Origin of the sequence: Phaeobacter sp. QD34_24 (assembly GCF_028890115.1) — a bacterium.
In the GTDB taxonomy this organism is placed as follows: Bacteria; Pseudomonadota; Alphaproteobacteria; order Rhodobacterales; family Rhodobacteraceae; genus Phycobacter.
The window spans coordinates 55,323-98,316 of the sequence record NZ_JARCJD010000017.1; the positions used below are offsets into that span (position 1 = coordinate 55,323).

Here is a 42,994-nt window from a genome sequence, read left to right on the forward strand (position 1 = left end):
CGAGGCCAAGGGCCTGCGCATGACCGGCCAGCGCCGCGTGATCGCGCGTGCGCTTGAGGACAGCGATGATCATCCGGATGTGGAAGAGCTATATGCCCGTGCCAGCGCGCTGGATGCGGGGATCTCTCTGGCGACGGTCTATCGCACGGTTAAGCTGTTCGAGGAAGCCGGCATTCTGGAGCGGCTGGAATTCGGCGATGGGCGCGCCCGCTACGAGGATGCCGACCGCGAGCATCATGACCACCTCATCGATATCAACTCGGGCGAGGTGATCGAATTCTGCGACCCCGAAATCGAGGCGCTGCAGGAAAAGATCGCCGCCAAGCTGGGCTATCAGCTCAAAGGGCACAAGCTGGAGCTTTACGGCGTGCCGATCAAGAAAGAGAGCTGAGCGCAGGGCATCCATCAGCCTGCGTGATGATTAACATCACAACTTGTGCGCTTCCCATATCGCGGAATCGCTTGCCGAGCCGGTTCACTCTGGGCATGCCCGGTGAAACCTCGTGCAGGCGACGGGGTCTGTCCGGCAGGAGGCGCGCTCATGAACAACGTCAACGGCATTCTTTTGGTGATCGGCGCCATGGCGGCCTTCACCCTGGAGGACATGTTCATCAAGTCCCTGTCCGAGCAACTGCCGGTGGGGCAGATCCTGATCTTTCTGGGGATTGGCAGCGGGTCGGTCTTTGCGGTGCTGGCGAAGTGGCAGGGGCACCGGATCCTGGCTGCGCGCGCCTGGCGGCGGCTGCCGATGCTGCGTGCCCTTACCGAAGCGGTGGCGGCGGTCAGCTTTGCCACCTCGCTGGCGCTGGTGGATATCTCGGTGGTGGCGGCGGTGTTCCAGGCCACCCCACTGGTGATCACCATGGGGGCGGCGCTGTTTCTGGGCGAACAGGTCGGCTGGCGGCGCTGGAGCGCTATCCTGACAGGGTTTGCCGGGGTTCTGATGATCATCCGTCCGGGCCTTGCGGGGTTTGAACCGGCGGCACTTTTGGTGCTGGTCTCTGTCGTGACCGTGGCCGGGCGGGACCTTCTGACACGGGTGATGGACAGTGCGGTGCCCTCCACTGTGGTCAGCTTTCAGGCCTTTGCCGCGGTGATTCCGGCGGGGGCGCTGTTGCTGCTGCTGACGCCAGGGGAGGCGCGCATGCTGGCGGGCCAGGAAGGGCTGATGATGCTGGGCGGGGTGGTCTTCGGCGTGCTGGGTTACTACGGGATCGTCACCGCCATGCGGATCGGCGATGCTTCGGCGGTGACCCCGTTCCGGTATTCGCGGCTGGTTTTCTCGATCCTTGTCGGCGTCATCATCTTCAACGAACGCCCCGATGCCATGACCCTGGCCGGGGCCGGGCTGATCATCGCGTCGGGGCTTTATACCTATCTGCGCGAGCGGCGCCTGGCCCGCGCTGGCGCATCCAGCCCCCAGGCCTGAGCGCCAGAGCCGGAAACTGTTGGCGCAAACAGCGAATTGTTAGCCCTAAAGGGGCGAAATAGCGCACGTTAGCGATAACGAGACCGGTTTACAATCGGCGCGCGGCTGCTATGACGCTGGCAACCAATTGCCACAGTCAGGAACCGACCGATGAGCACCATTATCGACATTCACGCCCGCGAAATCCTCGATAGCCGGGGCAACCCGACCGTCGAGGTCGACGTTGTTCTGGAAGACGGCACCATGGGCCGCGCCGCCGTGCCCTCGGGGGCCTCTACCGGCGCCTATGAGGCGGTGGAAAAGCGTGACGGTGACACATCCCGCTACATGGGCAAGGGCGTGCTGGAAGCTGTCGCCGCCGTCAACGGTGAGATCGCCGAAGAGCTGGTCGGCTTTGACGCGACCGAGCAGGTCGCCATCGATTCTGCCATGATCGAGCTGGACGGCACCGACAACAAGGGCCGTCTGGGCGCAAACGCCATCCTGGGCGTGTCGCTGGCCGTGGCCAAGGCCGCAGCCGATTTCACCACCCAGCCGCTGTTCCGCTACGTGGGCGGCACCTCGGCGCGGGTTCTGCCGGTTCCGATGATGAACATCATCAACGGCGGCGAACATGCGGATAACCCGATCGACATCCAGGAATTCATGATCATGCCGGTGTCAGCGGAGAACATCCGCGACGCCGTGCGCATGGGCGCCGAGGTGTTCCACACCCTGAAGAAAGAGCTGTCGGCTGCGGGTCTTTCCACCGGGATCGGTGACGAGGGCGGCTTTGCCCCCAATATCGGATCTTCGCGCGAGGCGCTGGACTTCATCCTGAAGTCGGTCGAAAAGGCAGGCTACCGCCCCGGTGAGGACATCTACCTGGCGCTCGATTGTGCCGCGACCGAATACTTCAAGGACGGAAAATACGTGCTGTCCGGTGAGGGCAAGACCCTGACCTCGGAAGAGAACGTCGACTACCTGGCGGCGCTGGTTGCGGATTACCCGATCATCTCGATCGAGGATGGCATGTCCGAGGATGACTGGGACGGCTGGAAACTCTTGACCGACAAGATCGGCGACAAGGTGCAGCTGGTGGGCGACGACCTCTTCGTGACCAACCCGGCGCGTCTGGCCGATGGTATTTCCCGCGGCGTTGCGAACTCCATGCTGGTGAAGGTGAACCAGATCGGCTCGCTCACTGAAACCCTGCGTGCCGTCGATATGGCGCATCGCGCCCGCTACACCAACGTGATGTCGCACCGCTCGGGCGAGACCGAGGATGCCACCATTGCCGATCTCGCGGTTGCCACCAACTGCGGCCAGATCAAGACCGGCTCCTTGGCGCGCTCGGACCGGCTCGCGAAATACAACCAGCTCATTCGCATCGAAGAGGTGCTGGGCGAAGTGGCCGAATATGCAGGCCGTTCGATCCTGAAGTAAGATCGGTCACATAGATCCCTCAGAAGGCCCCGGCGATATCACCGGGGCCTTTTGCGTTTCCATGCAGGCTTCATCCGGCGTCACGTGACGGCATCAGGATGCGGATCAGTCGGCTGGCAAGGAAAAAGCCGATGGGACCCACAGCCAGGGACAGCACAAAGGCAATCGGCATGGCGATCACGAACCGCTGCAGCCAAAGGCTGACCCATCCGGGGGCAAATCCCGTGGGAATACCCGTGAAGATCCCGGTCATCAGGAAGGCCATGATCAGGGCAATGAAGAACTGGGCCAATAGGACCGTTGCTTTGGTATGAGGCATGAGACGCACTCCGTTCGCGATAGGCATGACAGGGGTGTGTGCGTTCAGGTCAGAGTTCACCACAGCACCCCGATGGGGTTGCTGTGGGTTCGGGCGGCAAAGGCTGCTCCGACTAACTCTTGCAGGGCAGCCTCACCGATGTGCGAAGATGTCCCCTGCAAGGGCCGGGATAACCGTACCGGCCTTGCGTTTTCCAGCTGGGTCCTGGCTAGCCCGTGGCGGCGCGCCGGTCAAGGAGATGCGGCAAAAGCGGGCCTAGGGGCAGGGCGCCTGATAGAAGGTGCCATTGCCGCGGGCATAGGCGCAGGCCCTGCTGTTGTGGTTCTGGGCAACCACGGTGCCTGCCGCGGCCCCCGCCAAAGCCGCGACAATGCGCCAGTTCTTGTTGGCATGCAGGGCATCGGCGGCGATCAGACCGGCAGCGGCCCCGCCGGTGATGGCGACAACCTTGCGCTGATTGCTGGTCAAGCCATCGCAGCCTGCCAAGGCCAGAAGCGCAGCAGTGGCGCTGGCGATGATCTTGGTCTTCATTCGTGCACTCCTTGGTCGGTGGTCTGGCGGGGAGTATCGCAGCGCTTTCAACAGCCTGATCTGTTCTGGATCAAAGGGATGAAAAAATAATCATCGAGCCAGGTGAGTGCGGAGTGCAAAGGCCCTATCGTGTCGCTGCGTCTCAGGATGTGAGGATCTTGCTCATCAGCATGAAACGCTCGCGGGGCGCAAAGCGGGCCCGCGCATAAAGCCGCTGGGCGGCCTCGTTTTCCCGGTCGACCTCAAGGTGCAGCGCGGTGATCCCGGCTTCGGCCAGGGTTTTCGGGAGTTCGGTCAGCACTTCCGTGGCGATGCCACGCCCGCGCACGGCGGGGCGGATGTAGATCTCATCCACAAAGCCGTCCATGCCGCCAAACTCCACCGACCAGCTGAAGGTCACCACGATATAGCCGATGGGCGCGCGGGTGGGGCCGATGATATAGACCGCGCCATAGGGGATCCCCTGCAAGAGCGGCGCAATGGCCGCCTCGCGCTGGGCTTCCGTGCTGTCGATCCCTGTCTCGCCGTGAAAGGCCGCCACCAGCGGCAGCAGCGTACCCAGGTGCTCGGGCTTGGCAAGGTGCAGCGCGGCGCTCATAGCCGGGCAAGCCGTTCGGTGATCAGCGCAAAGAACCCGTCCGCATCCACATCGCCCATGAACATGGCATTCGGCTCGCGGTCGGTGACACCCCACCAATCGGCCACGGTCATGCCAAGGGTCAGTTCCGACTGGGTTTCGATCTCCACGTTCACGTTGCGACCTGTGAACAGCTCGGGCTGCAACAGGTAGGCAATGACGCAGGGATCATGCAGTGGGCCGCCTTGGGAGCCGTATTTCGCCACATCGAAGCGTTCGAAGAAGTCGAGCATATCGGCGGTGAAATGGCCCGCGCGAGTGCCCAGGGCCCGGATCGCCTCGACACGGGGGCGGGTCGCCAGCGCCTTGTGGGTGACATCAAGCGGCATCACCACCAGCGGCACGCCCGAGGTAAAGACCACCTTGGCGGCCTCGGGATCTACGTAGATATTGAATTCGGCGGCCGGGGTCACATTGCCCACCTCGAAATAGGCGCCGCCCATCAGCACGATCTCCTTGATGCGCTTGACGATGTCGGGGGCTTTCTGAATGGCGCTGGCGATATTGGTGAGTGGTCCCAGCGGGCAAAGCGCCACCGACCCCGGCGCATGGCGGCGCAGGCTGTGGATGATGAAATCCACCGCATGGCCTTCGGTCAGTTGCAGTTTCGGCTCCCAGAGTTCCGGCCCATCAAGGCCGGTCTTGCCGTGCACATGTTCCGCCGTGACCAGCGGGCGCGAAAGCGGCGCCTTGCAGCCTGCGTGTATCGGCACATCGGCGCGGCCAGCCACCTCGCAGATCATGCGGGCGTTCTTCTGCGTCAGCTCCAGCGGCACATTGCCCGCCACGCAGGTGATGCCGAGGATATCCAGCTGGTCCGGGCTGGCCAGCGCCAAGAGCAGGGCAACGGCATCGTCCTGGCCGGGGTCGGTATCGATGATGATCTTGCGTGCAGTCATGAAAATGGCTTTCCCGTATCTATGTCAGTCGCACTCAGACAGTCTTGGCGCGCTGGGCTGCCTTTTCGGCATCCCATAGCGCGTCCATTTCTTCAAGGCTGCTGTCCTCGGGCCGCTTTCCCATGGTGGCAAGACGCGCTTCGACGCCTTCGAAACGGCGGATGAACTTGGCGTTGGCGCGGCGTAGCGCCGCCTCGGGTTCGACGCCCAGGTGGCGGCCGAGATTGGCCATGACGAACATCAGATCGCCAAATTCCTCCTCCACCGCGTCCTGGGTCAGGCTATCGCGCGCCTCCACCAGTTCGGCGGCTTCTTCCCTAATCTTGTCGATGACATGTGAGGCATCGGGCCAGTCGAACCCAACCCTTGCGGCGCGTTTTTGCAACTTGTAGGCCCGCAGCAGTGCCGGAAGGCCGACTGCGACGCCATCCAGGGTGCCTTTCTGTGCCTTTTCGGCCCGTTCTGCGGCCTTGATCGCCTCCCAGTCGCGGGTCTGCTGTTCGGGCGATTTGTCCCGCGACTCCTCGCCAAACACATGCGGGTGGCGGCTGACCATCTTGTTGGACATGGTGGTGACCACATCCTGAAAGGTGAAATGCCCGGCCTCCTCGGCCATCTGCGCGTGGAACACGGACTGGAACAGAAGATCGCCCAGCTCTCCCTTCAATTCATCCCAGGCGTCACGCTCGATCGCATCGGCGACCTCATAGGCTTCCTCGATCGTGTAGGGCGCGATGGTGCTGAAATCCTGCGCAACATCCCAGGGGCAGCCCGTTTCGGGATCGCGCAAGGCGCGCATGATCTGCAAAAGCCGTTCAATACCGGCGGTTTCGTCGTGGATGAGGTCTGTTTCGGCCATTGCAGCTGCCCATTGATCGGTGTCACATGCATCATCCCGAGTCTGACCAAGGAGTCCACCCCATGCCGGTCGTCAACCGTATCGCCGATTTTGCCCCCGAGATGACCGCATGGCGCCGCCATCTGCACCAGATCCCGGAACTGGCGCTGGACCTGCCGAAGACCGCCGCCTTCGTGGCCGAGCGACTGCGTGAGTTCGGCGTGGACGAGCTGCACGAAGGCATCGCTGAGACCGGCATGGTGGCGATCATCAACGGGCAGGGATACGATGCACCGGGGGCAAAGACCATCGGCCTGCGCGCCGATATGGACGCGCTGCCGATCCCCGAGGAAACCGGCGTCGAATATGTCTCCGGCCATGCGGGCAACATGCATGCCTGCGGTCACGACGGGCATACCACCATGCTCTTGGGCGCGGCGAAATACCTGGCGGAGACGCGCAATTTCTCTGGCCGCGTTGCGCTGATCTTCCAGCCCGCGGAAGAGGCCATCGGCGGCGCCCGCATCATGGTCGAGGAAGGCATCATGGAGCGGTTCGACATCAACGAGGTCTACGCGCTCCATAATGCGCCGGGTCTGCCCGTGGGCGCCTTCCTGACCACGCCCGGGCCGATCATGGCGGCGGTCGATACCTTTCACGTCCATATCCAGGGGCAGGGTGGCCACGGTGCCATGCCGCATGAGACCCGCGATCCGGTGATGGCGGCCTGCGGCATTGCCCAGGCGATCCAGACCATCGTCAGCCGCAACCACTATGCGCTGCAGGATCTGGTGGTCTCGGTGACCCAGATCCACACCGGCACCGTGGACAACGTGATCCCGGATACCGCCTATATCAACGGCACCGTGCGCACATTCGACCCTGAGGTACAGAAGATGGTGATGCGCCGCATGGAGGAAATCGTCGCAGGCCAGGCGGCCAGCTACGGCGTTGAAGCACGGTTGGATTACGAGGTGGGTTATCCCGCCACCATCAACGAGCCCGCCAAGACCGGTTTTGCCGCCGAGGTTGCCCGCGAAATCTCCGGTGAGGGCGCCGTGGAGGCCGAAGGCGGGCGCGAAATGGGCGCCGAGGACTTCTCTTACATGCTGGAGGCGCGCCCCGGCGCCTACCTGTTCCTCGGCCAGGGCGATACTGCCGGGCTGCACCATCCGAAATATGATTTCAACGACGAGATCGCCCCCATCGGCGCCTCTTTCTTTGCCCGTCTGGTGGAGCGCGCGCAGCCGGTCGGCTGATATCGGCGGGAAGTGGTGACAAGGGCCGATCAGTCGGGTATTCCCGGCTGAAACAGGGTTAACAACAGCAGAGCAGGCCCGATGGCACTAGAAGACGCAAAGACCCAGGTGGATCAGGCCTTCACCCGCGAAGACCTGAAGGGCCTCAGTTTCGAGAACACATTCGGCGGCGCGCCCTCCTTTGCCCGCCGCCGCTACACCAAGGATCTGAGCGGTGCTGACATTGCCGTGACCGGCGTGCCCTTCGATCAGGCGGTGACCAACCGCCCCGGCACCCGCCTTGGCCCGCGCGCCATCCGGGAGGCGAGCCTGCTGCAAAGCCCCGATGCGCCCTATGGCTGGGGCTATTGTCCGCTTAGCGAGCTGGCCATCGCCGATTATGGCGATCTCGCCTTCGATTACGCCAATGTGCCGGCCTTTCCGGATACCCTGACGGCTCATATCAAGGGCATTCTGGACAGCGATACCGCCTCGGTCGCCCTGGGCGGCGATCACTACATCAGCTTTCCGATCCTGCGCGCCTATGCCGAGAAATACGGACCGATCTCGCTCCTCCATTTCGATGCCCATACCGACACCTGGGAGGATGACGATTTCACCCGGGTGGATCACGGCACCATGTTCTACAAGGCGGTGAAGTCCGGCATCGTGGATCCCAAGACTTCGGTGCAGGTGGGCATCCGCACCACCAATGAGGACACGCTGGGCGTCAATATCATCGACGCCCCCACCGTGCATGAGATCGGCCCGGCAGAGACCGCGCGCCGTATCAAGGAGATCCTGGGCGATCGCCCCACCTACCTGACCTTTGACATCGACTGCCTGGATCCCGCCTATGCGCCGGGCACCGGCACGCCGGTCTGGGGTGGGCTGACTTCGGCGCAAGCGGCGCGGATCCTGCGCGACATCGCCGGGATCAACATCAAGGGCGGCGATGTGGTGGAGGTCTCGCCTCCGTTCGACACCACAGGCGCCACGGCGATTGCGGGCGCTCATGTGGCGATGGAAATCATCTGCCTTCTGGGCTGGAACATGACAAATAAGAGTGGCTGAGCAGAGAATGTCTGAGTTCAATCAACCGATCAGTGGCAACGATCTGGCGCGGTTCTCCGGGCCCAACACCTATATGCGCCTGCCGCAGGCGACCTCGCTGGCTGGCCTCGATGTGGCGGTGCTGGGCATTCCGATGGATATCGGCACCTCCTGGCGGTCGGGCACCCGGTTCGGCCCCAAGCAGATCCGTGCCGAAAGCGCCATGCTGCGGCCCTATAACATGGCCACCGGAGCGGCGCCCTTTGACAGTTTGAACATCGCCGATATCGGCGATCTGGCGATCAACACCTTCTCGCTCAAGGATTCGCTGCGCATCATCCAGGACAGCTATGCGGCCATCCTGGGGGGCTCGGCCATTCCGGTCGCCATGGGCGGCGATCATTCGATCACCCTGCCGATCCTGCGGGCGATTGCTGCAAAATACGGCCCCGTGGCGCTGGTGCATGTGGATGCCCATGCCGACGTCAATGACGAGATGTTCGGGGAAAAGGAAACCCATGGCACCGTCTTCCGCCGCGCCTATGAGGAAGGGCTGATCGTTCCTGACAAGACCTATCAGATCGGCATTCGTGGCACCGGCTATTCGGCGCAGGATTTTGCCGAGGCGCAGTCCTGGGGGTTCCAGCACTTCCCGGCGCAGGAACTCTGGGGGCGGCAGCTCCATAACATGGGTGCGGAAATACGTCGCGATATCGGCAATAGGCCGGTCTATGTGACCTATGATATCGATAGTCTTGACCCGGCCTATGCGCCGGGCACCGGCACGCCCGAAATCGGCGGGCTGACGACACCGCAGGCGCTGGAGCTGATCCGCGCCCTGAAAGGGCTCAATATCGTGGGCTGTGACCTGGTTGAGGTGTCGCCGCCCTATGACCCTTCGGGCAACACGGCTTTGACGGCGGCGAACCTGCTCTACGAGCTGATCTGTGTCTTGCCGGGTGTGACGACGAAATAGGCAGGCGGAGCGCACCCGGGATCCCGGTGGCCTTCGCGGGCAGGGGATGGCGGGGACTGGACAGTACATGGGACGGGTGATGATGTTGGGCTGGATTGCATTGGCGGTCGTCGTGGTGGTCTTGGGCTTTATCCGCCTGGCACCCTCTGATCCCCTGGACTGGAACACCCAACCGGAGCTCTCCGAGGACAAGGAGTTCCGTGGCGGCGTCTTCCGGGTGGTGCGCACCGGGCCGGATGGGCTGGAGCGCTTCAACCGGATCGTCGGCCAGGCGCCGCGCACCAAGCTGTTGGCCGGCTCGGTCGAGGACCAGATGGCCACCTATGTGACCCGCACCAAGCTGTTCGGCTTTCCCGATTACACCACGGCGCGCCAGGATGGCGAATTGCTGAAGGTCTATGCGCGGCTGCGCTTTGGCCGTTCGGATCTGGGCACCAACAAGGCGCGGATCGATGGCTGGCTGGCCCAGATGGACATGCAGGACAGTGCGAGTGCGTCGAACTGATGTGATATGGGCAGGCGGGTGCTCCCGCCCGTCGCAGGTGCATGGGGCATGCACCGCTCCCGTTGGGCCGGGCGCCGCGCTGACGCGCGGCGCGGATGGCGCCTGATCGGATGGCGGCTAGAGCCGGGGAAGCGAGGCGGGCAGGACGGAAAGCGGCGCTGCCGGAGCCGTCTCTTCCAAGCTGGCCGAGGGGCAATCGGCGCGCACCTCGCGCCACATCGGCACATTGAGCGACATCTGGCATTGCGCCATGAAGCTGCGCCCGTCGACGAAGAGACAGCGGAACTCCCCCAATTCGACCCGGGCGCCGGACTTATCCGTGCAATAGCAGTCAATCGTCTTGCCGCCCGGCCCGATGACATCGGACCAGACCGGACCGCCAAACAGGGCGCTGCAGATCACCGCAGATAGAAGAACAGATCTGGCATATTGCATGGCCCTAGAATATCACAAGGCGCGGCCCGGACCAAAACATCCGTGTCGGCGATCAGATACGAGCGAAACAAGATAGGCCTTCCCAATGGTACCCGAAGATCGGCTGGAGCAGATCCTGCAACGGTTCCAATACCTTGAAGCCGCAATGGCGGATGGCGCCAGCGGCGGGGACATTGCGGCGCTGGCCAAGGAATACTCCGAGCTGAAACCCGTGGCCGAGCAGGTTGTTGCCTATCGCAAGCTCCTGTCCGACATGGAGGAGGCCGAGGCGATGCTGTCGGACCCCGACATGAAGGAACTGGCCGAGGAAGAGCTGCCCGCCCTGAAGGCGGCGCTGCCCGAGGCAGAGCATGACTTGCAGCTGTCGCTCTTGCCCAAGGACAAGGCCGATGCGCGCCCGGCGATCCTGGAAATCCGTCCGGGCACCGGCGGCGATGAGGCAGCCCTGTTCGCAGGCGACCTTCTGCGCATGTACCAGCGCTATGCCGAGGCACGTGGCTGGAAGTTCGAGATCCTGGAAGAACAGGCCAGCGAACTTGGCGGCATCAAGGAAGTCACCGTCCATATCAAGGGCGATAACGTCTTTGCCCGCCTGAAATACGAATCCGGCGTGCACCGGGTGCAGCGGGTGCCCGTGACCGAATCCGGTGGCCGCATCCATACCTCGGCCGCGACCGTGGCAGTCCTGCCCGAGGCAGAGGACGTGGATATCACCATCGATCCCAACGACCTGCGCATCGACACCATGCGATCCTCGGGCGCGGGCGGGCAGCACGTCAACACCACCGATTCCGCGGTGCGGATCACCCACCTGCCCACGGGCACCGTGGTGACCAGTTCCGAGAAATCCCAGCATCGCAACCGGGAGATCGCCATGCAGGTGCTGCGCACCCGGCTTTACGATCTGGAGCGCCAGCGGATCGACAGCGAACGCTCGGCCAGCCGGGCAAGCCAGGTAGGGTCGGGCGACCGGTCTGAACGGATCCGCACCTATAACTTTCCGCAAGGACGCATGTCCGATCACCGCATTAACCTGACGCTTTATAAGCTGGATCAGATCATGCAGGGCGACCTGGATGAGATCATCGATGCGCTGACAGCAGACGATCAGGCCCGCATGCTGGCCGAGATGGGCCAATAGGGTGGAGCTGTCAGGCGAAACCGCAGCGCAGGCCATGGCGGCGGCGGCGGCACGGCTGCGCGCCGCGGGCGTGCCGGATCCGGCCCGGGATGCACGGGTGCTTCTGGCCCATGCGGCCAAGATCGAAGCCAGTCGGGTCACCCTGATTGCCCCGGAAGAGCTGTCGGCTGAGGTGGCAGATCGCTACGAACAGCTGATCGCGCTGCGCTGTATCCGGGTTCCGGTGTCGCATCTGATCGGCGAGCGAGAGTTTTACGGGCGCCGTTTCAAGGTGTCCGGTGATGTCCTCGATCCGCGCCCCGAAACCGAGACCCTGATAGAGGCGGCCCTGTCGCGCCCCTATCAGCGTGTTCTGGATCTGGGCACCGGCTCGGGCTGTATCCTGGTGACGCTTCTGGCGGAACGGCCCGAGGCCACGGGCCTGGGCGTGGATCTGAGCGAGGCCGCCTGCCTGCAGGCCAGCGCCAATGCGGTTTTGCACGGGGTTGCGGAGCGCGCCGATATCCGCCAGTCGGACTGGCTAACCACAGTAAGCGGCAGCTTTGACCTGATCGTTTCCAACCCGCCCTATATCGCGGTGGCGGAAATGGCGGACCTTGCGCCAGAGGTGCGCAGCCATGAGCCCGAGATGGCGCTGACCGATGGCGGAGATGGTCTTGGCGCCTATCGCAGCATCCTGTCGGATGTGATGCAGCATCTTGTGGTCGGCGGGCGGCTGATGGTCGAAATCGGCCCGATCCAGGGGGCTGCGGTTGCTGATCTTTTCAACGCAGCAGGGCTTGAGGCCGTGCAAATCCTGCCGGATCTGGACGGGCGCGACCGGGTTGTCTGCGGCATTCGGCCGGAATAACTGGGGCAGAACCGAAAAAATTCGGACTTTAGAAAGAAAAAGAGGCGAAAATCGCCCGGTGCCCCTTGTATGGGGGCGCGGAAAATGGTTACTCAAACTGTCGCTTGCGGAGTGAGGCGCTCGTGCCTCCCGGCGACATCAAGCCCAAATTGTCGATGACCCGGCGCAAAGCTTGCGCACAAAGGGGGCTACGACGCATTAAATCAAGGCTGACGTTAGGCATATGAGATCGTCAAAATCACGTTCGCGCTCCAAGTCGAACCGGAATCGTCCTGCAAATGGCGCCAATGTTGTCAATCGTGTGTTTGACAGCTCCGGCCCCGAAGGCAAGGTGCGCGGTACGCCGCAGCAGATCATCGACAAATACAACCAGCTGGCGCGCGATGCCCAGTTGAGCAATGACCGCGTTGCCACGGAAAACTTCCAGCAGCACGCCGAACATTACCTGCGCCTTCTCAATGAAGCACAGCGCGAAATCGAAGCGCGCCGCGAGGAGCAGGAGCGCCAGAACCGCGAACGCCAGGCCGAACGCGACCGCGAGCGCGCCGAACGGCTGGAACGCCAGGAGCGTGAGGCCGCGGCCAGGGCACAGGATCCCGCCGAGGCTCCGCAGCCCGATGTGATCGACCCGCGCGAAAGCGCAGCAGCGGATGCAGGCCACGATCAGGACAGCGGTCTGGTGGAAACACCCGAAAGCAAGGGGGGCGGAGATGACGCTGCTTCCAACAAACCGGCCCGCAAACCGCGCGCGCCCCGCAAACCCGCGGCCAAGAAGCCTGCGGATGGGGAGCAACCGGCTGAAGCTGCAGCGCCCGCTGCCGAAGACGGCGAGAAAAAGCCCGCCGCCAAGAAACCCGCACGCAGCCGGGCCAAGCCCAAGCCGAAACCGGAAGACACGGCAGAGGCGGCTGAATAAGCGCAGCTCGGAAGCGAGATGAATACCCCCGGTCGCCCTGATGGGCGCCGGGTTTTATTTATTGAGACACCCGGGTCAAACCAGCGGTTTCAGGCTGCGGGCTAGGGCGCAGAAGGCCTCAAGACTGACCTGTTCGGCGCGTTCAGTCGGGGCGATGCCCGCGGCAACCAGGTGTTCCTCGATATCGGGAGAGACCCCCTTGAGGCTGGCGCGCAGCATCTTGCGCCGCTGGTTGAAGGCGGCGGCCACAACCCGCGACAGCACCGCGGCATCCGCAGGAAAACGGGGCTCGGCCAGCGCATCAAGATGCACCACGGCGCTGCTGACCTTGGGCGGCGGGGTAAAGGCGCCGGGCGGCAGCGCCAGCACGATCCGCGCATCGGCCCGCCACTGCGCCAGGATCGCCAGGCGGCCATAGGCCTTGGAGCCGGGCTGGGCCACGATGCGTTCGGCGACCTCGCGCTGGAACATCAGCGTGAGGCTTTGCCAGAAGGGCGGCCAGGCTTTCGGTGTCAGCCAGCGCACCAAGAGTTCGGTGCCCACGTTATAAGGCAGGTTCGCCACCACCCGCACCGGCGGCGTCAGGTATTCCAGCGGGTCGATCTCCAGCGCGTCGCCATTGATCACCTGCAGACGGTCCGGATAGGCCTGGGCGATCTCGGCCAAGACAGGCAGGCAGCGGCTGTCTTTCTCCACCGCCAGCACCCGGCGCGCGCCTTCAGCCAGAAGACCACGGGTGAGGCCACCGGGGCCGGGGCCGATCTCAAGCACGTCGCAGCCCGTCAGATCCCCGGCCTGTCGCGCGATCTTGGCGGTGAGGTTCAAATCCAACAGGAAGTTCTGGCCCAGCGATTTGCGGGCGGATAACTGATGCGTCGCGATGACCTCGCGTAGGGGGGGCAGGGTGTCGATCTGGCTCATGTTCCCTCCTATGCGGCGAAAACCGGGAGGATGGCAAGGGGGGCGGGCGGTCAGCTGCCTGTAGAGATGGCCATGCGATGTGCCATTTTCACCGCTTCGATCATACTAGACGGGTTTGCCTGCCCGGTTCCGGCGATATCGAAGGCGGTGCCATGGTCGGGCGAGGTGCGGATGAAGGGCAGGCCCAGGGTCACGTTGACGCCCCGGTCGAAATCCAGCGTCTTGATCGGGATCAGGGCCTGGTCGTGATACATGCAGATCGCCGCATCATAGCGGGCGCGGGCGGCGGCGTGAAACAGCGTGTCCGCCGGATGTGGGCCGGTCAGGGTCATCTCGGGCGATTGCAACTGATCGATCAGCGGCGCGATCCAGTCGATCTCCTCTTGCCCCATGGCACCACCTTCGCCGGCATGGGGGTTGAGGCCGGCAATGGCGATGCGTGGATGGGCAATGCCGAACTGGTGGCGCAGCCCTTCGGCGGTAATGGCGATGGTCTCGCGCAGCAGGCTGGGGGTCAGAGCCTTCGGCACCTCTGACAGGGCAATGTGGATCGTTGCGGGCACCACCCGCAGCTGTTCGCTTGCCAGCATCATCACCACCCGCGCGCGCCCCGCAAGATGGGCGAGGAACTCGGTATGGCCGGGATAGGCAAAACCGGCCCCGTCGATCAGCGCCTTTTTGTGGATCGGCGCGGTACAGAGCGCCGCAGCGGCTCCAGAGCGCACCAGCGCGACGCCGGTCTCGATCGCTGCGATCACGCCGGGGGCATTTCTGGGATCGGCGGTGCCGCAGTCAGCAGAGCCAGCAAAGGGCAGGTGCAGCACCGGCAGGGCATGGGGGCAGATCTGCGCGGCCTCTTCCGCGCGCTGAACCTCTTGCCAGGGCGTGTCTGCAGGCAGGTGCCGCGGATCGCCGATCCACAGCATGGGCAGCTCTGACTTCAAGGCGGCCCAGGCCTTGGCCGCGATTTCAGGGCCGATGCCCGCCGGTTCGCCGCAGCTGATCGCAACCGGGCGTGGCGGGGTCATTTGTCCTCGATCCTGGCGTCGGCGCGCAGCTGTTCCAGGTAACTTGCAGAGAGGGATTCGACCCGCTGTGCGGTCAGCGCATTGGCAACGGTTTCCCGGCTTTCACCTTCGCCCAGTTCCGCGGTGCGCCCGCACAGGCGCAGGAGCACCAGGGTTTCACCGTTGTTGCGGGTCACGGCCGTGGAGGTTTCACCGGGGTCCAGTTTGGCAAGTTCAATTGCGATGTCGCGGTCGATCTCACCCGGCGAGAGGCTCACGCGGTCCAGAACCGAAGGGTCCTGCCCCTTGGCGACGCCATAGAGATCGTCGCATGTATCGGTGCCCTCGATGATCTCTTGTGCCTTGGCCAGGGTCGCGGCGCTGCGCCCGCCGGGCAGGTAGTAGGCGGCATATTCAATGGCTGCAAAGCGTTGCGCACGGCCAGAGACCTCGCGCAGGCCGCGCATCTGGAACAGGGCGACCGCCCCCTGCAGGGGCAGGGGTTCGGTGATGTCCCCGGGGGAGAGGGCCAGCACCACCTGCTGCAGCTGCGGTGGCAGTTTGGTCAGCGGCATCCAGTTCAACTCGCCGCCCCGCTCGCGGCTTTGGGCGGCGGAATACTGGGTCGCGGCGGCGGCAAAGGCCGCGCGTGTGGTCAGAGCCGCAATCTGCTGGGCAAGGTCTTCGACCTGAGGGGCGTTCTGTTCATTGATGGGCAGGATGATTTCCGAGAGCAGCACCTGAACGCTGCCGGATCCCGCCTGGCCCATGGCGCGGTCGATCTCGGCCTCGGTGGGGCGGGCACGGGCCAGGAAACGGGCGCTGACCAGGTCGCGCCAGCCGATGCCCACGCGGGAAAAATCGCGCACGGTTTCAGGATCGACACCGTTTTCCTGCAGGGTCGAGAGAAATTCGTTCAAGGAGAGATTCGCCCGTCCCGCCAATTCGGTCATGCCGGTGGTGATTTCGTCCTCGCTGGCCGCAATTCCGGCCTCTTCCATGGCAACCAGTTTCAGGCGGTCGTTGATCAGCTCCTTGCGCGCGGCCTCCATCAGGTCGCCGGGGACGCGCAGGACGGCCATGAACCGTGCCCGTTGTTCCAGCTCGTAATGGGTGATGACCGCGTCATCGACGGTGATCGCCGGCGAGAACAGCCCTTGGGCAGGGGCAGGTTGGGGAGACGCCAGCAACGCGGCGCAGGTCAAAACGGCTGCGGCAGGGCGGCTCGCAAAACGCAGGCTGCGGTGTGTCAGGGAGGCCAGATGCCGATAGGTCAAGTATTGCTGCATGATCGCCTGTACTTCTTGTTGCCGCTGTTCACGGAGAACCCGTTCAACGCGATGGTAAACCCAAAATCGGTCGAAGGCTCAAGACTTGTTGTCGATGTATAGCGCCGGTTGATCGTCACGTCGACCGTGACGCATTCGTTGCTATAGGCAAGGCCGAACCCGGCCCGGGTGGCCCGGGCGTCGGAGATGTCGTAGCGCAGGCTGGCACTGGCGCGCCAGGAGGGGGAAATATCGTAGGTCCCGTCGAACCACATTTCCGATGATTCTTCGCTGCGCCCTTCCGCCGGGTCGGTGCCCAACCACAGGTAGGTGCCGGCGACGGTGGCCCGGCTGTGCCGCCAGTCGCCGCGGAATTCCGCCTTGGAAAAGTTCAATGATCCGTTCAGCAGGCCGCGCGCTGTCAGCGACAGATCTTCGCTCAGCCTCAGCTGGCCTGCCAGCAGCAGATCCGAGCTGGTGCCGCCAAGTCCGGAACTCTTGGTGAACCTCGGGTCTGCATCCTGCCGGATGACCTGGCCGACGGTGGCGAAGGCCTGCCAGCCGCTGGTGGAGTAGCGGGCCCAGTTGAAGCCATAGACCAGGGTCAGGCCCTCTTCGCGTGCGTCGATGGCGGGGAACCGGGACAGGGCCAGGAGGTTGCCCTGGTCGAACTCGACAAAGCCGCTTTCGTCTTCCGGCACCGCTTCGCCGGTGACGTCACGCCAGCCCAGTTGCACGATCGGTTCCAGATAGGTGCTGTGGCCTGCGGCGCTGCGGCGGCTCATCGGCAGGCGCAGGGTCAGCGCGCTGCGCGGCGCAAGGCGGATTTCCGAGTTGGCGAAATTGGCGTCGTTATAGACCGAAAAGGCATCCGCTGCGGCTCCGACCTGCCATTCGGCGACAATGCCATAGGCCAGCCGCCAGTTGCGGCGCCAGTCCACATCCGCCGTCAGCCGCGCCACATCGCGTCCCTGCGGCAGAGGGCCGATGCTTGTCAGGTTCGATTGGCGGCGATGGCCGTGGCCTTCGAGGCTGAGGCGCATCTCACCGCCAAGGCGCCCGGGGGAGAAACGCTGCTGATAGGTCACATCAGCGATGGCGGAGGGAATGAACTCCTGCTGTTCACTGTCGCGCAGCGTCTTGTAGTGATAGACGCCGGCCCGCAACAGCATGTCGCGCCGGGCCTTTGTCAGGGTCGCCTCTGACCGCAACCGGTCGAGATCCTGCAGGCCGTAATCGGCGAGATAGGCATCATCCGAGACGGTTTTCAGATCAAAGTCCAGGTTCACGCCCTTGGGAAGCTCGAACTGCCCCTGCGCGAAGATATAGCCACGGCTTTCACCCGTTTGCAGGTCGTCGCGGGTATGGGCGCCCTCGATAGTGATGCGGCCGGTCCGGAAGGCCTGGCGGTAGCGCCCCTCCAGGGTGCGGGTCTTGCCGGAGATATAGGGGCTGAGCGTCAGGTCCCGGTGATCGCCCAGCCGGAAGAAATAGGGCACTTTCACCCCTGACCCAAGGTTCGAGGTGGTACGGATCGACGGGATCAGAAAACCGGTGGTGCGCTCCAGGGTCGGATCCGGCAGGCGGATGCCCGGAAAATAGAAGACGGGCACGTCCAGCACGCGCAGCTGGGCATTCTCGAAGTAGAGCTGTTGCGCCAGTTGGTCGTGGGTGACGCGTTCGGCGCGGATCTGCCACAGGGGCGGGCGCCCGTCGTCGTAGACATGGCAGGAGGTCACGGCGGTTTTGTAAAGCTGCGTATAGCGGCCGCTGACGCGGGTCATCTGCAGCGAGGCCAGTTGCAGCTGCTGTTTGAACACCATGCGCGCGCTGCTCAGGATGCCGTTCTGCAGATCACGGTCCATTTCGGCGGCGCTGGCCAGGATGGTGACATCGCCGCCCTGATCGATGCGGATCGGGCCCGCGATCTCCAGCGTCCCATTGCTTTGATCATAGGTGATCTTTTGCGCCCGCAAGCGCACATCGCCCTGAAAGGCCTCCACATTGCCGGTGGCCACGAGAATCCGCTGGGGCGTGATGAAGACGCGGTCGGCAACCAGCATCGCCGGGGCCGAAGCGCTCTCTGCTCCGGCCGGGGGCTCTGCCCGGGTGGGGGCGCCAAGTCCAAGCCAGGGCAGCAGCGCAAGGCTGAGAAGGGCGCGGCGCATGTTATCCGTCCTCGGCATGTAGAAGCAGTCCCATCGTCAGCAGGATTGAGGCCACCGGAGGCGCCCAGGCGGCGAGGGCCACCGGGATCTGGCCGTTTTCGCCCAGAACCTGCGCAAAATTGCGGATGAAATAAAGCCCAAACCCCAGCAGCACCGCCGTAAGCACCGCCAGGCCCGTGCCTCCGAACCTCGTGTGGCGCATGGTGAAGGCGGCGCCGACCAGCACCATTGCCACCAGGAACAAGGGCCGTGCCAATGCGACCTGGTACCAGACCTCATAGCGTTTGGTGGAAAAGCCGGCAGCGGCCAGATCCCGGATCGTTGCCGGCAGGTCGTAGATGGAAATGCCCTCGGCGGTGCCCAGGGTGTCGCGGATGCGCTCGCTGGTCAGGGTGGTGGGTAGGATCAGCACGTCATGTTCGGCAGCGATGCTTTCGGGGTTGAGGCCGATCGTCAAGGGCCAGACCTTGGCCTTGGTCAGCAGCCAGTCCTCTCCCTGCAGGCGCGCGCTTTCGGCAATGATATAGCGGATCGGGCCGCCGCCGGGCGCGTAATCGTGGATGGTGACGTCAAACAGGGTGATATTCTCCGCATTGCCTGCCTCGGCCTCATCGTTGCCATAGCCGCGGGCGTGGATCACCGACTGCCCGTCCGGGCTGCCCTGGCGCAGCCACAGCCCTTCGCCGGACAGGGACAGTGCCGCCGGGCCCCCGTTGCGATAGGTGTCGGAGAGCGCCTTGAACCGGTTGCTGGTCGCCGCCACGATGGGGTTGAGCATGCTGACCGCCAGAACACCGATCAGCGCCGCCACGATCACCGGAGCGGCCAGGGCGCGCAGACCCGATCGCCCGATCGCCCGTGTGACCACCAACTCGCTGCTGCGCGCCAGGCCGACAAACAGCACGATGGTGGAGAGGATCATGATCAGCGGCAGGAATTCGCTGAAGGCCGCGGGGGCATTGAGCAGGGTCAGCCCGATCAACCGGCCCGCGCCCAGCTCCAGACTGTCAAACCGGCGAATCTGTTCGTTGAGGTCGATCAGGATCACCAGGGTCATCAAAACGCTGGTAATGATCAGGAACCACTGGGCGAACCTGCGCGCATAGTAGAGATCGAGTTTCATGCCGGGTGATCCCCCGGTTTGGAGGGCCGCTGCCAATGCATCAGGCCGGGATGGCTGGCCAGATAGAGAAACCCGAGCGCAAAGAAAAGCCCGATCAGCGCAGGCAGGTAGATCAGCGGCCACAGGTCCGGGTTCTTGATCACCGGGTCTGACACCACCCCGCGCATGCCCTCGACCAGGATCAGCAACAGGAAGGCCAAAAGCGCCTGCCGCCAGACCCCAAAGCGCGAAAACGTCCCCAGCATGAGGGTGGAAAACCCGATCAGTGCCACCACCACGCAGATCAATGCCTGGGCAAAGCGCAGATGCAGCTCTTCGCTCTGGGTGCCGGCAGAATAGCCATCTGTTGCGGTCACCTCTGCGCGCGCGGTCAAGAGCTCAAGGCTGGGAATGGCGCGGATATTGCGGATGGGGTTTTCCGTCTTCTTGGTCAGTTCGCTGATATCGTATGAAAAATCCGAAAACACGGTGGTCGACAGCCTGCGCGTTTTGGCATCCAGCCGCTGGGCCATGCCCTCCACCAGGATCAGATGCGCGCGGTCCTCGTCGCGTACCAGAAAGGCCCGCGCGCCGGTATAGGTCACGGCACGATCGGGGTCGCGGCGGTCGGAGAGGAAGACGTCGCGAAGCGTGCCGTCCGGGTCGATCTGGCGAATGTAGAAGGTCACGCCTTTGGTGGGATGCAGGAAATTGCCTTCGGTCAGAAGCCGGGCCGTGACATTGCGGGAGACCTCCCGTTCCCGGACTTCCAGCTGGCTGATCGATGCGGGCAGCAGAACATGGGTCAGCGCCGACATCATCAGCGCGGTGATCAGCCCGAAAGCCAGCGCAGGCCGGGCCATCTGCCAGGGGCTCGATCCGGTCGAGCGCAGCACCGTCAGCTCGCTTTCGCTGTGCAGCCGGTTGGTGACCCAGATCGAAGCGGCAAAGGCGGCAACCGGCAGCACCATACGCACCAGATTCGGCAGGGTCAGGGCGGTGAATTCCAGGAAAACCAGGGCTGATTGCCCGTCACCGATCAGCCGGTCGAACAGGACAACGGCCCGGTTCAACCAGAAAACAGCAACAAGAATAAGCGCAAAGAAGCCGAAGAACAGCAGGTATTGCGACAGCACGTATCTGTCGTAGCGTGACACCCGATCCCCCCAGATCTTGCCATTGTTGTTTTGCCGCAGCTTAAAGGAATTGTCGGGCGGGGAAAACTGCAATCTGCGCGCCCCATATGCAAAGGCAGCCTGTGGCGGGTAGGGGCGGTGGTTCCGGGCTGGTCAAGCCGGGGCACACAGGCTAGCTGTTGCAAAACGCATGCCTAAGACGACAGGAGCTCATGAGATGTCTGGTCTGACCCCGATCCGTTTTGACGCCTTCGACCCCAAGCAGCTGGCACAGATCAGTGGCCATCTTGTGGTTGTGCTGCCGCCTGAAGGCACGATGGGTCAGGCCGCCCGCACCGCCAATCGGCTGACCAAGGGCGCGCTTGCCCGGCTGAAAGACTCCGAGACCTTCACATCCGCAAAAACCGGTCAGGTGATCAGCCTGAACTGGCCCTCGGGCCTGGTGGCCGAGGCGCTGCATGTGCTGGTCCTGCCCAAGCGGATCAGTCAGGCCGAGGCCCGCAAGGCCGGTGCGGAACTGGCCAAACTGGCGAAGGGCAAGGCGATGACCGTGATGGCCGGCCCGATGAGCCGGGCCGCCGATCTGGCGATGGGGATTGCCCTGCGCGCCTATGATTTCGATCAGCACAAGACATCCAAAGAGGAAACCCAGGCGGGCGAGGTGGTGATCGCCCACAAAAGACCCGAGGAGATGACAGCCGCCTTTGCCCCCCTGCAGGCAGTGGCCGAGGGCGTGCATATGACCCGCGATCTGATCAACGAGCCGGCCAATGTGCTGACCACCAGCGAATTTGCCCGCCGCATCGAAGGGCTCAGCGAGATCGGTGTCGAGGTGGAGATCCTCGAAGAGGCGGATCTTGAGAAGCTGGGCATGCATTGCCTTCTCTCTGTTGGGCAGGGGTCCGACAGCCCCTCCAAGGTGGCGGTGATGCAGTGGAAGGGCGGTCCCAAGGACGAGGCACCGCTAGCGCTGGTGGGCAAGGGCGTGGTTTTTGACACCGGCGGCATCTCGCTGAAACCGGCGGCGGGCATGGAAGACATGACCATGGATATGGGCGGCGCAGGCGTTGTTACCGGCACCATGAAGGCGCTGGCCCTGCGCAAGGCAAAGGCCAATGTGGTGGGCCTGGTGGGGCTGGTCGAGAACATGCCCTCGGGCAATGCCACCCGTCCCGGTGATGTGGTCAAGACCATGAAGGGCGATACGGTGGAGGTGATCAACACCGATGCCGAGGGGCGTTTGGTGCTCTGCGATGTCATGTGGTACGCGCAGGACCGCTTCAAACCGGCTGGGATGATCGATCTGGCCACCCTGACCGGTGCGATCATCATCGGCCTTGGTCATGAAAATGCCGGTGTCTTCTCCAATGACGACAAGCTCTGCGATGCCTTCCTGAAATCCGCGGGTGCCGAGGATGAAGGCGCTTGGCGCATGCCGCTGGGCCAGGCCTATGACGACATGCTGAAATCGCGCATCGCCGATATGAAGAACGTGGGCGGGCGCCCGGCGGGCTCGATCACTGCCGCGCAGTTCCTGCAGCGCTTCGTGCAGGAGGGCACGCCCTGGATTCACCTGGATATCGCCGGTGTTGCCTCGGTCAAGACCGATACCTCTTATGCGCCGAAGGGCGCGACTGGCTGGGGCGTCATGGCGCTCAATCGCCTGGTGCAGGACCGTTTCGAGGCGGAATGACACTGCCATGGGGGCCGCTTTCTTCTACCACCTGACCCGCAGGCCGCTGCAGGACACGCTGCCGGTGCTGCTGGACAAGGCGCGCGGCGCGGGCTGGCGCATCGCGGTGCGCGGCCCTGATGCCGAGCGGCTGGCCTGGCTGGATGAACGGCTCTGGCTGGGTGGCGATGAAAGCTTCCTGCCGCACGGGCTGGCCGGTGGCCCGCATGATGCGCATCAACCGATCCTGCTGACCACGGCGACAGAGGCGGCGAACAAGCCGACATGCGTGATGTCAGTGGATGGGGCTGAGGTGACGCCCGAGGAGGTGCAGGCGCTGGAACGGGTCTGCATCCTTTTCGATGGCACCGACCCGGAGGCGGTGCAGCATGCGCGGGTGCAGTGGAAGACCCTGACCGATGCCGGATGTGCGGCGCAATACTGGTCCGAGGAAAGCGGCCGCTGGGAAAAGAAGGCCGAGAAGGAGCCCGCGCAATAGCGCCCGGGCCCTGAGCCTAGGAGGCCTTGCTCTGCTTGTCCTGCGACCAGATCAGGAAATCGGAATCGACGGTGACTTCGGCAAAATGTTCTACCGGTTTGCCGAACAGATAGCCCTGCAGGTAGGTCACGCCGATGGCATGCAGCAGCCGGGCCTGCTCCAGGGTTTCCACCCCTTCCGCCACGGTGTGCACGCCGAACCGTTCGGCGATCATCACGCTGCCCTCAATGATGGCGCAGCGCTGATCGTCGATCTGCTGCACGAAGGATTTGTCGATCTTCAGCGCCGAAATCGGCATTTCATGCAGCCTTGACAGCGAGGAATAGCCGGTGCCGAAATCGTCGATGTGGATTTCGATGCCCAGCGAATGCAGGTCGTTCAGAACGCCGATGATGGCGTCCTGATTGCGGGCATCGACGATGGTCTCGGTCACCTCGAGGATCAGCATGCGGGGCGGCAAATCGTATTTGTCGAGGTAGCCGAGGATAAACTCGGCAAACCCGGGCACCACCAGTTGCCGCAGCGAGATGTTCAGGGCCAGGCGGATATGCGATGCCCGCCCCAGTTCCTCTGTGTAGGTGGCCAGGGCGGTGTCGAGTACGAATTCGCCGATGTTGACGATCTCGCCGATGTCCTCGGCAATGGGGATGAATTCCTCCGGGCTGATACGGCCCAGGATCGGATTGTCCCAGCGCAGCAGCACCTCGTAGGAATGTACGGAGAAATCGTCGGAACAGACCAGCGGCTGGAAGGCCAGGTGCATTTCCTCGGAGGCCAAGGCATGTTTCAGGCGCTGGGCGATGATCAGGGTGCGTTCCTGCTCGGCCACCAGATCCTGGGAGTAAAGCAGGGTATTGCCGCGCCCCGTGCGTTTGATCTCTCCGGCGGCCAGATCGGCGGACCTGATCGCTTCGCTCACCGCCACCGGATGCGGGCGGCAGACGGCAAGTCCGGCGCTGAAGCCGACCGAGACCTCGCGGTTGCTGAAGTTGACTGGTCTTTGCACGATGGCGCGCAGCTGGGCGGTGAATTCATGGCCGATATCGGCACAGCGGTCTTCGGGTGCCGCCAGAAGCCCGACGAACTCATCGCCGCCCCAGCGACAGAAGGCACAGAGATCCGGCGCGGCCTCGGCCAGCCGCTGTCCGATTTCCGCAAGGGTGCAGTCTCCGGTGGCATGTCCCATGCCGTCATTGATCTGTTTGAACCGGTCCAGATCGATGAAAATGACCGCAAAGGCATGACCTTCGGGGATCCGGTGGCGCTGGTCTTCGACCCATTGGATGATGCCGCGCCGGTTGTAGAGTTGCGTGAGACTGTCGCGTTCGGCCAGGCGTTTGAGATCGCTGGTGCGTCGCTTGACACGATCTTCCAGGGTGGCGTTGAACTCGGTCAAGGCCTCCTGCTGCACGCGCAGGTCGTCCACCAGGCTTCGGTTCCGCATCTGCAGCTCAATCGAGTTGCGCAGGATATTGTGGTTGCGGCCATGGGTGACCAGCATCACGCCCCAAAAGGTCGCGACCAGCAGGCTCAGAACGTGCTGCGGTTCGGGTTGCAGCTGCAATTCTGCAATGATCACTATGAGCAAGCCGCTGATATAGACGCGGCCCGATTTCAACAAAGGCGCGATGACGCCGGTCGCACCCGATGCCATAGCGGAGACCACGATAATGGCAAAATACTTCAGGTTGTCATTGCCGCTTTGAAGCGCCAGATGCAGCAGGGTACCCCACAGGGCAACCCCGACAGACATGCCAAGAAAGTAGCGCCTGGCGCCGCGCGCCACGTCCGAAGGGGGCGTATCCGCCGCTTGCAGGCGCTGAATGTCACTGCGCCCGGCAAGGACGCGTCCCAAAGACAGCACAAGCAAGCCGACGATCAGAGCGGTGACAAGCGCGGAGTTGTTGCCGGTGATATAGAATTCCGCGTAAAGCCCCAAGCCGCAGGCGACATTGACCACGATATTGGACAGGTAATTGTTATAGCCATGCCGCACCAGGCACAGATCAATCTCTGCCCTTTGCTCCGTGGAGCAGCCTTCCGTCTCTGCCGCAGGGGCAGTGCCGGGAAAGGCGCTATTGGGATTACTCACCGTCAACTCGTTCAACCCTTGGATCGGGGCTTTTTCAAAACCCTGCGTCGCCTTGCCGAGGCACTGGAGATAAATGATCTCGAGCCGGTGCCACGACCACCCGCTCGCGCGCAGACAGGTGGTTCTGTCACTGTTAAGTGTCGGGGGTTATTATTGTGTTGATATTAGCATTTTTAGATATGTTGCCGTGTTCGGGCCTGTAGCCCTGCCCCCCTGCCAACTGCGGCAGGCCGCCAGCCACAGGGCAGGCCTGGCAGGCCCGGCAGGTGCCGGGGCGGGCGGGGCTATTCGCCCCGGCTTATCCGCAGTTGATCATCCGCAGTTGATCATCCGCGGCCGGTCATCCGTAGTGGGCGACCGGGGTTCCGGCGATGGCGGCCATGTTGAGCAGGCCGCGCGCGGTGATCGACGGGCTGACGATATGGGCGCGGTTGCCCATCCCCATCAGGATCGGTCCGACCTCCAGCCCGTCCGAGCGCATCTTCAGAATATTGCGCACCCCGCTGGCCGCATCCGCATGGGCAAAGACCAGCACATTTGCGGCCCCTTCCAGCCTGGAGTTGGGGAAGATGCGTTCCCGCAGGTCGGCATCCAGGGCGGTGTCGATGTTCATCTCGCCCTCGTAGATGAAATCGCGTTTCTCGCGATCCAGAATGTCGATGGCCGCCCGCAGCCTGGCACCGGTGTCGCAGTCGATATTGCCGAACTGAGATTGCGAGCAGAGCGCGATCTGCGGCGTGAGGCCAAAACGGCGAACATGCCGCGCGGCGCCCATCACGGTCTGGGCGATCTGCTCGGGGCTGGGTTCGATCCGAACCTGCGTGTCGGCGATGAACAGCGGGCCATCTTCCAGGATCATCATCGACAGCGCCCCATGAGGCGCATAGGTGCCGCCGCCCAGAACCTGCGTCACGTAGTTCAGGTGCCAGCGGTATTCGCCGAAGGTGCCGCAGATCAGGCTGTCCGCATCGCCGCGCTGCACCATGATCGCTCCGATGGCGGTGGTATTGGTGCGCAGGATCGCCTTGGCCAGATCCGGGGTCACGCCGCGGCGCTCCATGGTCTGGTGATAGCTGTTCCAATAGTCGTAATAGCGCGGATCGTTCTCGGGGTTGACGATCTCGACATCGGTGCCGGGGCGGATGCGCAGGCCGAGCTTTTCGCAGCGCGCCTCGATCACCTCGGGGCGGCCGATCAGGATCGGGGTCTCGGTGGTTTCCTCCAGCACCTCCTGAGCGGCGCGCAACACGCGCTCGTCCTCGCCCTCGGCAAAGACGATGCGGCGCGATGCGGCGCGGGCGGCCTCGAACACCGGTTTCATCAGCAGGGCCGATTTGAACACGGTCTGGTTCAGCTTGGCGCGATAGGCGGTCAGATCCTCGATCGGGCGGGTGGCGACACCGCTTTCCATCGCGGCACGGGCCACGGCAGAGGAGACAATGCCGACGAGGCGCGGATCAAAGGGTTTGGGGATCAGGTAATCGGCGCCAAAGGTCAGCTGCTCTCCCTTGTAGGCCGCTGCCGCCTCGGCCGAGGTGGTGGCGCGGGCCAGCGCCGCGATGCCCTCGACGCAGGCAATCTGCATGGCATCGTTGATCTCGGTCGCGCCCACGTCCAAGGCGCCGCGGAAAATGAAGGGAAAGCACAGGACGTTGTTGACCTGGTTGGGAAAGTCACTGCGCCCGGTGGCGATGATCGCATCGGGCGCCACCTTGCGGGCCTCATCCGGCATGATCTCGGGGGTGGGGTTGGCCAGGGCAAAGATGATGGGCCGCGCGGCCATCCTGGCCACGTGATCGGGCTGCAGCACATTGGGGCCGGACAGGCCGAGGAACAGATCGGTGCCCTCGATCACATCGTCCAAGGTCCGCAGCTCGGTCTCCTGGGCAAAGGCGGCCTTCATCGGGTTCATGTCCTCGGTGCGGCCCGCGTAGACCAGCCCATGCAGATCGCAAAGCCAGATATTCTCGCGCTTGACGCCCAGCTTCACCAGCATGTTGAGGCAGGCAATGCCCGCAGCGCCACCACCAGTAGAAACCACCTTGATGTCCGCGAAGGATTTTTTCGCCACATGCAGCGCATTGCGCGCCGCCGCCCCGACCACAATGGCGGTGCCGTGCTGATCGTCATGAAAGACCGGGATGCCCATGCGTTCCCGGCAGATCTTCTCGACGATGAAACAGTCGGGGGCCTTGATGTCTTCCAGGTTGATGGCGCCGAATGTGGGTTCCAGCGCGCAGACCAGATCGGCGAGCCTTTCCGGATCGCTTTCGTTCAGCTCCAGGTCGAAACAGTCGATGCCCGCGAAATTCTTGAACAGGACCGCCTTGCCCTCCATCACCGGCTTGGAGGCCAGCGGGCCGATATTGCCAAGCCCCAGAACCGCCGAACCGTTGGAGACCACAGCCACCAGGTTGCCGCGCGAGGTATAGCGCGCCGCGTTTGCGGGGTCGTCCTTGATCTCCAGGCAGGCCTCGGCAACGCCCGGCGAATAGGCCCGCGCCAGGTCGCGCCCGTTCGCCATCGGTTTGGTGGCACGGATCTCCAGTTTTCCGGGGCGAGGGAACTCGTGATAGCGCAGGGCGGCGTCGCGCAGGTTGGGTGTATCGGACATTGCAAGGGCTCCAAAACTGATAGTTTAGCGTTAAACTACTTTGGATCGAAGGGAAACAGCGATTTCCGCTCAGCGGGTAGCTGTCATCGATGTGATCGGCATATCCTTGCACATCCCCGGCAATGGGATCACTGTGCCGTGAGTTTAAAAGATCATTAAATTACCCTCAGGGAGACCAGAATGGCAGAGACCATTGCCGAGATGCGGCTGCCCACAGAAGAGCTGCGCGACGATATTCCCTTCTATACCAAGGTATTGGGAATGAAGCTGGATATGATCTATCCGGCGGATGATCCGCGCATCGGGGTGTTTTCCGGCCATGGGCTGCGTCTGCGCATCGAGCGGGGCGCACCGGAAGGCCCGGGCACCCTGCGGATCCTGACCGAGGACCCGGAAGGATTCGCCGATGGCGCGCGGACCCTGACCGCGCCCAATGGTACCAAGATCGAGATCGAGGAGCGTAACCCGCCGCTGGTGATGCCCGAGACGGTGCATTCCTTCGTGGTGCGCAGGCTGAAGGATCAGGCGCCCTGGATCATCGGGCGCGCGGGCATGCACTACCGCGACCTGGTGCCGGATCGCCTGGGCGGCTCGATTATCGCCAGCCACATCCGCATTCCCGATGGCGGCCCGGTGCCGGACATGGTGCATTTCCACCGGGTCGGGTTCCAGCTGATCTTCTGCATCCACGGCTGGGTCGATGTGGTCTATGAAGATCAGGGCGAGAAGATGCGCCTGACGGCGGGCGATTGCTTTATCCAGCCGCCCGAGATCCGCCACCGCGTGCTGGAGGCCAGCGACAACGTGCAGGTGATCGAGATCGGCGTTCCGGCGGAACATGTGACCGAAATCGACCATGAGATGACCCTGCCGACGCCGGATTACCTCCCGGACCGGGAATGGCAGGGGCAGCGGTTTGTCTACAATCAGGCCGCAGGGGCAGACTGGGTGCCCTTCCGCCTGCCGGGCTTCATCTGCCGTGACACCACCATCAACGAAAACACCAAGGGCGTTGCCTCGGTGCAGGTGGTGCGCCCCGGCGAAGGTGCGGATGCCGGAAACAGCCCCTGGGCCAGCCATGACACCGATATCCTCTTCACCTTCGTGATGGCGGGCACTGTGACCTTGCACGGGGAGGGGCGGGAGCCTTACGCTCTGGAAACCGGGGATGCCTTCGTGATACCGCCGGGTATGAAAACCCGGCTCAGCGATGCCTCGGACGATCTGGAACTTCTGGAAGTCAGCCTGCCGGGAAGCTTCACCACAAGCCTGGAGACATCATGAGCCTGGAGACATCATGAGCCTGAAAGACGCCGCCACCGCCGTTCGTGAAAACGCCCATGCGCCCTATTCCAAGTTCAAGGTCGGGGCCGCCATCCGCGCGGCCTCTGGCACGGTCTATGTGGGCTGCAACGTGGAAAACGCCGCCTACCCGGAAGGCACCTGCGCCGAAGCCGGCGCGATTGCCGCCATGGTTGCCGCGGGCGAAAAGCAAATTACCGAGGTCTATGTGATCGCCGATTGCCCCGATCCGGTGCCGCCCTGCGGCGGGTGCCGTCAGAAACTGGCGGAGTTCGGGGCAGGGGATGTACCCGTCACCATGGGCACCACCCGTGGCGCCGAGCGGGCCAGCACCATTGCCGACCTGCTGCCCGGCGCCTTTGAGACCTGCCATATGGACGGACAATAACCGGCCATGGATGCCCGTGCGATCAACGCTGCCCTGCGCCGGGGCGAGACACCCAGTGACGCCGATCTCAGCTGGTTTGCCGAAGGGCTGGCCAATGGCGCGGTCAGCGATGCGCAGGCCGGCGCCTTTGCCATGGCGGTCTGCCTGCGGGGCCTCAGCACCGAGGGGCGCCGCGCGCTGACGCTGGCCATGCGCGACAGCGGCGATGTGCTGACATGGGATCTGGACGGTCCGGTGCTGGACAAGCATTCCACCGGCGGTGTGGGGGATTGCGTCTCGCTGTTGCTGGCGCCCGCGCTGGCCGCATGCGGCGCCTATGTGCCGATGATTTCGGGGCGGGGGCTGGGGCATACCGGCGGAACGCTGGACAAGATGGAAGCCATCCCCGGGGTTTCGATCAATGTCAGCGAAGAGCGCCTGCAGGAGCTGATGCGCAATGTCGGCTGCGCCATCGTCGGCGCCACCTCCCGGATTGCCCCGGCTGACAAGCGGCTATATGCGATCCGCGATGTGACCGCCACGGTCGAAAGCCTCGACCTGATCACCGCTTCGATCCTGTCCAAGAAGCTGGCCGCCAGCCCCGATGCGCTGGTGCTGGACGTGAAGCTCGGCTCTGGCGCCTTCATGAAATCCATCGATGATGCCCGCGCGCTGGCGCAGTCGCTGGTCGATACCGCCAATGCGGCGGGCTGTGCGACCTCGGCGCTGATCACCGATATGAGCCAGCCGCTGGCGCCCTCCCTTGGCAATGCGCTGGAGGTGGCCGAGGTCATGCGCGTTCTGACTGGCGAGACCTCTGGTCCCCTGGCCGAGATCACCGTGGCGCTCGGAGCGGTGCTTCTGGTGCAGGCGGGGCTTTGCAAGACAGAGGAAGAGGCGGCAGAGCAGCTATCGGCGACCTTGCGGGATGGCCGGGCTGCCAAGCGGTTCGTAACGATGGTGGCGGCCATGGGTGGCCCTCGGGATTTTGCCACGGGCTGGGCCCGAGTCCTGCCAGAGGCCAGCGTCATCCGCGAGGTGACAGCACCGGAGGCAGGCTATATCAGCGCCATCGATGGCGAGGCGCTGGGCCTTGCCGTGGTGCGCCTTGGTGGCGGGCGGATGGTGGAGAGCGACCTGGTGGACCCGGCAGTGGGCCTGTCGGATATCCTGCCGCTTGGCACCAGGGTCGCGCGCGGTACGCCGATGGCGCGCATCCATGCATCGCGCGAGGATGCCGCCGACCGTGCCGCCGCAGAGGTGCGGGCGGCGATCACCATTTCTAGGACGGCGCCGGAGCTGCCTCCGCTCATCCATGAAAGGATTACCTGATGCCCCGTGCCTTTCTTGTGGTGATGGATTCCGTTGGCCTTGGCGGCGCGCCGGATGCGCACCGTTTCTACAATGGCGATCTGCCGGATCTGGGCGCCAACACGCTGGCCCATATTGCTCAGGCCTGCGCCGAGGGGCGCGCCGAAGAGGGGCGCAGCGGCCCGCTCAACCTGCCCAACCTCGATCGGCTGGGCCTTGGATCCGCCATGCGGCTGGCCTCTTCCGTGCCCGTTCCGGGGTTGGCGGCCACGCCCGAAGGGCTGTGGGGCTGCGCCGCCGAAGTCAGCCCCGGCAAGGATACGCCTTCGGGGCATTGGGAATTGGCTGGTCTGCCCGTGCCCTGGAACTGGCATTTCTTTCCCGACACTGATCCTGCCTTTCCAGCGGATCTGAGCGCCGTTGTGGCAAAGGCTGCGGGTGCGCCGGGCATCCTCGGGAATTGCCACGCCTCCGGCACCGAGATCATTGCGCGCCATGGCGCCGAACACATGCAGACCGGCGCGCCGATCTGTTACACCTCCGCCGATAGCGTCTTCCAGATCGCCGCCCATGAAGAGACCTTCGGCCTGGAACGCCTGTTGGAGTTGTGCCGCGCGGTGGCGCCGCGCCTGCATGAGATGAAAGTGGGCCGGGTGATTGCGCGTCCCTTTGTCGGTACGCCCGAGGCTGGGTTCACCCGCACCACCAACCGGCGCGACTTTGCCATTGCGCCGCCTGCAAAGCTGCTGACCAACTGGGTGCAGGATGCGGGGCGCAGGGTTCATGCCATCGGCAAGATTGGCGATATCTTCACCATGAGCGGCATCGACACCCTGAAAAAGGGCAGCGATGCCGAATTGATGCAGCATCTGGCAGGGGCCATCGACACGGCCGAAGACGGTAGCCTGACCTTTGCCAACTTTGTCGAGTTCGACAGCCTTTACGGGCACCGGCGCGATATCTCGGGCTATGCCCGGGCGCTGGAATGGTTCGATGCCGAAATCGGCAAGCTGCTGCCGCGCCTGCGCCAGGGTGACATCCTGGTGCTGACCGCCGATCATGGCAATGATCCCTCCTGGCCCGGAACCGATCACACCCGCGAACAGGTGCCGGTGCTGGTGGCGGGGGCGGGGCGGGCAGGCCCTATCGGCGCCCGTGCCTTTGCCGATGTCGGTGTTTCGCTGGCCGCGCATCTTGCCGTGCCAAGCACAGGCCCCGGTCGCAGCTTTCTGTGACGGCTTTGGCCTTCCGGCTTGCCTGTCCGGGGCAAGGGCGCATAAGAGAGAACAGAGATTTCTGTAGGAGAATGCCGCTATGTCCGATCATCTGACCGTTGTCGATCACCCGCTGGTGCAGCACAAGCTGACCCTGATGCGGGACAAGGGCACCTCCACCGCCGGTTTCCGCCGCCTGCTGCGCGAGATCACCCAGCTTCTCGCTTATGAGATCACCCGCGAGATTCCGCTGACCACAACCGCCATCGAAACGCCGATGGAAGAAATGGAAGCACCGATCCTGGCAGGCAAGAAACTGGCACTGGTGTCGATCCTACGGGCGGGCAACGGCATGCTGGACGGCGTGCTGGAGCTGATCCCCTCGGCCCGGGTCGGATTTGTCGGTCTTTACCGCGACGAAGAGACCCTTCAGCCGGTGCAATACTACTTCAAGGCGCCCGAAGGTCTGAAGGATCGTCTGGTGATCGCGGTCGATCCGATGCTGGCCACTGGCAACTCTTCGGTGGCGGCGATTGACCTGCTGAAAGAGGCAGGTGCCAACAATATCCGCTTCCTGTGTCTGCTGGCCGCCCCCGAGGGGGTTGCCCGCATGAAAGAGGCGCACCCGGATGTGCCGATCGTGACCGCCGCGCTGGATCGCGAGCTCAACAAGAAGGGCTATATCATGCCCGGTTTGGGCGATGCCGGCGACCGGATGTTCGGCACCAAGTAAACGGTCGCCCGCCGCCTGGAACGGGGAGCGGCGCGCAGGTTCGCGCGCCTTGACTGGACATGGAAACAAATTGCGCGGTGGCAGGAAGATTGTCCTGCCGCCGGGTTTACTCAAATTTCATTTTCAGGCATCCTGCGCCCATATGTTGTGGGGCTGTCTCATGAGAATAACAAGAATTGTCGCGCTCGCCTTGATTGCAGGCACATTTGGCCTTCAAGGGGCAGAGGCGCAGACACTGCGTGCGTCGGGTCCGCCATCGGAAGTTCCGCCCGCCTCTTACAAGGGCAAGCAATATGTGGACAGCCGTGGCTGTATCTACATCCGTGCGGGTATCGACGGCAATGTGAGCTGGGTGCCGCGGGTCACCCGCAGCCGCAAGCAGCTGTGTGGCTACAAGCCGACCACCATCGCAGGAACGACCAAGACAGGAACCGGTGGTGCTCCGGCGTTTGAGATGATCACCTTGCCAGAATCGCAGCGCCCAGGTGGCGCAACGACGACGACGGCCAGCGCCGCGGCGGCGCAAACCGCGCCTGCGGCCTCGGTTCGAACGCCAGCGCCCGCGCCACGGGTCGTGACCACCGCCAAGCCGCGACGCACCGCCAGCAGCACCAGCGCCACCCCGGCCCGGGTGACTGCCTCAGTGCCGCCGCGGGTCGTCAAACCGGCGCCGGTTGCGCCTGCCCCCGCGCCGGTGATCCGGCAGGTCTCACCTGCGGCGGGTGGATGTCCCGGTGCTTCGGCCATCAGCCAGCAGTATATCAACAGCGGGGCGAACGTGCGCTGCGGCCCGCAAGCGGAATCTCCGGTGACCTATGGTCGTGGGGGACGCTACGATCAAAACTCTTCCCTACAGCTGGCGCCGAATACGCCTGTCGTCCCGGCCCATGTCTATCATCAGCGGCGCTATAGCAGCGATCTTTCCGTGCCCGAGGGGTATCGCCCGGTCTGGAAGGATGATCGCCTGAACCTGCGCCGGGCCGAGCGTACAATTGCATCGGCCGTGATCCGCCAGGACGCAACTGTTCCTCCGGGATATGTGCGTGTCGAACGGGACGACGACCGGATGAATGCGATGCGCGCCCAGCGGACCGCCGAGGGCGACGCCCGGATGGCGGAAATCTGGACCGACAAGGTGCCGCGCACCCTGGTGAGACAGCCGCTGGATCGCCCGACGGTGCGCCTGTCCGGACATCAGGCGCGCAGTGCGGCCGAAGCACGCGAACCGCTGATGATGCGCCTGTCCACCCGTTCTGATCCGGCAGCCGAGACAGCATCATCCGACGCTGGTCCGCGCCGCTATGTGCGCGCCGCAACCTTTGCCGATCCCGAAGCGGCACGCCGCGCGGCCCAGGCCCTGGCGCGTAGCACGGGCTTGCCCGTACGTCTGGGCACGGCGACCCGCAACGGGAAACCCTATAAGGTGGTTCTGGCTGGTCCCTTCACGGGTGACGGGGCCGGGGAGGCGGCTTTGAACAGGGTGCGTGGTGCCGGTTACCCCAAGGCGCGGCTCAGCAAGTAATCCGCTCAGGTTGGGCGCTCTGGCCTAGCGGGTTCGCACATCTTGGCGGATTTGCACATCCTGGCGGGTCTGAGCCAGTCTAGCGGGTCAGAACCAGGGCGCGGTTCTGGATCTCGATCCGGGACCAACGCTGCAGGTAGCCCATGCCCAGAAGCGATTTCTCCATGTCGCCGCTGTTGACCCAGACGCGCACGCCCTTGTCTGTGATTCCGCCGAGCGACATCTCCTCGACCCAGGTGGAGGCGGTGCGCACTTCGCCATTGGCGGTCTGCGCGCGGCCCAGATAGGCGAGGCTTTCGGTGTCAATCCCGGCTCGTTCGGCATCTTTGCGGCTCAGCACCACCTGGCTGGCGCCGGTATCCACCAGGAAATTCACCGGCGCGCCATTGACCGAGAGCGTGAGATAGTAGTGCCCGTCCCGTGCCAGGGGCACCTCGACCCGGCCTTGTTCGGTCATCACGCTTTGCTGCGGCATCACGGTCTGGCGGATATCCCCCCACAGGCCGTAGCCCGCGATGACGCCGAGGAAGATGAAGGCCCAGATCGCCAGGGATTGCACCGTCTTGCCAAGGGATTGCCGGTTCTGCACAAAGACCCAGGATCCCACGGCCAACAGCAGCAGCACCAGATAGATCACCCGGCCATAGTCCATATCGCTCATGTGCGCGCCTCCTGGCCCTTGATGTAGGAAGTTTGAGCCGAGTTCCTAGCCCTTGGGGTCTAGCCCCCGGCAAAGCCAAAGGCGCGCAGACCGTCCAGAATGAACTGCACCGACAGCGCCGCGAGCAGCATGCCCAGCAGCCGCGTCACCACATTGATGCCGGTCTTGCCGAGAAGACGCTCCAACACGCCCGAGACCATGAACATCACCAGCATCAGCGCCAGCACCGCCAGAACGATGCTCATCACCAGAACGAAGCCTTCGATCCCCGGTTTCTGACCTGCCAGCAGGATCACCGTCGCGATCGAACCCGGCCCCGCGATCAGCGGGATCGAGATCGGGAAAACCGATGGATCCTCCTGTTCGGTGGCTTCCTCGCCCTGGTGTTCGCGCCGCTTGGTGCGTCGTTCGAACAGCATGTCGAGCGCGGTCAGGAACAACAGCGCGCCCCCTGCCACCCGGAAGGCGGGCATGGAGATGCCGACAAAGGCCAGAACCGCCTCCCCGAACAGGGTGAAGAGCGCCAGGATGAACGTGGCCGTGAGCGAGGCCCGGATGGCGACGCCGCGCCGATGGCGCGCGCTCATGCCTTGGGTCAGCGCCAAAAAAATCGGGGTCAGGCCAATGGGATCGATGATAACAAACAGCGTGACAAAGGAGGTGATCAGAAAGGCCGTGTCAATCATAGGGCTTCGGCCTTTTCCAGTTTCTCAAGGGCGCGCATCCACAGGGTCTCGGCGCGCTCCAGCGCCTCCATCACCTCGGCGTGCTTGGCCTGCCAGATGCGGGCCTCGTCCTTCTTCTCTACCTCGTAAAGCTCCGGATCGGCCAGCTTGATGTCCAGCTTGTCCTTCATCTCGGTCAGCTTGTTGACGCGGTCCTCTGCCTTGCGCGCCTCGGATCGCAGGGCCAGCATGGCATCGCGGGAGGGGCGTTTCGGCTTGGGCTTGGGCGAAGATGCTTTCGGGGCGGGTTTGTCCTTTTCCAGCAAGAGCGCCCGATAAGAGGCGAGATCCCCCTCGTAGGGCGCCACGGTCCCTTTCGAGACCAGCCAGAGCCGATCCGCCACCAGGCTCAAGAGGTGCATGTCGTGACTAACCAGGATCACGGCGCCGGTATAGGCGGTCAGCGCCTCGACCAGAGCTTCGCGGCTTTCGATATCCAGGTGGTTGGTCGGCTCGTCGAGGATCAACAGATGCGGTGCATCCAGCGTGGCCAGCAAGAGCGACAGGCGCGCCTTCTGCCCGCCCGACAGGCGCCTGACCTCGGTATCGGCCTGATTTGCCCCCAGCCCAAACCCCGCAAGGCGGGCGCGCAGTTTCGCCTGGCCTTCCTCGGGGCGCTCGCGCTGCAGGTGCTGTAGCGGCGTTTCGTCGATATAAAGCTCGTCCACCTGGTGCTGGGCAAAGAAGCCGATGCGCAGCTTGCCGGAGCGGGTGATCTTGCCGGACATCGGCTTCAGGCGATCTGAGAGCAGTTTCGACAGGGTCGATTTGCCCTCACCGTTCTTGCCCAAGAGCGCGATCCGGTCATCCTGATCGATGCGCAGGTTGAGGCGCGACAGGATCACCTTGTCGCCATAGCCGACCGAGCCGCCCTCCATGGCGATGATCGGCGGCGACAGTTCCTCGGGCTCGGGAAAAGTGAAAACGGTGCGCGCCGCATCTTCGGGGGCGCGGATGGTCTCCATCTTTTCCAGCATCTTGACGCGGCTTTGCGCCTGTTTGGCCTTGCTGGCCTTGGCCTTGAACCGGTCCACAAAGGCCTGCAGGTGGGCGCGCTGCGCTTCCTGTTTCTTGGCGGCGGCGGCCTGATTGGCGCGGTTGGCGGCGCGCTGGCGGGCAAACTGGTCGTAGTTGCCGCCATAGTAAATCAGCCCGCGATCCTCCAGATGCAGGATGCCGCCGACCGATCGATTGAGCAGCTCGCGGTCGTGGCTGATGATGATCACCGTATGGGGGTATTTGACAAGATAGGCCTCAAGCCAGAGCGCACCTTCGAGATCCAGATAGTTGGTCGGTTCGTCCAGGAGAAGCAAGTCCGGTTCGGAGAACAGCACCGCCGCCAGGGCCACCCGCATCCGCCAGCCGCCCGAGAAATCGGCGCAGGGACGTTGCTGCGCCTCTTCGTCAAAGCCAAGCCCCTTGAGGATCGAGGCGGCACGCGCCTCTGCCGACCAGGCGTCGATATCGGCCAGGCGGGTCTGAACCTCGGCAATGCGGGCAGGGTCGGTCGCGGTTTCCGCCTCCGCCATCAGGGCGGCGCGTTCGGTATCGGCCGCCAGAACCGTGTCGATCAGCGACACATCCGAGGCGGGTGCCTCCTGCGCGATACCGCCGATCCGCGCCTTGGAGGGCAGGGAGATGCTGCCGCCCTCCAGCGACAGCTCGCCCTTGATCAGGCGGAACAGCGTCGTCTTGCCGGTGCCGTTGCGCCCCACAAGGCCGACCTTGTGACCGGTGGGAATGGTGGCGCTGGCCCCGTCGAACAGGGGGCGGCCTTCGACCGAATAGGTGATGTCCTGAATGCGTAACATGGCAGCGCTCATAACAGAGCCGATGGGGGCAAACCAGCGCCATTAGACGCCGCGTTGCAACTGGTCCTTCCTGGGGTTGCGTGCTAGCTGGATCACATTGATACCTTTCCTGTCGGTGATCTCCCCATGCGGCCTGCGCAAACGGCGCCTCACATCGTGACGCTCATCTTCGGCACCGCCCTGTCGGTGCTGTCGCTCAACATGTTTCTGCCGTCACTGGCCCGGATCGGAGAGGATTTCCAGGCCGACTATGGCCTGGTGAACCTGTCGATTGCCGGGTATCTGGCGATTTCCGCGGTGCTGCAACTGGTGATGGGGCCGCTGTCGGATCGCTTTGGGCGGCGTCCGGTGATGCTCTTGTCGATTGCGATCTTCGTTGCAGCCTCTATCGGCTGCGCCTTGGCGCAATCGATCTGGGTGTTCTTGGGCTTTCGCCTGGCGCAGGGCGCGGTGGTTGCGGGGCAGGTGGTGTCGCGTGCCGCGATCCGCGACATGCACAGCGCCCAAGAGGCCGCCAGCAAGATGGGCTATGTCTCCATGGCGATGGCCCTGGCGCCGATGCTGGGGCCGATGCTGGGCGGTTTCCTGGAAATGGCCTTTGGCTGGCGGGCGGGATTTGTCCTTTATACCGTGCTGGGCCTTGGCATGCTGGCCCTGGCCTGGGGCGACTGGGGTGAGACCAACGGCAACCGGTCCGCCACCTTTGGCGCCCAGATGCGCACCTACCCCGAGCTGCTGGCCTCGCGCCGGTTCTGGGGCTACAGCCTGTGTGTCGCCTTCTCCATTGGCGGCTTCTTTGCCTTCATCACCGGTGCGCCCCTGGTGGCGGCGGCCTGGTTTGACCTGAGCCCGGCCATGGTGGGGCTTGGGATCGGCATCATCACCGGTGGCTTCATGCTGGGCAATTTCATCACCGGCCGGGTTGCGGGCCGGGTGCCGCTTTTGACGCTGATCATTGCCGGGCGCATCAGTGCGACCCTTGGCCCGCTGGCAGGTCTGATCCTGTTTGCACTGGGGCAGGGATCGGTTCCGGTCTTCTTCGGCTCGGCGATCCTTGTGGGGTTCGGCAACGGGCTTACGATCGCCAATGCCAGTGCCGGTCTGATGTCGGTGCGCCCCCACCTGGCGGGCAGCGCCTCGGGGCTTTCGGGCGCCTTGTCGGTGGCGCTTGGCGCGGTGATCACCTCGCTGACCGGCGCATTGGTGGAGCCTCACCTCGCGCCTTTCGCGGTGCTGGGCATCATCCTTTGTTCCAGCATCATGGCGCTGGCCTCTGCGCTTTATGTGCGCTGGGTCGATCGGTGCGATCCCTTGCCCGAGGCGGGCTGACACGCCGCTGTGCCGCCTGGGCGCGTGTAAATGGCCTCTTGGCGCAACTCGGCCCTTCCCATGCGGGCGCAGGCATGCTAGGCGGCGCGCGAGATATCCGGCGCGGGAATTGCCCCCGTGCCCGCATTTTGGAATGGAGAACGCCCGATGGCTCTGGAACGCACCTTTTCGATCATCAAGCCCGATGCAACCCGCCGCAACCTGACCGGCGCGATCAACGCCAAGTTCGAAGAAGCTGGCCTGCGCATCGTCGCGCAAAAGCGCATCCACCTGACCAAGGAACAGGCTGGCAAGTTTTACGAAGTGCACGCCGAGCGTCCCTTCTACGACGAACTGTGCGAATTCATGTCCTCCGAGCCGATCGTCTGCCAGGTTCTGGAAGGTGAAGGTGCCATCGCGAAAAACCGCGAAATCATGGGCGCCACCAACCCCGCCGATGCGGCCCCCGGCACCATCCGCGCCGAGTTCGCAGAATCGGTTGGCGAAAACTCCGTCCACGGTTCCGACGCACCGGAAACCGCAGCGGTTGAAATCGCCTACTTCTTCTCCGGTCTGGAACTGGTCGGCTAAGCCGGATCTGTCCTGATCAGGAATTCGGGCCGTGCGGGGAGACCTGCGCGGCCTTTTTCTTTGCTGAGGTACCTCACCCGCGCCGGGGGATGACACCGATGGCGTCCAGCTCGCGCTCAAGCCGTGACAGGCCGGCAGCCTGGGTCGTGGCCGTTTTGTTTTCGGCCTTGATCTGGTCGAACCGCTTGCGCAGGGTCTTCTTCTCCTCCCCCTTGCAATCGTTCCAGGGGCGGCCCTGAAGCCCCATCACCAGCACGTAGTAGCCGATGAAATGGGGGCGGCTGCCCGCCTGCAACAGCCGTGCATAGGCGGCATCGGCGCCAAGATCCCTCAGCTCTTCGGCGGAATGGATGCCGGCACGGGCAAAGGCTTCTTCCGAGGCGGGACCAAGATTGCGGATCGATGAGATGGGCGAGGACATAAGGCGAACATATGCGGGTTGCGCGATCCTGTCACGCCGGTTTCGTTGCGGAATTTTCCCGCATGGTGATTGACACTCACGGATGGGCGGATGACCTTACGGAATGTTCTGGGAGGAGCACACGTGAGCAAACAGCCAGCCACCGATAGTATCCGCGCCTTCGATCTGGCCAATCCGCCGGACGGATTTGTCGAAGATCCCTTTCCCTTTTATGATGCGCTCCTGGCCGATGCGCCGGTGCTGAAACAGCCGGATGGCTCTATCCTGTTGAGCCGACACGCGGATCTGGACCGGATCTATCGCGACACCACGTCCTTTTCATCGGACAAGAAGGCTGCCTTTGCGCCCAAGTTCGGGGAAGGCTCGCCGCTGTTTGAACATCACACCACATCGCTGGTGTTCTCCGACCCGCCGCTGCACACCCGCGTGCGCAAGATCATGACCTCGGCGCTGACGCCGCGCGCCATTGGCCGGATGGAGCAGGGGCTGATCGATACCGTGGATCAGCTGCTGGATGCCATGGAAGGGCGCGAAGAGGTGGATCTGATCGAGGATTTCGCCTCCACCATCCCGATCCAGATCATCGGCAATCTCCTGGACGTGCCGATGGAGGAGCGCGGCCCCCTGCGGGACTGGTCACTGGCGATCCTGGGTGCGCTGGAGCCTGCCTTGAGCGACGCGCAGCTGGCGCAGGGCCATCGCGCGGTGGAGGAGTTCAAGACCTACCTGACCGGCCTCATCGCGGACCGTCGCGCCAATCCCGGTGATCCCGAGACGGATGTGCTGACCCGGCTCATTCGGGGCGAGGGGGCGGATGCGCAGCTGAGCGAGATCGAACTCATTCAGAACTGTATCTTCATTCTGAACGCGGGGCATGAGACCACCACCAACCTGATCGGCAACGGGCTGGCGCTGTTGAATGACCACCCCGATCAGCGCACGCGTCTGCAAGAGGATCCCGAGCTGATCAAACCGGCGGTGGAGGAGATGTTGCGCATGCGGTCCCCGAACCAGCTGGGCAACCGCGAAACCACCCGCATGGTCGAGATCGGCGGGGTGGAGATCCCGCGCGGCACCAACCTGCACCTGGTGATCGGGGCGGCCAACCGCGATCCGGAGGTGTTCAAGGATCCGGGGCGTTTCGACATCGCGCGCAAGCCCAATCGCCATCTGGCCTTTGCTGGCGGACCGCATGTCTGCGTCGGGCTGACACTGGCGCGGCTGGAAGGGAAGATCGCCATCGAGCGCTTCCTGAAGCGCTATCCGAACTACCATCTGTTGCCCGGTCGCGTGCCCGGCGGGCGCATCCGGTTCCGGGGCTATGCGCATCTGCCTGCGCGGCTGGATTGAGCCTGAAGCAGTAGTTCCGCGCCAAGGGCCTATCCTTTTGCACCGGGTCTTCCGCCCCATGGATAGGCGCTTTTGCGGGGCTGCGGGCCTATTGATGGGTTAACGGTATCAACCCGGAGAGGCGTCACATGATCTATCCGATTGTACTTTCTGGCCCGCAGGAGCCAGGCGGATGCGGGGCGGCAGAGAGCCTGCCTGCGCATTTCTACGGTGAAGAGATGGTCGAAAGCCGGTTCCAATCGCTGCTGCGGGGATTGATGCACCCGATGTTCGCCGCGCCCACCATCGTTGCCTGCGAAGCCCACAGGTTCCTCGCGGTGCAACAGATGCAAGCGGTGGGCACCTCGGGCGAACTGTTGATCGAACCCGGCCTGTCGAATTCTGCTGCCGCCCTGGCGGCGGTCGCGCTCAGGTTCCGGCATGACCCGGAGGCCACTCTTCTGGTGCTTCCGGCCGACTATTCCGGTGCCGATGGCGCTCCCTTCCATCACATCCTGGAGGCGGCCTTGCCAGAGGTCTTTGTCGGCAGCCTGGTGCTGTTGACGCAGGAGGGCCGCGGCACCTCCCGCTATGGTCACGCGCAGCCCCTGTGCCGTGCCCGCTTGGGTGAGCCGGTTCAGGCGCTTTTCAAAGACGCCACTTCCGGCGCCTCGGCGTCCGCCGCGCTGACGAATGCGGGTGTCTACATGGTACGGGCCGGAAGCCTGCTGGCGGCCTTCAAACGCTATGCGCCGCGTCTTTTGCAATCCACCAAACGTGCGGTCGAAGAGATCGATGCGCGCGATGGCTTCCTGCGCCTTGCGCCGCAGGCCTATGACCGGGTCCGTCGGGAAGATTTCGAAACAGCGATCCTGGCGCGCATGGAGACGGTTGTGGCGCTACCGTGCGAAGACCCACAGCAGGATCCCTTTGCGGATTGGTACAGCGATGCGCAGGCCGATCGCGCCGCCGCCACCCGGGCTGCCGGTCAAAAACCGGCAACAGGGCGCGCAATCGCCGCTTGAGATCGAGCCAAGCGATGGCGGGCCCGATGGCTCGGCACCGCGACACTGGAACGAAGACCACTCCCCATCCGGGCAAAAGCTGCTTCCTGGCCTCCCCAACCGGCCCATCGGCTTTGCTTCATGCCCGGATCACGCCCCGCTGCATGCCCGGTTCCGGCGCGGCGGGGCACTTTCTTTTGCGAAAGTGGTCTTTTGCGACGTAGGCGTCCGATCCGCCCGGGGGTCAGAACAGGCTTGCCTCTTTGGCGGTCAGCGCGGCCTGGGTGCGGTTCTTGGCATCCAGTTTCTTGCACAGGGTGCGCACATGCAGCTTGATGGTGACCTCTTGAAGGTCCAGCTCGCGGGCGATTTCCTTGTTTGAAAGCCCCCGGCACAGCCCGTTCAGCACCTCAAGTTCCCGCGGACTCAGCCGTTCGGCCAAGGGGTGCGTTGGGGTCGCGCTTTCGGCGCGCATCAGATCGACCGGGGCGTAGACTTCCCCGGCGCTCATGAAGCGAACCGCATTCAGAAGGGACTGCGCCCCCATGGTCTTGGGGATGAAGCCGATGGCCCCGGCATCCAGCGCCGCCTTGGCGGTATTTGCAGGGGCGCTTCCGGACAGGATGGCAACCCCTTTGCCGCCATTGGCCGCCAGCGCCGTGGCCAGACCGTCCAGCCCCATCATGCCCGGCATCTGGTAATCCAGAAGCACCAGGTCATAGGGGCCTTCCGCGGAAATCTTATCCAGGGCGCCGGACAGATCCGTCGCCAAAGAGACCTCTGCGCCGCCCTCATTGCTGAGGTAGGCGGAAATCGTTTCCCGAACCATATCGTGGTCATCTGCCAAAAGAATACGCATACATTTCCTCAGCCAATGTGAGACGTCGAGATCAAACACTACCCGACAAGGGTTTCATAAGTATCAACTCCCGCTGCCGTTGCTCCGATTCTCCTAGGGTCAGGACCCATTGATTTCCGTCCAGCGGCGTGATTCACGGTTCGAAAATCGAGCGGTAACATGTCT

At 63.8% G+C, this 42,994-nt stretch carries 41 protein-coding genes (1 of these 41 running past the window's edge); 22 read left to right on the forward strand and 19 right to left on the reverse strand.

Annotation, left to right across the window (positions count from 1 at the left end):
• From PXK07_RS14250 to eno, 3 genes are all read left to right on the forward strand, one after another.
• Positions 1 to 391 carry the 3' portion of a Fur family transcriptional regulator gene (locus PXK07_RS14250; protein WP_274849000.1) on the forward strand. 26 nt of this gene lie to the left of the window's left edge, so the window shows 391 of its 417 coding nt (coding positions 27-417); the start codon falls outside the window, past its left edge; its stop codon occupies positions 389 to 391.
• A gap of 150 nt (positions 392 to 541) precedes the next feature.
• Positions 542 to 1,429 carry a DMT family transporter gene (locus PXK07_RS14255; RefSeq protein WP_274849001.1) on the forward strand — a complete coding sequence of 296 codons (888 nt, stop codon included), beginning with the start codon at positions 542 to 544 and terminating at the stop codon, positions 1,427 to 1,429.
• A gap of 150 nt (positions 1,430 to 1,579) precedes the next feature.
• Complete coding sequence (gene eno / locus PXK07_RS14260) at positions 1,580 to 2,854, forward strand: phosphopyruvate hydratase (protein WP_274849002.1); 1,275 nt, start codon at positions 1,580 to 1,582, stop codon at positions 2,852 to 2,854.
• A gap of 70 nt (positions 2,855 to 2,924) precedes the next feature.
• On the opposite strand, the gene PXK07_RS14265 is transcribed toward eno, so the two are convergent.
• The 5 genes from PXK07_RS14265 to mazG form a co-directional block, all read right to left on the reverse strand.
• Positions 2,925 to 3,173: a DUF2798 domain-containing protein gene (locus PXK07_RS14265; RefSeq protein WP_274849003.1), complete on the reverse strand. Its 249-nt coding sequence runs from the start codon at positions 3,171 to 3,173 to the stop codon at positions 2,925 to 2,927.
• Positions 3,174 to 3,428: 255 nt separating this feature from the next.
• Entirely contained in the window at positions 3,429 to 3,704 is a 276-nt protein-coding gene (locus PXK07_RS14270; protein WP_274849004.1) for a glycine zipper 2TM domain-containing protein, read from the reverse strand.
• A 142-nt stretch (positions 3,705 to 3,846) separates the two neighbouring features.
• A complete protein-coding gene (locus PXK07_RS14275) occupies positions 3,847 to 4,302 on the reverse strand; it encodes a GNAT family N-acetyltransferase (RefSeq protein ID WP_274849005.1) in 456 nt (151 codons plus the stop codon).
• Positions 4,299 to 5,240 carry a nucleoside hydrolase gene (locus PXK07_RS14280; protein ID WP_274849006.1) on the reverse strand — a complete coding sequence of 314 codons (942 nt, stop codon included), beginning with the start codon at positions 5,238 to 5,240 and terminating at the stop codon, positions 4,299 to 4,301. Before PXK07_RS14280 ends, PXK07_RS14275 begins: the two co-directional genes overlap by 4 nt.
• A 34-nt stretch (positions 5,241 to 5,274) precedes the next feature.
• A complete protein-coding gene (mazG, locus tag PXK07_RS14285; RefSeq protein WP_274849007.1) occupies positions 5,275 to 6,099 on the reverse strand; it encodes a nucleoside triphosphate pyrophosphohydrolase in 825 nt (274 codons plus the stop codon).
• A gap of 62 nt (positions 6,100 to 6,161) precedes the next feature.
• On the opposite strand from mazG, the gene PXK07_RS14290 reads away from it, so the two are divergent.
• The 4 genes from PXK07_RS14290 (at position 6,162) to PXK07_RS14305 (ending at position 9,850) form a co-directional block, all read left to right on the forward strand.
• Entirely contained in the window at positions 6,162 to 7,337 is a 1,176-nt protein-coding gene (locus PXK07_RS14290; protein ID WP_274849008.1) for a M20 aminoacylase family protein, read from the forward strand.
• 81 nt (positions 7,338 to 7,418) lie between these two features.
• Entirely contained in the window at positions 7,419 to 8,390 is a 972-nt protein-coding gene (speB, locus tag PXK07_RS14295; RefSeq protein WP_274849009.1) for an agmatinase, read from the forward strand.
• Between the two features lie 7 nt (positions 8,391 to 8,397).
• Complete coding sequence (gene speB, locus PXK07_RS14300) at positions 8,398 to 9,345, forward strand: agmatinase (RefSeq protein ID WP_274849010.1); 948 nt, start codon at positions 8,398 to 8,400, stop codon at positions 9,343 to 9,345.
• A gap of 67 nt (positions 9,346 to 9,412) precedes the next feature.
• Complete coding sequence (locus PXK07_RS14305) at positions 9,413 to 9,850, forward strand: DUF1499 domain-containing protein (protein WP_274849011.1); 438 nt, start codon at positions 9,413 to 9,415, stop codon at positions 9,848 to 9,850.
• 117 nt (positions 9,851 to 9,967) lie between these two features.
• On the opposite strand, the gene PXK07_RS14310 is transcribed toward PXK07_RS14305, so the two are convergent.
• Positions 9,968 to 10,285: a hypothetical protein gene (locus tag PXK07_RS14310; RefSeq protein WP_274849012.1), complete on the reverse strand. Its 318-nt coding sequence runs from the start codon at positions 10,283 to 10,285 to the stop codon at positions 9,968 to 9,970.
• An 85-nt stretch (positions 10,286 to 10,370) separates the two neighbouring features.
• On the opposite strand from PXK07_RS14310, the gene prfA reads away from it, so the two are divergent.
• From prfA to PXK07_RS14325, 3 genes are all read left to right on the forward strand, one after another.
• Positions 10,371 to 11,426, forward strand: a complete 1,056-nt coding sequence (gene prfA, locus PXK07_RS14315; RefSeq protein WP_274849013.1) for a peptide chain release factor 1 — start codon at positions 10,371 to 10,373, stop codon at positions 11,424 to 11,426.
• Between the two features lie 34 nt (positions 11,427 to 11,460).
• Positions 11,461 to 12,276: a peptide chain release factor N(5)-glutamine methyltransferase gene (gene prmC / locus PXK07_RS14320; protein ID WP_274849043.1), complete on the forward strand. Its 816-nt coding sequence runs from the start codon at positions 11,461 to 11,463 to the stop codon at positions 12,274 to 12,276.
• A gap of 223 nt (positions 12,277 to 12,499) precedes the next feature.
• Positions 12,500 to 13,192: a DUF4167 domain-containing protein gene (locus PXK07_RS14325; RefSeq protein ID WP_274849014.1), complete on the forward strand. Its 693-nt coding sequence runs from the start codon at positions 12,500 to 12,502 to the stop codon at positions 13,190 to 13,192.
• 75 nt (positions 13,193 to 13,267) lie between these two features.
• Here PXK07_RS14325 and rsmA read toward each other — a convergent pair whose 3' ends face one another.
• The 6 genes from rsmA to lptF are packed head-to-tail and all read right to left on the reverse strand — an operon-like array spanning position 13,268 to position 20,815.
• The gene (gene rsmA, locus PXK07_RS14330) at positions 13,268 to 14,113 is read right to left on the reverse strand and encodes a 16S rRNA (adenine(1518)-N(6)/adenine(1519)-N(6))-dimethyltransferase RsmA (RefSeq protein WP_274849015.1); all 846 of its coding nucleotides are present in this window, start codon (positions 14,111 to 14,113) and stop codon (positions 13,268 to 13,270) included.
• A 50-nt stretch (positions 14,114 to 14,163) separates the two neighbouring features.
• Positions 14,164 to 15,141, reverse strand: a complete 978-nt coding sequence (pdxA, locus tag PXK07_RS14335; RefSeq protein ID WP_274849016.1) for a 4-hydroxythreonine-4-phosphate dehydrogenase PdxA — start codon at positions 15,139 to 15,141, stop codon at positions 14,164 to 14,166.
• Positions 15,138 to 16,409 (reverse strand): peptidylprolyl isomerase, encoded by a 1,272-nt coding sequence (locus PXK07_RS14340; RefSeq protein WP_274849017.1) that lies wholly within the window; start codon positions 16,407 to 16,409, stop codon positions 15,138 to 15,140. Before PXK07_RS14340 ends, pdxA begins: the two co-directional genes overlap by 4 nt.
• Positions 16,394 to 18,556 (reverse strand): LPS-assembly protein LptD, encoded by a 2,163-nt coding sequence (locus PXK07_RS14345; RefSeq protein ID WP_274849018.1) that lies wholly within the window; start codon positions 18,554 to 18,556, stop codon positions 16,394 to 16,396. Before PXK07_RS14345 ends, PXK07_RS14340 begins: the two co-directional genes overlap by 16 nt.
• Position 18,557: 1 nt before the next feature.
• Entirely contained in the window at positions 18,558 to 19,679 is a 1,122-nt protein-coding gene (gene lptG / locus PXK07_RS14350) for an LPS export ABC transporter permease LptG (protein ID WP_274849019.1), read from the reverse strand.
• Positions 19,676 to 20,815, reverse strand: coding sequence for an LPS export ABC transporter permease LptF (gene lptF, locus PXK07_RS14355; RefSeq protein ID WP_274849044.1), 1,140 nt, complete (start codon positions 20,813 to 20,815; stop codon positions 19,676 to 19,678). Before lptF ends, lptG begins: the two co-directional genes overlap by 4 nt.
• A gap of 196 nt (positions 20,816 to 21,011) precedes the next feature.
• Between lptF and PXK07_RS14360 the strand changes: the two genes are divergently transcribed.
• Positions 21,012 to 22,487 carry a leucyl aminopeptidase gene (locus PXK07_RS14360; protein WP_274849020.1) on the forward strand — a complete coding sequence of 492 codons (1,476 nt, stop codon included), beginning with the start codon at positions 21,012 to 21,014 and terminating at the stop codon, positions 22,485 to 22,487.
• Between the two features lie 7 nt (positions 22,488 to 22,494).
• Positions 22,495 to 22,965 (forward strand): DNA polymerase III subunit chi, encoded by a 471-nt coding sequence (locus PXK07_RS14365; protein ID WP_274849021.1) that lies wholly within the window; start codon positions 22,495 to 22,497, stop codon positions 22,963 to 22,965.
• 16 nt (positions 22,966 to 22,981) lie between these two features.
• Here the strand turns inward: PXK07_RS14365 and PXK07_RS14370 are convergent, their stop codons facing one another.
• Together PXK07_RS14370 and PXK07_RS14375 are read right to left on the reverse strand one after the other, a co-directional pair.
• Complete coding sequence (locus PXK07_RS14370) at positions 22,982 to 25,057, reverse strand: putative bifunctional diguanylate cyclase/phosphodiesterase (protein WP_274849022.1); 2,076 nt, start codon at positions 25,055 to 25,057, stop codon at positions 22,982 to 22,984.
• Positions 25,058 to 25,397: 340 nt separating this feature from the next.
• Positions 25,398 to 27,671, reverse strand: a complete 2,274-nt coding sequence (locus PXK07_RS14375; RefSeq protein ID WP_274849023.1) for an NADP-dependent malic enzyme — start codon at positions 27,669 to 27,671, stop codon at positions 25,398 to 25,400.
• 180 nt (positions 27,672 to 27,851) lie between these two features.
• Here PXK07_RS14375 and PXK07_RS14380 point away from each other — a divergent pair, with 180 nt between their 5' ends.
• From PXK07_RS14380 to PXK07_RS14405, 6 genes are all read left to right on the forward strand, one after another.
• The gene (locus PXK07_RS14380; protein ID WP_274849024.1) at positions 27,852 to 28,955 is read left to right on the forward strand and encodes a cupin domain-containing protein; all 1,104 of its coding nucleotides are present in this window, start codon (positions 27,852 to 27,854) and stop codon (positions 28,953 to 28,955) included.
• 13 nt (positions 28,956 to 28,968) lie between these two features.
• Positions 28,969 to 29,361 (forward strand): cytidine deaminase, encoded by a 393-nt coding sequence (locus tag PXK07_RS14385; RefSeq protein WP_274849025.1) that lies wholly within the window; start codon positions 28,969 to 28,971, stop codon positions 29,359 to 29,361.
• Positions 29,362 to 29,367: 6 nt separating this feature from the next.
• A complete protein-coding gene (locus PXK07_RS14390; RefSeq protein WP_274849026.1) occupies positions 29,368 to 30,672 on the forward strand; it encodes a thymidine phosphorylase in 1,305 nt (434 codons plus the stop codon).
• A complete protein-coding gene (locus PXK07_RS14395; RefSeq protein WP_274849027.1) occupies positions 30,672 to 31,886 on the forward strand; it encodes a phosphopentomutase in 1,215 nt (404 codons plus the stop codon). Before PXK07_RS14390 ends, PXK07_RS14395 begins: the two co-directional genes overlap by 1 nt.
• A gap of 79 nt (positions 31,887 to 31,965) precedes the next feature.
• Positions 31,966 to 32,598, forward strand: coding sequence for a uracil phosphoribosyltransferase (gene upp, locus PXK07_RS14400; RefSeq protein WP_274849028.1), 633 nt, complete (start codon positions 31,966 to 31,968; stop codon positions 32,596 to 32,598).
• A gap of 160 nt (positions 32,599 to 32,758) precedes the next feature.
• On the forward strand, positions 32,759 to 34,120 hold the full coding sequence (locus tag PXK07_RS14405) for an SPOR domain-containing protein (protein ID WP_274849029.1): 1,362 nt from the start codon (positions 32,759 to 32,761) through the stop codon (positions 34,118 to 34,120).
• A 79-nt stretch (positions 34,121 to 34,199) separates the two neighbouring features.
• Here the strand turns inward: PXK07_RS14405 and PXK07_RS14410 are convergent, their stop codons facing one another.
• From PXK07_RS14410 to PXK07_RS14420, 3 genes are read right to left on the reverse strand one after another with little or no spacing between them, the layout of a single operon-like run.
• Complete coding sequence (locus PXK07_RS14410; protein ID WP_274849030.1) at positions 34,200 to 34,781, reverse strand: retropepsin-like aspartic protease family protein; 582 nt, start codon at positions 34,779 to 34,781, stop codon at positions 34,200 to 34,202.
• A gap of 59 nt (positions 34,782 to 34,840) precedes the next feature.
• Positions 34,841 to 35,467 (reverse strand): MarC family protein, encoded by a 627-nt coding sequence (locus PXK07_RS14415; RefSeq protein WP_274849031.1) that lies wholly within the window; start codon positions 35,465 to 35,467, stop codon positions 34,841 to 34,843.
• On the reverse strand, positions 35,464 to 37,317 hold the full coding sequence (locus tag PXK07_RS14420; RefSeq protein WP_274849032.1) for an ABC-F family ATP-binding cassette domain-containing protein: 1,854 nt from the start codon (positions 37,315 to 37,317) through the stop codon (positions 35,464 to 35,466). Before PXK07_RS14420 ends, PXK07_RS14415 begins: the two co-directional genes overlap by 4 nt.
• A 126-nt stretch (positions 37,318 to 37,443) precedes the next feature.
• On the opposite strand from PXK07_RS14420, the gene PXK07_RS14425 reads away from it, so the two are divergent.
• Complete coding sequence (locus tag PXK07_RS14425; RefSeq protein ID WP_274849033.1) at positions 37,444 to 38,646, forward strand: multidrug effflux MFS transporter; 1,203 nt, start codon at positions 37,444 to 37,446, stop codon at positions 38,644 to 38,646.
• Between the two features lie 147 nt (positions 38,647 to 38,793).
• Positions 38,794 to 39,216, forward strand: coding sequence for a nucleoside-diphosphate kinase (gene ndk / locus PXK07_RS14430; protein WP_274849034.1), 423 nt, complete (start codon positions 38,794 to 38,796; stop codon positions 39,214 to 39,216).
• A gap of 73 nt (positions 39,217 to 39,289) precedes the next feature.
• On the opposite strand, the gene PXK07_RS14435 is transcribed toward ndk, so the two are convergent.
• Positions 39,290 to 39,637 carry a TfoX/Sxy family protein gene (locus tag PXK07_RS14435; RefSeq protein WP_274849035.1) on the reverse strand — a complete coding sequence of 116 codons (348 nt, stop codon included), beginning with the start codon at positions 39,635 to 39,637 and terminating at the stop codon, positions 39,290 to 39,292.
• A gap of 90 nt (positions 39,638 to 39,727) precedes the next feature.
• Between PXK07_RS14435 and PXK07_RS14440 the strand changes: the two genes are divergently transcribed.
• Together PXK07_RS14440 and PXK07_RS14445 are read left to right on the forward strand one after the other, a co-directional pair.
• A complete protein-coding gene (locus PXK07_RS14440; protein WP_446728380.1) occupies positions 39,728 to 40,987 on the forward strand; it encodes a cytochrome P450 in 1,260 nt (419 codons plus the stop codon).
• A gap of 128 nt (positions 40,988 to 41,115) precedes the next feature.
• Complete coding sequence (locus tag PXK07_RS14445) at positions 41,116 to 41,991, forward strand: hypothetical protein (RefSeq protein WP_274849037.1); 876 nt, start codon at positions 41,116 to 41,118, stop codon at positions 41,989 to 41,991.
• A gap of 223 nt (positions 41,992 to 42,214) precedes the next feature.
• Here the strand turns inward: PXK07_RS14445 and PXK07_RS14450 are convergent, their stop codons facing one another.
• A complete protein-coding gene (locus PXK07_RS14450; RefSeq protein ID WP_274849038.1) occupies positions 42,215 to 42,829 on the reverse strand; it encodes a response regulator transcription factor in 615 nt (204 codons plus the stop codon).
• Between the last annotated feature and the right edge of the window lie 165 nt (positions 42,830 to 42,994).

Bases quoted from the DNA above. Each gene is read 5' to 3' on its own strand.
- PXK07_RS14340 (WP_274849017.1), bottom strand. From the start codon at position 16,409: ATGCAGCAATACTTGACCTATCGGCATCTGGCCTCCCTGACACACCGC.
- PXK07_RS14445 (WP_274849037.1), top strand. From the start codon at position 41,116: ATGATCTATCCGATTGTACTTTCTGGCCCGCAGGAGCCAGGCGGATGC.
- PXK07_RS14360 (WP_274849020.1), top strand. From the start codon at position 21,012: ATGTCTGGTCTGACCCCGATCCGTTTTGACGCCTTCGACCCCAAGCAG.
- PXK07_RS14275 (WP_274849005.1), bottom strand. From the start codon at position 4,302: ATGAGCGCCGCGCTGCACCTTGCCAAGCCCGAGCACCTGGGTACGCTG.
- PXK07_RS14450 (WP_274849038.1), bottom strand. From the start codon at position 42,829: ATGCGTATTCTTTTGGCAGATGACCACGATATGGTTCGGGAAACGATT.
- PXK07_RS14255 (WP_274849001.1), top strand. From the start codon at position 542: ATGAACAACGTCAACGGCATTCTTTTGGTGATCGGCGCCATGGCGGCC.
- prmC (WP_274849043.1), top strand. From the start codon at position 11,461: ATGGCGGCGGCGGCGGCACGGCTGCGCGCCGCGGGCGTGCCGGATCCG.
- upp (WP_274849028.1), top strand. From the start codon at position 31,966: ATGTCCGATCATCTGACCGTTGTCGATCACCCGCTGGTGCAGCACAAG.
- PXK07_RS14270 (WP_274849004.1), bottom strand. From the start codon at position 3,704: ATGAAGACCAAGATCATCGCCAGCGCCACTGCTGCGCTTCTGGCCTTG.
- PXK07_RS14410 (WP_274849030.1), bottom strand. From the start codon at position 34,781: ATGAGCGATATGGACTATGGCCGGGTGATCTATCTGGTGCTGCTGCTG.
- PXK07_RS14390 (WP_274849026.1), top strand. From the start codon at position 29,368: ATGGATGCCCGTGCGATCAACGCTGCCCTGCGCCGGGGCGAGACACCC.
- PXK07_RS14375 (WP_274849023.1), bottom strand. From the start codon at position 27,671: ATGTCCGATACACCCAACCTGCGCGACGCCGCCCTGCGCTATCACGAG.
- PXK07_RS14280 (WP_274849006.1), bottom strand. From the start codon at position 5,240: ATGACTGCACGCAAGATCATCATCGATACCGACCCCGGCCAGGACGAT.
- PXK07_RS14405 (WP_274849029.1), top strand. From the start codon at position 32,759: ATGAGAATAACAAGAATTGTCGCGCTCGCCTTGATTGCAGGCACATTT.
- speB (WP_274849009.1), top strand. From the start codon at position 7,419: ATGGCACTAGAAGACGCAAAGACCCAGGTGGATCAGGCCTTCACCCGC.
- prfA (WP_274849013.1), top strand. From the start codon at position 10,371: ATGGTACCCGAAGATCGGCTGGAGCAGATCCTGCAACGGTTCCAATAC.
- eno (WP_274849002.1), top strand. From the start codon at position 1,580: ATGAGCACCATTATCGACATTCACGCCCGCGAAATCCTCGATAGCCGG.
- PXK07_RS14325 (WP_274849014.1), top strand. From the start codon at position 12,500: ATGAGATCGTCAAAATCACGTTCGCGCTCCAAGTCGAACCGGAATCGT.
- PXK07_RS14425 (WP_274849033.1), top strand. From the start codon at position 37,444: ATGCGGCCTGCGCAAACGGCGCCTCACATCGTGACGCTCATCTTCGGC.
- speB (WP_274849010.1), top strand. From the start codon at position 8,398: ATGTCTGAGTTCAATCAACCGATCAGTGGCAACGATCTGGCGCGGTTC.
- PXK07_RS14345 (WP_274849018.1), bottom strand. From the start codon at position 18,556: ATGCGCCGCGCCCTTCTCAGCCTTGCGCTGCTGCCCTGGCTTGGACTT.
- PXK07_RS14395 (WP_274849027.1), top strand. From the start codon at position 30,672: ATGCCCCGTGCCTTTCTTGTGGTGATGGATTCCGTTGGCCTTGGCGGC.
- PXK07_RS14415 (WP_274849031.1), bottom strand. From the start codon at position 35,467: ATGATTGACACGGCCTTTCTGATCACCTCCTTTGTCACGCTGTTTGTT.
- mazG (WP_274849007.1), bottom strand. From the start codon at position 6,099: ATGGCCGAAACAGACCTCATCCACGACGAAACCGCCGGTATTGAACGG.
- PXK07_RS14440 (WP_446728380.1), top strand. From the start codon at position 39,728: ATGACCTTACGGAATGTTCTGGGAGGAGCACACGTGAGCAAACAGCCA.
- PXK07_RS14305 (WP_274849011.1), top strand. From the start codon at position 9,413: ATGGGACGGGTGATGATGTTGGGCTGGATTGCATTGGCGGTCGTCGTG.
- PXK07_RS14310 (WP_274849012.1), bottom strand. From the start codon at position 10,285: ATGCAATATGCCAGATCTGTTCTTCTATCTGCGGTGATCTGCAGCGCC.
- PXK07_RS14420 (WP_274849032.1), bottom strand. From the start codon at position 37,317: ATGTTACGCATTCAGGACATCACCTATTCGGTCGAAGGCCGCCCCCTG.
- pdxA (WP_274849016.1), bottom strand. From the start codon at position 15,141: ATGACCCCGCCACGCCCGGTTGCGATCAGCTGCGGCGAACCGGCGGGC.
- PXK07_RS14385 (WP_274849025.1), top strand. From the start codon at position 28,969: ATGAGCCTGAAAGACGCCGCCACCGCCGTTCGTGAAAACGCCCATGCG.
- ndk (WP_274849034.1), top strand. From the start codon at position 38,794: ATGGCTCTGGAACGCACCTTTTCGATCATCAAGCCCGATGCAACCCGC.
- lptG (WP_274849019.1), bottom strand. From the start codon at position 19,679: ATGAAACTCGATCTCTACTATGCGCGCAGGTTCGCCCAGTGGTTCCTG.
- PXK07_RS14365 (WP_274849021.1), top strand. From the start codon at position 22,495: ATGGGGGCCGCTTTCTTCTACCACCTGACCCGCAGGCCGCTGCAGGAC.
- PXK07_RS14265 (WP_274849003.1), bottom strand. From the start codon at position 3,173: ATGCCTCATACCAAAGCAACGGTCCTATTGGCCCAGTTCTTCATTGCC.
- rsmA (WP_274849015.1), bottom strand. From the start codon at position 14,113: ATGAGCCAGATCGACACCCTGCCCCCCCTACGCGAGGTCATCGCGACG.
- PXK07_RS14380 (WP_274849024.1), top strand. From the start codon at position 27,852: ATGGCAGAGACCATTGCCGAGATGCGGCTGCCCACAGAAGAGCTGCGC.
- PXK07_RS14290 (WP_274849008.1), top strand. From the start codon at position 6,162: ATGCCGGTCGTCAACCGTATCGCCGATTTTGCCCCCGAGATGACCGCA.
- PXK07_RS14435 (WP_274849035.1), bottom strand. From the start codon at position 39,637: ATGTCCTCGCCCATCTCATCGATCCGCAATCTTGGTCCCGCCTCGGAA.